The 56,542-nt window shown below is 73.8% G+C and carries 51 protein-coding genes, 1 pseudogene and 1 riboswitch (1 of these 53 running past the window's edge); of the genes and pseudogenes, 37 read left to right on the forward strand and 15 right to left on the reverse strand.

What is annotated here, in order from left to right:
• Positions 1-193: 193 nt before the first annotated feature.
• From rimP to GA0070621_RS01310, 10 genes and pseudogenes are all read left to right on the forward strand, one after another.
• Positions 194-877, forward strand: a complete 684-nt coding sequence (rimP, locus tag GA0070621_RS01265; protein WP_091190723.1) for a ribosome maturation factor RimP — start codon at positions 194-196, stop codon at positions 875-877.
• Entirely contained in the window at positions 874-1,917 is a 1,044-nt protein-coding gene (nusA, locus tag GA0070621_RS01270) for a transcription termination factor NusA (RefSeq protein ID WP_091190726.1), read from the forward strand. The genes rimP and nusA overlap by 4 nt, the downstream gene beginning before the upstream one ends.
• Before the next feature lie 16 nt (positions 1,918-1,933).
• Positions 1,934-2,270: pseudogene (locus GA0070621_RS01275) on the forward strand (YlxR family protein).
• 93 nt (positions 2,271-2,363) lie between these two features.
• Positions 2,364-5,390, forward strand: coding sequence for a translation initiation factor IF-2 (infB, locus tag GA0070621_RS01280; protein WP_091190733.1), 3,027 nt, complete (start codon positions 2,364-2,366; stop codon positions 5,388-5,390).
• Positions 5,391-5,468: 78 nt separating this feature from the next.
• Positions 5,469-6,542, forward strand: coding sequence for a TRM11 family SAM-dependent methyltransferase (locus tag GA0070621_RS01285; RefSeq protein ID WP_091190737.1), 1,074 nt, complete (start codon positions 5,469-5,471; stop codon positions 6,540-6,542).
• A 68-nt stretch (positions 6,543-6,610) separates the two neighbouring features.
• A complete protein-coding gene (locus GA0070621_RS01290; RefSeq protein ID WP_091190739.1) occupies positions 6,611-6,904 on the forward strand; it encodes a DUF503 domain-containing protein in 294 nt (97 codons plus the stop codon).
• A gap of 202 nt (positions 6,905-7,106) precedes the next feature.
• Entirely contained in the window at positions 7,107-7,601 is a 495-nt protein-coding gene (gene rbfA / locus GA0070621_RS01295; RefSeq protein ID WP_091190743.1) for a 30S ribosome-binding factor RbfA, read from the forward strand.
• Positions 7,598-8,641, forward strand: coding sequence for a DHH family phosphoesterase (locus GA0070621_RS01300; protein WP_091190747.1), 1,044 nt, complete (start codon positions 7,598-7,600; stop codon positions 8,639-8,641). Before rbfA ends, GA0070621_RS01300 begins: the two co-directional genes overlap by 4 nt.
• A 65-nt stretch (positions 8,642-8,706) precedes the next feature.
• Positions 8,707-9,114: a hypothetical protein gene (locus GA0070621_RS01305; RefSeq protein ID WP_091190750.1), complete on the forward strand. Its 408-nt coding sequence runs from the start codon at positions 8,707-8,709 to the stop codon at positions 9,112-9,114.
• Entirely contained in the window at positions 9,114-9,323 is a 210-nt protein-coding gene (locus tag GA0070621_RS01310; protein WP_197673968.1) for a DUF6186 family protein, read from the forward strand. Before GA0070621_RS01305 ends, GA0070621_RS01310 begins: the two co-directional genes overlap by 1 nt.
• 526 nt (positions 9,324-9,849) lie before the next feature.
• On the opposite strand, the gene GA0070621_RS01315 is transcribed toward GA0070621_RS01310, so the two are convergent.
• Complete coding sequence (locus GA0070621_RS01315) at positions 9,850-10,596, reverse strand: MIP/aquaporin family protein (RefSeq protein ID WP_091190759.1); 747 nt, start codon at positions 10,594-10,596, stop codon at positions 9,850-9,852.
• 124 nt (positions 10,597-10,720) lie between these two features.
• Between GA0070621_RS01315 and GA0070621_RS01320 the strand changes: the two genes are divergently transcribed.
• The 8 genes from GA0070621_RS01320 to GA0070621_RS01355 all read left to right on the forward strand — a co-directional run bounded on the left by GA0070621_RS01320 (position 10,721) and on the right by GA0070621_RS01355 (position 20,065).
• On the forward strand, positions 10,721-12,046 hold the full coding sequence (locus GA0070621_RS01320; RefSeq protein ID WP_091190763.1) for an MATE family efflux transporter: 1,326 nt from the start codon (positions 10,721-10,723) through the stop codon (positions 12,044-12,046).
• 37 nt (positions 12,047-12,083) lie between these two features.
• Positions 12,084-13,001 carry a tRNA pseudouridine(55) synthase TruB gene (truB, locus tag GA0070621_RS01325; protein WP_269455624.1) on the forward strand — a complete coding sequence of 306 codons (918 nt, stop codon included), beginning with the start codon at positions 12,084-12,086 and terminating at the stop codon, positions 12,999-13,001.
• A gap of 40 nt (positions 13,002-13,041) precedes the next feature.
• Positions 13,042-13,968 (forward strand): bifunctional riboflavin kinase/FAD synthetase, encoded by a 927-nt coding sequence (locus GA0070621_RS01330; RefSeq protein ID WP_091190767.1) that lies wholly within the window; start codon positions 13,042-13,044, stop codon positions 13,966-13,968.
• 205 nt (positions 13,969-14,173) lie between these two features.
• A complete protein-coding gene (gene rpsO / locus GA0070621_RS01335) occupies positions 14,174-14,443 on the forward strand; it encodes a 30S ribosomal protein S15 (protein ID WP_043962418.1) in 270 nt (89 codons plus the stop codon).
• Between the two features lie 222 nt (positions 14,444-14,665).
• Positions 14,666-17,032, forward strand: a complete 2,367-nt coding sequence (locus tag GA0070621_RS01340; protein WP_091190771.1) for a polyribonucleotide nucleotidyltransferase — start codon at positions 14,666-14,668, stop codon at positions 17,030-17,032.
• Between the two features lie 222 nt (positions 17,033-17,254).
• Complete coding sequence (locus GA0070621_RS01345) at positions 17,255-18,622, forward strand: M16 family metallopeptidase (protein WP_167666488.1); 1,368 nt, start codon at positions 17,255-17,257, stop codon at positions 18,620-18,622.
• Positions 18,623-18,735: 113 nt separating this feature from the next.
• Positions 18,736-19,509 (forward strand): 4-hydroxy-tetrahydrodipicolinate reductase, encoded by a 774-nt coding sequence (dapB, locus tag GA0070621_RS01350; protein WP_091190777.1) that lies wholly within the window; start codon positions 18,736-18,738, stop codon positions 19,507-19,509.
• 88 nt (positions 19,510-19,597) lie between these two features.
• A complete protein-coding gene (locus GA0070621_RS01355) occupies positions 19,598-20,065 on the forward strand; it encodes a GNAT family N-acetyltransferase (protein ID WP_091190780.1) in 468 nt (155 codons plus the stop codon).
• Between the two features lie 116 nt (positions 20,066-20,181).
• Here GA0070621_RS01355 and GA0070621_RS01360 read toward each other — a convergent pair whose 3' ends face one another.
• On the reverse strand, positions 20,182-22,302 hold the full coding sequence (locus GA0070621_RS01360; protein WP_091201853.1) for an amylo-alpha-1,6-glucosidase: 2,121 nt from the start codon (positions 22,300-22,302) through the stop codon (positions 20,182-20,184).
• A gap of 145 nt (positions 22,303-22,447) precedes the next feature.
• On the opposite strand from GA0070621_RS01360, the gene GA0070621_RS01365 reads away from it, so the two are divergent.
• From GA0070621_RS01365 to GA0070621_RS01380, 4 genes are all read left to right on the forward strand, one after another.
• On the forward strand, positions 22,448-23,437 hold the full coding sequence (locus GA0070621_RS01365) for a LacI family DNA-binding transcriptional regulator (protein ID WP_091190783.1): 990 nt from the start codon (positions 22,448-22,450) through the stop codon (positions 23,435-23,437).
• A 24-nt stretch (positions 23,438-23,461) separates the two neighbouring features.
• Entirely contained in the window at positions 23,462-24,709 is a 1,248-nt protein-coding gene (locus GA0070621_RS01370) for a sugar ABC transporter substrate-binding protein (protein ID WP_091190787.1), read from the forward strand.
• A 67-nt stretch (positions 24,710-24,776) separates the two neighbouring features.
• Positions 24,777-25,895, forward strand: coding sequence for a carbohydrate ABC transporter permease (locus GA0070621_RS01375; RefSeq protein ID WP_091190792.1), 1,119 nt, complete (start codon positions 24,777-24,779; stop codon positions 25,893-25,895).
• 1 nt (position 25,896) lies between these two features.
• Positions 25,897-26,784, forward strand: coding sequence for a carbohydrate ABC transporter permease (locus GA0070621_RS01380; protein WP_091190796.1), 888 nt, complete (start codon positions 25,897-25,899; stop codon positions 26,782-26,784).
• A 98-nt stretch (positions 26,785-26,882) separates the two neighbouring features.
• On the opposite strand, the gene GA0070621_RS01385 is transcribed toward GA0070621_RS01380, so the two are convergent.
• Positions 26,883-27,461 (reverse strand): GNAT family N-acetyltransferase, encoded by a 579-nt coding sequence (locus GA0070621_RS01385; protein WP_091190799.1) that lies wholly within the window; start codon positions 27,459-27,461, stop codon positions 26,883-26,885.
• Between the two features lie 35 nt (positions 27,462-27,496).
• Between GA0070621_RS01385 and GA0070621_RS01390 the strand changes: the two genes are divergently transcribed.
• Complete coding sequence (locus tag GA0070621_RS01390; RefSeq protein WP_091190802.1) at positions 27,497-28,798, forward strand: glycosyltransferase family 87 protein; 1,302 nt, start codon at positions 27,497-27,499, stop codon at positions 28,796-28,798.
• Here GA0070621_RS01390 and GA0070621_RS01395 read toward each other — a convergent pair.
• The gene (locus tag GA0070621_RS01395) at positions 28,697-29,248 is read right to left on the reverse strand and encodes a GNAT family N-acetyltransferase (protein ID WP_091190805.1); all 552 of its coding nucleotides are present in this window, start codon (positions 29,246-29,248) and stop codon (positions 28,697-28,699) included. The two genes, GA0070621_RS01390 and GA0070621_RS01395, sit on opposite strands and share 102 nt — an antisense overlap.
• A gap of 80 nt (positions 29,249-29,328) precedes the next feature.
• Here GA0070621_RS01395 and GA0070621_RS01400 point away from each other — a divergent pair, with 80 nt between their 5' ends.
• From GA0070621_RS01400 to GA0070621_RS01420, 5 genes are all read left to right on the forward strand, one after another.
• The gene (locus GA0070621_RS01400; protein ID WP_091190809.1) at positions 29,329-30,558 is read left to right on the forward strand and encodes a winged helix-turn-helix domain-containing protein; all 1,230 of its coding nucleotides are present in this window, start codon (positions 29,329-29,331) and stop codon (positions 30,556-30,558) included.
• A gap of 4 nt (positions 30,559-30,562) precedes the next feature.
• Positions 30,563-31,165, forward strand: a complete 603-nt coding sequence (locus GA0070621_RS01405) for a DUF2752 domain-containing protein (RefSeq protein ID WP_091201855.1) — start codon at positions 30,563-30,565, stop codon at positions 31,163-31,165.
• 122 nt (positions 31,166-31,287) lie between these two features.
• Complete coding sequence (gene thyX / locus GA0070621_RS01410; RefSeq protein WP_091190812.1) at positions 31,288-32,025, forward strand: FAD-dependent thymidylate synthase; 738 nt, start codon at positions 31,288-31,290, stop codon at positions 32,023-32,025.
• A 53-nt stretch (positions 32,026-32,078) separates the two neighbouring features.
• Positions 32,079-33,005, forward strand: coding sequence for a 4-hydroxy-tetrahydrodipicolinate synthase (gene dapA / locus GA0070621_RS01415; protein ID WP_091201857.1), 927 nt, complete (start codon positions 32,079-32,081; stop codon positions 33,003-33,005).
• Between the two features lie 52 nt (positions 33,006-33,057).
• On the forward strand, positions 33,058-34,746 hold the full coding sequence (locus tag GA0070621_RS01420) for a ribonuclease J (RefSeq protein WP_091190814.1): 1,689 nt from the start codon (positions 33,058-33,060) through the stop codon (positions 34,744-34,746).
• A 9-nt stretch (positions 34,747-34,755) separates the two neighbouring features.
• Here the strand turns inward: GA0070621_RS01420 and GA0070621_RS01425 are convergent, their stop codons facing one another.
• Both GA0070621_RS01425 and GA0070621_RS01430 read right to left on the reverse strand, forming a co-directional pair.
• Positions 34,756-36,594: a type III secretion system chaperone family protein gene (locus GA0070621_RS01425; protein ID WP_167666491.1), complete on the reverse strand. Its 1,839-nt coding sequence runs from the start codon at positions 36,592-36,594 to the stop codon at positions 34,756-34,758.
• Positions 36,591-37,070, reverse strand: coding sequence for a type III secretion system chaperone family protein (locus GA0070621_RS01430; protein ID WP_091190816.1), 480 nt, complete (start codon positions 37,068-37,070; stop codon positions 36,591-36,593). The genes GA0070621_RS01425 and GA0070621_RS01430 overlap by 4 nt, the downstream gene beginning before the upstream one ends.
• A 113-nt stretch (positions 37,071-37,183) precedes the next feature.
• On the opposite strand from GA0070621_RS01430, the gene GA0070621_RS01435 reads away from it, so the two are divergent.
• Complete coding sequence (locus tag GA0070621_RS01435; RefSeq protein WP_091190819.1) at positions 37,184-39,637, forward strand: FtsK/SpoIIIE family DNA translocase; 2,454 nt, start codon at positions 37,184-37,186, stop codon at positions 39,635-39,637.
• Between the two features lie 21 nt (positions 39,638-39,658).
• On the opposite strand, the gene GA0070621_RS01440 is transcribed toward GA0070621_RS01435, so the two are convergent.
• The gene (locus tag GA0070621_RS01440; RefSeq protein WP_167666492.1) at positions 39,659-39,925 is read right to left on the reverse strand and encodes a hypothetical protein; all 267 of its coding nucleotides are present in this window, start codon (positions 39,923-39,925) and stop codon (positions 39,659-39,661) included.
• A gap of 71 nt (positions 39,926-39,996) precedes the next feature.
• Positions 39,997-40,311 (reverse strand): DMT family transporter, encoded by a 315-nt coding sequence (locus GA0070621_RS01445; RefSeq protein WP_091201863.1) that lies wholly within the window; start codon positions 40,309-40,311, stop codon positions 39,997-39,999.
• Positions 40,312-40,368: 57 nt separating this feature from the next.
• Positions 40,369-40,433, reverse strand: a riboswitch (guanidine-III (ykkC-III) riboswitch).
• A 91-nt stretch (positions 40,434-40,524) separates the two neighbouring features.
• Between GA0070621_RS01445 and GA0070621_RS01450 the strand changes: the two genes are divergently transcribed.
• The 7 genes from GA0070621_RS01450 to pspM all read left to right on the forward strand — a co-directional run bounded on the left by GA0070621_RS01450 (position 40,525) and on the right by pspM (position 46,839).
• Entirely contained in the window at positions 40,525-41,445 is a 921-nt protein-coding gene (locus GA0070621_RS01450; RefSeq protein WP_167666493.1) for an ornithine cyclodeaminase family protein, read from the forward strand.
• A gap of 60 nt (positions 41,446-41,505) precedes the next feature.
• The gene (rimO, locus tag GA0070621_RS01455; protein ID WP_091201865.1) at positions 41,506-42,999 is read left to right on the forward strand and encodes a 30S ribosomal protein S12 methylthiotransferase RimO; all 1,494 of its coding nucleotides are present in this window, start codon (positions 41,506-41,508) and stop codon (positions 42,997-42,999) included.
• Between the two features lie 77 nt (positions 43,000-43,076).
• On the forward strand, positions 43,077-43,658 hold the full coding sequence (gene pgsA, locus GA0070621_RS01460; RefSeq protein ID WP_091190826.1) for a CDP-diacylglycerol--glycerol-3-phosphate 3-phosphatidyltransferase: 582 nt from the start codon (positions 43,077-43,079) through the stop codon (positions 43,656-43,658).
• 85 nt (positions 43,659-43,743) lie between these two features.
• Positions 43,744-44,334, forward strand: a complete 591-nt coding sequence (locus GA0070621_RS01465; protein ID WP_167666494.1) for a CinA family protein — start codon at positions 43,744-43,746, stop codon at positions 44,332-44,334.
• Positions 44,335-44,565: 231 nt separating this feature from the next.
• Positions 44,566-45,015 carry a helix-turn-helix domain-containing protein gene (locus tag GA0070621_RS01470; RefSeq protein ID WP_091190830.1) on the forward strand — a complete coding sequence of 150 codons (450 nt, stop codon included), beginning with the start codon at positions 44,566-44,568 and terminating at the stop codon, positions 45,013-45,015.
• Positions 45,016-45,192: 177 nt separating this feature from the next.
• Positions 45,193-46,053 carry a PspA/IM30 family protein gene (locus tag GA0070621_RS01475; RefSeq protein ID WP_091190834.1) on the forward strand — a complete coding sequence of 287 codons (861 nt, stop codon included), beginning with the start codon at positions 45,193-45,195 and terminating at the stop codon, positions 46,051-46,053.
• A gap of 15 nt (positions 46,054-46,068) precedes the next feature.
• Positions 46,069-46,839 (forward strand): phage shock envelope stress response protein PspM, encoded by a 771-nt coding sequence (pspM, locus tag GA0070621_RS01480; protein ID WP_091190837.1) that lies wholly within the window; start codon positions 46,069-46,071, stop codon positions 46,837-46,839.
• Here the strand turns inward: pspM and GA0070621_RS01485 are convergent.
• The 5 genes from GA0070621_RS01485 to GA0070621_RS01505 form a co-directional block, all read right to left on the reverse strand.
• On the reverse strand, positions 46,836-50,465 hold the full coding sequence (locus GA0070621_RS01485; protein WP_091190841.1) for a fibronectin type III domain-containing protein: 3,630 nt from the start codon (positions 50,463-50,465) through the stop codon (positions 46,836-46,838). The genes pspM and GA0070621_RS01485 overlap by 4 nt on opposite strands.
• A 186-nt stretch (positions 50,466-50,651) precedes the next feature.
• The gene (locus GA0070621_RS01490; protein WP_091190844.1) at positions 50,652-51,260 is read right to left on the reverse strand and encodes an OmpA family protein; all 609 of its coding nucleotides are present in this window, start codon (positions 51,258-51,260) and stop codon (positions 50,652-50,654) included.
• Complete coding sequence (locus tag GA0070621_RS01495; RefSeq protein WP_157739796.1) at positions 51,244-51,837, reverse strand: hypothetical protein; 594 nt, start codon at positions 51,835-51,837, stop codon at positions 51,244-51,246. Before GA0070621_RS01495 ends, GA0070621_RS01490 begins: the two co-directional genes overlap by 17 nt.
• 251 nt (positions 51,838-52,088) lie before the next feature.
• The gene (locus GA0070621_RS01500) at positions 52,089-52,892 is read right to left on the reverse strand and encodes a zinc finger domain-containing protein (protein ID WP_091190852.1); all 804 of its coding nucleotides are present in this window, start codon (positions 52,890-52,892) and stop codon (positions 52,089-52,091) included.
• A gap of 22 nt (positions 52,893-52,914) precedes the next feature.
• Entirely contained in the window at positions 52,915-53,784 is an 870-nt protein-coding gene (locus tag GA0070621_RS01505) for an SAM hydrolase/SAM-dependent halogenase family protein (protein WP_091190856.1), read from the reverse strand.
• Between the two features lie 263 nt (positions 53,785-54,047).
• Here GA0070621_RS01505 and GA0070621_RS01510 point away from each other — a divergent pair, with 263 nt between their 5' ends.
• Positions 54,048-55,145: a TIGR03118 family protein gene (locus GA0070621_RS01510; RefSeq protein WP_157739797.1), complete on the forward strand. Its 1,098-nt coding sequence runs from the start codon at positions 54,048-54,050 to the stop codon at positions 55,143-55,145.
• Between the two features lie 80 nt (positions 55,146-55,225).
• On the opposite strand, the gene GA0070621_RS01515 is transcribed toward GA0070621_RS01510, so the two are convergent.
• Positions 55,226-55,732: a GNAT family N-acetyltransferase gene (locus GA0070621_RS01515; protein ID WP_091190863.1), complete on the reverse strand. Its 507-nt coding sequence runs from the start codon at positions 55,730-55,732 to the stop codon at positions 55,226-55,228.
• Between the two features lie 146 nt (positions 55,733-55,878).
• Positions 55,879-56,542, reverse strand: the 3' end of a protein-coding gene (locus GA0070621_RS01520; RefSeq protein WP_167666495.1) for an Lhr family helicase. Its footprint extends 4,091 nt past the window's final position; only the last 664 of its 4,755 coding nucleotides appear in the window; its start codon lies beyond the right edge, outside the window; its stop codon occupies positions 55,879-55,881.

The following is a 56,542-nucleotide window of genomic DNA, read 5'->3' on the forward strand; positions in this document are numbered from 1 at the left end:
CACCATCTCCGTCGGCTTGTGGGCCAGTGGCGTCGGTGCGCCGCCGGGTCCGTCGCCCGGCCCGCGCGTTACGCTCTGCGCAGCCACCGGGCGCGTCCGCCCCGGTGGCGTGCCGGCATGGCGGGCCGAACGGCCGTCGACAGGGACCATGGCGGGCCGAACGGCCCGTCCGAAAAGGGAAAGGGTGCGCCAGATGACGCAGCGTGGCCGTGCCACCAGGCCGACGGGGCCCTCCGGGCGACCCCGCCGGGCCGACGGTCCCCGTGCGGGGGACCGGGGCGGCGCGCCCCGCGGCGACCTGAGCGCGCGCCGGGCCCGGTTGCGTGAGGTGATCGAGCCGGTGGTCACCGCCGCCGGGTACGACCTGGAGGACCTCTCCGTCTCGCGCGCCGGCCGGCGGCACGTGGTCCGCGTGATCGTGGACGCCGACGGCGGGATCAACCTGGACGGCGTCGCGGACGTCTCCCGAGCGGTCTCCGCCGCGCTCGACGCGGCGGAGGAGGCCGGCGGCGACATCGTCGCCGGCGAGTACCAGCTCGAGGTCAGCTCGCCGGGGGTGGACCGGCCGCTCACCCTGCCCCGGCACTGGCGGCGCAACGTCGGCCGGCTGGTCAAGGTGACCGTGCGCGGCGGGGCGGGCGTGCCCGAGCAGCGGACCACGGCGGACCGACAGCTCACCGGCCGGGTGGTCGAGGCCGGCGACGAGCGCGTGGTGCTGGAGACCGACGCCGGCCGCGCGGAACACCCGTACGCCGAGCTCGGGCCCGGCCGGGTCCAGGTGGAGTTCAGCCGCCTGGACGAGCTGGCCGACGACGAGGCCGGCGAGGACATCGACGACATCGACGACGAAGATGATGTGGAGGACGAGGAGAGGTGAACATCGACCTCGCGGCGCTGCGCGCACTGGAGCGCGAGCGGGAGATCCCGTTCGACACGATCCTCGCGGCGATCGAGACCGCGCTGCTGACCGCCTACCGGCACACCGACGGCGCCGAGCCGCACGCGCGGGTGGAGATCGACCGCAAGACCGGGGCCGCCTCGGTGTACGCCCAGGAGCTGGACGCCGACGGCACGGTGCTGCGGGAGTGGGACGACACCCCGCACGACTTCGGCCGGATCGCGGCCATGACGGCCAAGCAGGTGATCCTCCAGCGGCTGCGGGAGGCCACCGACGAGGTGCACTTCGGCGAGTACGTGGGCCGCGACGGCGACCTGGTCACCGGCGTGGTGCAGGCGCACGAGGCCCGCAAGGAGAAGGGCATCGTCAGCGTCGACCTGGGCAAGCTGGAGGGCGTCCTGCCCCAGTCCGAGCAGGTCCCCGGCGAGCGGTACGACCACGGCGAGCGGATCCGCTGCGTCGTCGTGCACGTGGCCAAGGGAATGCGTGGGCCGCAGATCACGTTGTCCCGGTCGCACCCCGCGCTGGTGAAGAAGCTCTTCGCGCTGGAGGTGCCGGAGATCGCCGACGGCACCGTGGAGATCGGCGCGATCGCCCGTGAGGCGGGTCACCGTACGAAGATCGCGGTGCGTTCGACCGCGCCGGGGGTGAACGCCAAGGGCGCCTGTATCGGCCCGATGGGCCAGCGGGTCCGCGCGGTGATGAGCGAGCTGCACGGCGAGAAGATCGATATCATCGACTGGTCGGACGACCCGGCCACGTTCGTCGGCAACGCGCTCTCCCCGGCCAAGGCGCTGCGGGTCGAGGTGGTCGATCTGGCCAGCCGGACCGCTCGGGTCACCGTGCCGGATTTCCAGCTCTCGCTCGCGATCGGCCGCGAAGGGCAGAATGCCCGGCTTGCTGCCCGGTTGACCGGTTGGCGGATCGACATCCGTTCCGACGCGGAGCAGGCCGACGCGGGCGGCCGGAGCGGGGCTGATCACGTACCCGAGCCGGGCGGCGCGATCTCAAGCAGCTAGGGGTAGACTTCCTCCAGTGGCACGACGCGCGCTGCCGGAGCGCACCTGTGTGGGCTGCCGGAAGCGAGCGCCGGCCAGCGAGTTGTTGCGGATCGTCGCGGTCGGCGACGGGGCTGGTGGCTTCAGTCTCCGGCCCGATCCGATTCGCAGACTGCCGGGTCGGGGAGCGAACATGCACCCGGATCCGGCCTGCTTCGCGCAAGCGGTGCGGCGCCGCGCCTTCGGGCGGGCACTGCGCATCACCGGGGTCATCGATCACGGTGCGCTGGCGGAGCACACTGACGCGCCAACCTCTACGTCCGGTCAGCCCGACCGGGCGAGAGATCGCTAGCAAGGTAGGACGACCAGCATGAGCACACGATGAAGTCCCTGAAATGACCAGGCTTCAAGTGCACGAGTGAGGTCGCTGCGGGTGCTGCCCGCACGACCTCGGAGTGAGGAGTGCAGTGGCAGGAAAGGCCCGCGTACACGAGCTCGCCAAGGAGCTCGGGGTCGAAAGCAAGACCGTTCTCGCCAAGCTCAAGGAGATGGGCGAGTTCGTCAAGTCCGCGTCCAGCACCGTCGAGGCGCCCGTCGCCCGACGGCTGCGTGGCGCATTCGTCGCGTCCGCCGGTGGCCCCTCGGCGCCGGCCGCCCCAGCGGCGGCCGCCCCGAGCCAGGCGCCGACCCCGACCCCGACCCCGACCCCGACGCCGTCCCCGGGTGCCCCCCGGGTCTCGGCCAAGCCGATGCCGCCCCGGCGACCGGCCGCGCCGACCCCTGGACCGAAGCCCAAGGGCCCGGTCCCCGGCCCGCCGCAGCCGGCGACCCCGGTCGCCAAGCCGGCGAGCGCGCACGACATCGAGGTGGCGGCCGCCGAGGCGCGCGCCGCCGCCCTCAAGGCTGAGCAGGAGGCCGCGGTCAAGGCCGCGCAGGCCGCCCGCCAGCAGCAGCGGGAGAACGTCCGCCGGGAGCCCCCGGCGGAGGGTGGTCCCCGTCCGGGTCCGCGTCCGGGTCCGAACGCGGTGCCGCCGCGCCCGGGTAGCCCGGCCGCCGGCCGTCCCGGTGGCCCGACCCCGGGTCCGGGTGCCCGGCCGGGTGGTCGTCCGCCGGCGCGCGGCGCCGGCAACAACCCGTTCGGCATCCAGGGCGGCCAGCAGCAGCGGCCGCCGGCCGCCGGTGCCGGCGGCCCCCGTCCGAGCCCGGCCGGCATGCCGCCGCGGCCCAGCCCGGCCTCCATGCCGCCCCGGCCCAGCCCGGCCTCCATGCCGAGCCAGCGCCCCACCACGGGTCGCCCTGGCGGCCCCGGTGGCGGCCGTGGCGGTCCTGGTGGCGGTGGCGGCGCGGGTCGCCCCGGCGGCGGTGGCGGTGGCTTCCGTGGCGGTCCCGGTGGTGGTGGCGGTGGTGGTGGCTACCGTGGCGGTCCCGGTGGTGGCGGTGGTGGTGGCTACCGTGGCGGTCCCGGTGGTGGTGGCGGTGGCGGTGCTCCCGGCGGTGGTTTCCGTCCGGGCGCCCCGGCCGGCGGTGGTGGTCGTCCGGGTGGCGGCGGTCGTGGCCGCGGCGGTGGCGCCGCGGGTGCCTTCGGGCGTCCGGGTGGCCGGCCGACCCGGGGCCGCAAGTCCAAGAAGCAGCGCAGACAGGAGTTCGACAACCTGTCGGCCCCGACCATGTCCTCGGGTGCTCCCCGCGGTCAGGGTCAGGTCGTCCGGTTGTCCCGTGGCGCCTCGCTGTCGGACTTCGCCGACAAGATCAACGCCAACCCGGGTTCGCTGGTCCAGGAGATGTTCAACCTGGGCGAGATGGTGACCGCGACCCAGTCGTGCTCCGACGAAACCCTGCTGCTGCTGGGTGAGCACCTCGGCTTCGACGTGCAGATCGTCAGCCCGGAGGACGAGGATCGTGAGCTGCTCGCGCAGTTCAACATCGACCTCGACGCGGTGGTGTCGGAGGACCGCCTGGTCAGCCGTGCGCCGGTGGTGACCGTCATGGGTCACGTCGACCACGGTAAGACCAAGCTGCTCGACGCGATCCGCAAGGCGAACGTCGTGGCCGGCGAGGCGGGTGGCATCACCCAGCACATCGGCGCCTACCAGGTCCACGTCCCGCACGAGGGCGAGGACCGGGCGGTGACGTTCATCGACACCCCGGGCCACGAGGCGTTCACCGCCATGCGTGCCCGTGGTGCCCAGGTGACCGACATCGTGATCCTGGTGGTGGCGGCCGACGACGGCGTGATGCCGCAGACCATCGAGGCGCTCAACCACGCCAAGGCGGCGGACGTGCCGATCGTGGTCGCGGTCAACAAGGTCGACAAGCCGGAGGCCAACCCGGACAAGGTCCGCCAGCAGTTGACCGAGTACGGCCTGGTCGCCGAGGAGTACGGCGGCGACACCATGTTCGTCAACGTGGCCGCGAAGCCCGGCATCGGCATCGAGGAGCTCCTGGAGGCCGTGCTGCTGACCGCCGACGCGTCGCTGGAGCTGACCGCTCCGATCGACGGGCCGGCGCAGGGTGTCGCGATCGAGGCGCACCTGGACAAGGGCCGCGGTTCGGTGGCGACGGTGCTGGTGCAGAAGGGCACCCTGCGGGCCGGCGACTCGATCGTCGCCGGTGGGGCGCACGGCCGGGTCCGGGCCATGCTGGACGAGAACGGCAAGCCGGTCGACGAGGCCGGTCCGGCGCGTCCGGTCATGGTGCTGGGTCTGACCACGGTGCCGGGTGCGGGTGACACCTTCCTGGCCGCCGAGGACGACCGGACCGTGCGGCAGATCGCCGAGCAGCGGCAGGCGCGGCGGCGGGCGGCGGCGTTCGCCAACTCCCGTGGCCGGGCCACCCTCGAGACGCTCATGGAGCAGCTCAAGGAGGGCGAGAAGACCTCGCTCAACCTGGTGCTCAAGGGCGACGTCTCCGGTTCCGTGGAGGCCCTCGAGGACGCGCTGTTCAACCTCGACATCCCGGAGGAGGTCCAGCTACGGATCATCCACCGGGGCGTGGGTGCGATCACCGAGAGCGACGTCATGCTCGCGAGCGCCTCGTCCGAGGCGGTCACGATCATCGGCTTCAACGTGCGGGCCGCCAACAAGGTCCGCGAGATCGCCGACCGCGAGGGCGTGGAGATCCGGTACTACACCGTCATCTACCAGGCCATCGAGGAGATCGACGCCGCGCTCAAGGGTCTGCTCAAGCCGGAGTACGAGGAGGTCGAGCTGGGCAGCGCGGAGATCCGCGACGTCTTCCGCTCGTCCAAGATCGGCAACATCTCCGGTTGTATCGTCCGGTCCGGCATCATCCGCCGCAACGCCAAGGCGCGGCTGCTGCGGGACGGGGCGGTCGTGGCGGACAACCTCACGATCAGTTCCCTGAAGCGGTTCAAGGACGACGCGACGGAGGTCCGCGAGGGCTTCGAGTGTGGTCTGACGCTGGGCGGTTTCAACAACGTCCAGGTCGGCGACATCATCGAGACCTTCGAGATGCGGGAGAAGCCGCGCGTCTGAGCGGCATGAACGAGGCGACGGCCGGGGCCCCTTGGGTCCCGGCCGTCGCCGTCCGCGCGGGCTGCGACAATCTCCGGCGTGCTCAGGTACGCGCTGCTCCTCGCCCCCTCCACCAACCGGGTCTACGCCGACGCGGCCGGCCGGCTGGCCCGCGCCGAACTGGCGGCCTTCGCCGGCTCCGGGGTGCTCGACACGGCACCGGGCGACATCGCGGCGGAACGGATCGGCGGGGTGGAGTACCTGACCTTCACCGCGCCCGAGCCGGGGCCGGCCGCCCGGGACCTGGCGTACCTGGCCAACCTGTCGGCGGCGTACGCGCTGTTCGAGCGGGTGGGCGACGACCTGCTCCGGCCGGTTCCGCTGCACCCCCTCGCCCGGTACGACTCCGACCTGATCACCATTCCGAAGTACGCCGGCAAGACCAACGAGCAGTTCACCCGGCTGCTGCTCAACGTCACCCTGCTGGCCTCCGCCTCGGCCGGCGGGATGCTGGACCGGCAGCTCGTGGTGCTCGACCCGCTCTGCGGCCGGGGCACCACCCTCAACCAGGCGCTGATGTACGGCTACCACGGCATCGGCGTCGAGCACGACGGCAAGGACGTGGACGCGTACGCGGCGTTCCTGCGTACCTGGCTGCGCCGCAAGCGGCTCAAGCACACCGCGGAGACCGTGCCGGTACGGCGGGACCGCAAACTCGTCGCCCGGCGGTTCGAGGCGGTGCTCGCGCCGTCCCGGGGCGAGCACCGGGCCGGGGCGACCCAGCGGGTCACCGTGCTGCACGCCGACACCACCCGGGCCCGGGAGGTGCTCCGACCGGCCTGCGCCGACGTGATCGTCACCGACGCGCCGTACGGGGTGGCGCACGGCAGTCGTACCGGGCAGGGGCTGTCCCGTAGCCCGCTGGACCTGCTCGTCGCGGCCGTGCCGGTCTGGCGGGAGCTGCTGCGCCCCGGCGGGGCGTTGGGCCTGTCCTGGAACACCCAGGTGGCCCCGCGGGCGGCGGCCGAGGCGGTGCTGGCCGGGGCCGGCCTGCGGGTGGTGGACGGGCCCGGCTACCGGGATCTCGCGCACCGGGTCGACCAGGCGATCGACCGGGACGTGCTGGTGGCGGTCGCGCCTGGCGACGACTCCGGCTCGCGCGCCGCGACCTGAGGCCGTCGCTGGAGCCGTCGGCGTAAAGCGGGTGACCGGGCGGTGGGGCGGGCGTACCGTTGCTCGCCGTGTACACGGGAACCGCGCACTTCGACCTGTTGCTGCCGGGGGACTCCCGGTCCCTGAAGGCCAAGCGTTCGTACGTCCGGCCGCTCGTCGCCGCGCTGCGCCGGTTCGAGGTTTCGGCCGCCGAGGTCGGGGCGCTCGACCTGCACGGGCGGGCCGAGATCGGGGTGGCCGTGGTGGCCGCCGAGGCGGCCCACGTCCGCGAGGTGCTCGACTCGTGCGAGCGCCTGGTGGCCGCCCGCCCGGAGGCCGAGCTGCTCTCGGTCCGCCGTCGCCTCTACGGCGCCGAGGACTGATACGGTGCCGCCGGCTCAGGCGGTCAGGAAGGGCACCTTGACCCGCACGGGACCGTCAACAGGGTGCCCTTCCTGGCATGCCGGCGGCCCCGCGCGTCGGCCGCGATTACGCGGGTAGTGTTCGAGTTGTTGGGCGGTCGGACCCGGCGGCGTCCGCGCCGTCGTCTCCGGCCGGGAGCGGAAAGCCCTGGAGGTGGGGGACATGACGGATCCGGCCAAGGTACGCCGGCACGCGGAGCGCATCCGTGAACTGGTCGCGTCGGTGGTGCGGAGCCAGATCAAGGACCCCCGGCTCGGGATGATCACCATCACCGACGCCCGGATCACCGCCGATCTGCGCGACGCCACCGTCTTCTACACGGTGCTCGGCGACGCGGCGGCCCAGGCCAGCACGGCCGCCGCGCTGGAGAGCGCCAAGGGCATGCTGCGCAGCACGGTCGGCAAGGCCCTCGGGCTGCGCCACTCGCCGACCCTCACGTTCGTCCTGGACGACGTGCAGGACCAGGTCAAGCACATCGACGACCTGCTCGCGGCGGCCCGCAACGCCGACGCCGAGGTGCAGCGGCTGGCGGCCAAGGCCCAGTACGCGGGCGACGCGCAGCCGTACCGGGTGGAGGACGAGGACGAGGACGAGGACGCCGACGTCGAGGACGCCGAGTCGGGCGACGACGAGCCGCGCGGCGGCGACCGCCGGTGACCTCACCCGCCGAGGGCGGTACGCCGGCCGGTGCCGGCCCGACCGACACCGACTGGGCGGCCGCCCTCGCGGCGGTACGCGGACTCCCCGCCGACGCGCGGGTGCTGCTGATCTGTCACGTCAACCCGGACGGCGACGCGCTGGGCAGCATGCTCGGCTTCGGGCTGGGCCTGCGCCGGTGGGGCGTACGGCACCTCCAGGCGACCTTTCCCGGGCCGCCGGAGGTGCCCGAGCCGTTCCGCTGGCTGCCCGGGCTCGACCTGCTGGTGCCGCAGGACGACGCGTACCCGGACCCGGACCTGGTGATCTGCTTCGACGCGGCGAGCGAGTCCCGGCTGGGTGACCTGGTCGACCGGCTGGACAAGGCCGGCGCGGCGCTGGTGCTGGATCACCACGCCTCGAACACCCGGTTCGGCGGCATCCACCTGGTGGACCCGCACGCGGCGGCCACCTCGGTGGTCGCCGAGGGGCTGCTCGACCGGCTCGGGGTGCCGTTGGACGCCGAGATCGCCGCCTGCCTCTACGTCGCGTTGAGCACGGACACCGGCTCGTTCCGCTTCGAGGCCACCACGCCCGAGGTGCACCGGATGGCGGCCCGGCTGCTGGCCACCGGCATCCGCCCGGGGGACATCTCCCGGCGGATCTTCGACACCCGCCCGTTCGGCGCGGTCCGGCTCTTCGGCGAGGTGCTGGGCCGGGCCCGGCTCGAACCGGAGGCCGCCGCCGGGCGCGGGCTGGTCTGGACGTACGCCACCCAGGACGACCTGGCCCGGTACGGCCAGCCGGCGTACGTGCTGGAGGCGCTGATCGACTCGGTGCGCTGTACGGCCGAGGCGGACGTGAGCTGTGTGGTCAAGCAGGTCGCCCCGGCCGAGTGGGCGGTCTCGATGCGCAGCAAGGGCGCGGTGGACGTGAGCCGGGTGGCGGTGGCGCTCGGTGGCGGCGGGCACCGCTTCGCGGCCGGATTCACCGGGCGGGGCACGGTCGACGAGGTGCTGGACCGGATTCGGGCCGAACTGGTCGGGGCGCTCACGGCCTGAGATCAGGGACGTTTCCGGGGCGTACCGGTCTTCCCGCGCTCCGTGACGGTGGGGACAATCGGGTGATGGATCATTCCCGAGAGCTCACCGCCGAGGCGCCCCGAGCCTGGGACCGTCCAGCGGTCTCCGTGCCGGTGCTGATCTGTCTGTCCCTCGTGGGCGGCCAGTTGCCGTCCTTCTCCGCCCAGGCCAACCTCTACACCCTGGGAACCGGTGGCGCGTTGATCTGGATCGGCCTGAGCAACCGGGTGCCCCGGCGGCCCGCGCCGGGCCGGCTGCCGCCGGGCGCGGTCTGGTGGTTGCTGCCGGTCACCATCTTCGGGGTCTTCGAGGGGACGACCTTCGTGCTGAACGTGGGCGACGAGTTCCCCACCTTCTCCCGGTTGGCCGACCCGCTGCTGGAGGATCACCTGGTTCGTTCCGCGGCCTGGTTCGCCTGGCTGTCCGCGTTCTGGGGGCTGGTCCGCCGATGATGCGAGCCCTGGCGATCGGCGGTTTCCTGACCGCGCTGCTGCTCTTCGCGGCCGTCGAGTGGGCCGCCCGGCGGGAGGGCTCGCGGATCCCGTCGCTCGCCGACATGTGCGCCTTCGTCATGCGCTACGAGGTCGGTCCGGTGCCGGTCGGGCGAATCGGCCTCTTCGGTTTCTGGTGGTGGCTCGGCTGGCACTTCCTGGCCCGCTGACCAACCGCCACGGTGTCCGCATTCCGGGAACAGTGGGCAGCATGTGGAAAGTGAACGTTAATTTAGGAGGTGGCCGGCGCTTCGGCGCTGGTCACGGGCGGTGGCACCACACCCGGTGCCGCCTCCCACCAGGGTCGGACCGACCCGGGCTCACGCTGCCAGGCGAGCCGTTCCGGTGATCCCGGACCGCCGCCCCGGCGCCCAGCAGATTCGACGACTCGAGGCCCCAGCGCGTCGCCAGACGCGCCGAGCCGGAGTTGTCGGACGACGGCTCCAGGTCGTGGCGCGGCGGTAGACGCGCCGGGTTGGAGTGGTCGGACCGTTGGGCCACCGGGTGCCGGTGGTCCCGCACCCCGGAAGGGAACTCCCATGGCGACCAAGCGCAAGCCGCGGACCGAGAACACCACCGACGAGGCGCGCGAGCAGATGCGTCGCGCGCTGCAGACCTCCATGGACACCCGTCAGTGACGGCTTCTGCCCGGCGGTGACGCCGTAGCCTCGGCGTCACCGCCGGCCCGCAGTCGGTTCAGCGGCGAACGGTGCCCTGGGCGATCCGGCGACTGATCCCCCCGCCGCCCGGCCCGCGTAGCAGCGCCGCCGCGCCGACCGCCACCGGCACCGCGAGCAGCGGGCCGACCAGGTACGCCCACCAGGCCCGGGGCTGCCCGTAGACCAGGGCCGGGCCGAGCGAGCGGGCGACGTTCATCGACGCCCCGGTCAGCGGCGAGGCCCAGAGCCCGGCCAGGGCCAGGTACCCGCCGACGGCGAGGGCGGCCAGCGGCCCCACGTTCTGCGCGCAGGAGGCGGTGCCCAGCACGGTGCTGATCAGCCCGACGGTGAGGACCAGTTCCCAGAGCAGGGCGAGCGGGGCGCCGATGCCCGGGCCCGGGACGGTCAGCCCGGCGGTGCCGTGCCCACCGAGCGTGCCGGCCAGCAGCCCGCCCGCGGCCACCGCCCCGGCGAACTGGGCGACGAGGTAACCCGGCACCCGTTGCCACGGGAAGTCCCGGCGAAGCGCGAAGGCGAGCGTGACGGACGGGTTCAGGTGGGCGCCGGACACCGCGCCCATGAACAGGATGATCGAGGAGAGCATGAGGCCGGGGGCGACCACCGCGGCGGTCCGGCTCACGGCCTCGGCACCGGTCCGCTGGTTGACGACGCCGGGTCCGACCGAGACCAGCACCAGGAGGAACGTGCCGAGCAGTTCGCCGAACAGCCGCCGCCACCAGATCGGGTTCGTGCAATCGACGATCACCTCGCCGCGGGCCGTCATGACCTCACCGTACGGCGCTGGCAGGCTGCGCCGCCCGGGGTTTGGCGGGTACCGGCCGACGCTCGCCTGGTAAGTGCTACCCCGGCTTGTGTTCCTTACCGACGGCGTGTCAGGATCGGCCGCGATGAGTCAGACCGCCGCCCCCGCCACCGGTGCCGCGTCGCCGCGCCGGATCGCCGCGCTCGCCCTGCCGGCACTCGTGGTGCTCGCCGCCGAACCGCTCTACGTCCTGGTCGACACGGCGGTGGTCGGCCACCTGGGTCGCGTACCGCTCGCCGCGCTCGCCGTCGGCGGCACGGTGCTGACCCTGGCCGCCTGGCTCGGCACCGTCGTCGCGTACGGCACCACGGGGCGGTCGGCCCGGCGGTTCGGCTCCGGGGACCGGGCCGCGGCGGTGGCCGAGGGCGTCCAGGCGTCCTGGCTCGCCCTGAGCGTCGGCGTGCTGATGGCGGTCGCCATCCAGGTCGGCGGCGGGTGGCTGGCGCGTACCCTCGTCGGCGGTCCCGGCGAGGTGGCCGATGCCGCCGCCGGATGGCTGCGGGTCGCGGCGCTCGGCGCGCCCGGCCTGCTGCTGGCCGCCGCCGGCAACGGCTGGCTGCGCGGTATCCAGGACACCCGCCGCCCGCTGCTCTTCGTGCTCGCCCCCAACCTGCTCTCCGCGCTGCTCTGCCCGCTGCTGGTCTACCCGGCCGGCCTCGGCCTGGTCGGCTCGGCGGTGGCGAACGCGGTCGCGCAGACCATCTCCGGCGGCCTGTTCGCGGCGGCGCTGGTGCGCGAGCGGGTCTCGCTGCGCCCCCGGCCCCGGTCGATCCGCCAGCAGCTCGTGCTCAGCCGGGACCTGCTGATCCGGGGGGTCGCCTTCCAGGCGAGCTTCCTGTCCGCCACCGCCGTCGCGGCCCGGTTCGGTGCCGCCGCGGTCGGTGCCCACCAGATCGCCGTACAGCTGTGGTTCTTCACGGCGCTGGTGCTGGACGCCCTCGCGATCGCCGCGCAGGCGCTGATCGGCGCGGCGCTCGGCGCCGGCGACGCCGCCGGCGCCCGCGCCCTGGCCCGCCGGATCGCGCTGCTCGGCGGGGCCTGCGGCGCGGCCTTCGCGGTGCTCATCGCCGCCGGCGCCGGCCTGGTGCCGTCCTGGTTCAGCTCCGATCCGCAGGTACGCGAGCAGGCGATGGTCGCCTGGCCGTGGTTCGTCGCGCTCCAGCCGATCGGCGGGGTGGTGTTCGCCCTCGACGGCGTGCTGATCGGCGCCGGCGACGTCCGCTACCTGCGCAACCTCACCATCGTGGCGGCGCTGGGCGGCTTCCTGCCCGCCATCTGGCTGGCCTACGGGCTCGACCTCGGGCTGGGCGGGATCTGGGCCGGGCTGACGCTGTTCGTGGTGCTCCGGCTGGTCGCCCTGCTGCTGCGGCTGCGCTCCGGCGGCTGGGCGGTGACCGGCGCGGTCCGCTGACCCCCGGGGGCAGTCCATCGGCGCCATCCGCCGGTCGATCGAGGACCGGCGTCTGGCAGGCTTGGCGGTCGTGAGCACAGACGGTCTGATCGTGGTCGACAAGCCCGGCGGGATGACGTCGCACGACGTGGTGGCGCGGATCCGGCGGCTGGCGCGTACCCGGCGGGTGGGGCACGGGGGCACGCTGGACCCGATGGCCACCGGCGTGCTGGTGATCGGGGTGGGCCGGGCCACCCGACTGCTCACCTACGTGATCGGCGCGGGCAAGAGCTACACCGCGACGATCCGGCTCGGCCAGGCCACCGTCACCGACGACGCCGAGGGCGACGTGATCGCCACCACTCCGGCCGGCGCGGTCACCGACGACGCGATCCGCGCCGCGCTCGCCGCTCAGACCGGCGAGATCGACCAGGTGCCGAGCGCGGTCAGCGCCATCAAGATCAACGGCCAACGGGCGTACAAGCGGGTCCGCGAGGGGGAGAGCGTCGAACTGCCCGCCCGGCGGGTCACCATCTCCCGGCTGGACGTCCTGTCGGTCCGTCGGGACACCCCGGACGTGGTGGACGTGGACGTGGACGTGACCTGCTCGTCCGGGACGTACATCCGGGCCATCGCCCGGGACGCGGGCCTGGCGCTCGGGGTCGGCGGCCACCTGACCGCGCTGCGCCGCACCGCCGTGGGCGGCTTCGCCCTGGCCGAGGCGGCCACCCTCGACACGCTGGAGCAACGCGCCCCCGACGTGGTCAACCTGCCGCTGGCCGAGGCCGCCGACCGGTTCTTCCCGCGCCGGGACGCCACCGGCGACGAGGCGAAGGTCCTCGCCCACGGCGGTCCGCTCGACGCGGTCGGCATCGCCGGCCCGTACGCCGTCTTCGGACCGGACGGCGGGTTGATCGCTATCGTCAGCGAGCGGGACGGGCGGGCCCGCGCGGAGATCGTGCTGGCCCCGGCCTGACGACGGCGGCGGGAAGCGCGGCGAACAGGGGAGGATCGGCATGCAGCGGTGGCGGGGGTACGAGGCGGCACCCGGGGGCTGGGGGCGTTCGGTGGTCACCATCGGCGTCTTCGACGGGGTGCACAAGGGGCACCAGGCCACCATCGGCCACGCCGTGGCGCACGCCCGGGAGTTGGGGGTCAAGTCGGTGGTGGTGACCTTCGACCCGCACCCGGCCGAGGTCGTCCGCCCCGGGTCGCATCCCGCGGTGCTCACCGAACCGGCCCGCAAGGCGGAACTGATCGAGGCGCTCGGCGTCGACGTGCTCTGCGTGGTGCCGTTCACCCCGGAGTTCTCCCGGCTGCCGGCGGAGGCGTTCGTGCACGACATCCTGGTCGAGCACCTGCACGCCGCGCTGGTGGTGGTCGGCGACAACTTCCGGTTCGGGCACAAGGCGGCCGGCGACGTGACCCTGCTGGAGCGGCTGGGCCGCACCTTCGGCTTCGGGGTGGAGGGCGCGCCGCTGGTGGCCGAGGCGGGGACGGTCTTCTCCTCCACGTACATCCGCTCCTGCGTCGACGCGGGCGACGTGGCCGCGGCGGCCGCCGCGCTCGGGCGCCCGCACCGGGTCGAGGGCGTGGTGGTCCGCGGTGACCAGCGCGGACGGGAGCTGGGCTACCCGACCGCCAACCTGCTGACCCACCGGTACGCGGCGGTCCCCGCCGACGGGGTGTACGCCGCCCGGCTGGTGCGCCGTGGGCGGGAGCCCCTCGCGGCGGCCGTCTCCATCGGCACCAACCCGACCTTCTCCGGGCGGGAGCGCCGGGTGGAGGCGTACGTGCTCGACTTCTCCGGCGACCTGTACGGCGAGCGGCTGGCCCTGGACTTCGTGGCGCACCTGCGGGAGCAACGGACGTACGACTCGATCGAGCCGTTGCTGACCCAGATCGCCGAGGATGTCGAGCGGACCCGCCGGGTGCTCGACTGAGCCCGCCGGCCACCCCGGCACGGCCGGCGCGCTGCCCTTCACCGGGTGGTTCCCGACCGGGCTGGTAGTCTGGCGGAGACGTCGGCTGACCGACGTGGGGCCTCGCGTGCCTGCACGACGCCGCGGGCGCGAGGACCGGTCCGATGCCCGGTCGCCGCGAGCGATCCGACGGACCCCATCGAACGACCCACGAAACAGGGAGAACATGGCGCTCGACCAGGAAGCCAAGGCCAAGATCCGCGCGGAGTACGCGACCGCCGAGGGCGACACCGGCTCGCCCGAGGTGCAGGTCGCGGTCCTCACCAAGCGGATCGCCGAGCTCACCGAGCACCTGAAGGTGCACAAGCACGACCACCACAGCCGCCGCGGGCTGCTGCTGCTGGTCGGCCGTCGCCGTCGGCTGCTCAACTACGTCCAGAAGAAGGACATCAACCGCTACCGGTCGCTCATCGAGCGGCTCGGCCTGCGCCGGTGACCTGGCGGGGGAGTGGCCTGCGGCCACTCCCCCGCTCCGGTACCACTGAGAGAACCGGGCCACGCGACCACCCGAGAGGGAGCCGGTCGGCGCACCGGTCTCCGGTAGTGGCCCCCGGGCACCCCGGCATCCGCCGGTCACCCGGGCGCTTCGATCGAAGACCGGCCGTCTGAGCAGTTCCCCGCGTCGTGGGCCCCCGATGCGAAGGAGCATTGCCGCACCATGACCGAGAATCGACTCGGCACCGAATCCCGCACCGCCACGATCGACAACGGGTCCTTCGGCACCCGTGAGATCACCTTCTCCACCGGCCGGCTGGCCCGTCAGGCCGCCGGCTCCGTCACCGCCCAGCTCGGCGAGACGGTCGTCCTCTCCGCCACCACGGCCAGCAAGCAGCCGCGGGAGCAGTTCGACTTCTTCCCGCTGACCGTGGACGTCGAGGAGCGGATGTACGCCGCGGGCCGCATCCCCGGCTCGTTCTTCCGCCGCGAGGGCCGGCCCAGCGAGGACGCGATCCTCACCTGCCGGCTGATCGACCGGCCGCTGCGCCCGTCCTTCGTCAAGGGCCTGCGCAACGAGGTCCAGGTCGTCGAGACCGTCCTCGCGCTCGACCCGCAGCACCCGTACGACGTCGTGGCGATCAACGCCGCCTCGATGTCGACCAAGCTCTCCGGCCTGCCGTTCTCCGGCCCGATCGGGGCCACCCGGATGGCGCACGTCGACGGCCAGTGGGTCGCCTTCCCGACGTACGAAGAGCTGGAGCGGGCCACCTTCGACATGGTGGTGGCCGGCCGGGCCCTGCCGGACGGCGACGTCGCGATCATGATGGTCGAGGCCGAGGCCACCGAGCACACCGTGAAGCTGGTCGCCGGCGGGGCCACCGCCCCGACCGAGGAGGTCGTCGCCAGCGGCCTGGAGGCCGCCAAGCCGGCCATCCGGGAGCTGTGCCGGGCGCAGAGCGAGCTGGCCGAGGTGGCCGCCAAGCCGGTCGCCGAGTTCCCGATTTTCCTGGACTACCTGGACGACGCGTACGAGGCGGTCGCCGACGTGGCCCGCGCCGAGGTCGCCGAGGCCCTGAAGATCGCCGGCAAGCACGACCGCGAGGAGGCCCTCGACCGGGTCAAGGCCAAGGTCGTCGAGGAACTCGGCTCGCGCTTCGAGGGCCGGGAGAAGGAGCTGTCCGCCGCGTTCCGGTCGCTGACCAAGTCCGAGGTCCGCAGCCGGGTGCTGCGCGAGCAGGTCCGCATCGACGGCCGTGGCCCGCGCGACATCCGTCCGCTGACCGCCGAGGTCGGCGTGCTGCCCCGGGTGCACGGCTCGGCGCTCTTCGAGCGCGGCGAGACCCAGATCCTGGGCGTCACCACGCTGAACATGCTGCGCATGGAGCAGTCGCTGGACACCCTCTCCCCGGAGAAGTCCAAGCGCTACATGCACAACTACAACTTCCCGCCGTACTCCACCGGCGAGACCGGCCGGGTCGGTTCGCCGAAGCGGCGCGAGATCGGCCACGGTGCGCTCGCGGAGCGGGCGCTCATCCCGGTGCTGCCGTCGCGCGAGGAGTTCCCGTACGCGATCCGGCAGGTCTCCGAGGCGCTCGGCTCCAACGGCTCCACCTCGATGGGTTCGGTCTGCGCCTCGACGCTGGGCCTGCTGTCGGCCGGTGTGCCGCTGAAGGCCCCGGTGGCCGGCATCGCCATGGGCCTCATCTCCGACGAGGTCGAGGGCAAGACCCAGTACGTGACGCTGACCGACATCCTCGGCGCCGAGGACGCGTTCGGCGACATGGACTTCAAGGTCGCCGGCACCCGGGAGTTCGTCACCGCGCTCCAGCTCGACACCAAGCTCGACGGCATCCCGTCGGACGTGCTGGCCGCCGCGCTCCAGCAGGCGCACGAGGCCCGGCAGACCATCCTCGACGTGATGCAGTCGGCGATCGAGGCCCCGGCCGCGATGAGCGACTACGCGCCGCGGGTCACCACCGTCAAGATCCCGGTCGACAAGATCGGCATGGTGATCGGCCCGAAGGGCCAGACCATCAACGCCATCCAGGACGAGACCGGCGCCGAGATCTCCATCGAGGACGACGGCACCATCTACGTCGGCGCGACCAACGGCCCCTCGGCCCAGGCCGCGGTCGAGCGGATCAACGCGATCGCCAACCCGACCCTGCCGAAGGTCGGCGACCGGTTCCTCGGCACCGTGGTGAAGACCGCCGCGTTCGGCGCCTTCATCTCGCTGCTCCCGGGCCGCGACGGCCTGCTGCACATCTCCAAGGTGGGCGACGGCAAGCGGGTCGAGAAGGTCGAGGACTTCCTCAACGTCGGCGACAAGGTCGAGGTGGAGATCGCCGACATCGACCAGCGCGGCAAGATCTACCTGGACAAGGTCCGCCCGGAGGGCGCCGAGGCGCCGGCCGCCGGTGAGGCTGCCGGTGACGAGCGTCCGGCCGGCCGGGACCGCGGCGACCGTGGCCCGCGTGACCGGGGCGACCGGGACCGCGGCGAGCGCGGCGGCCGGGGCCCGGAGCGGGGCGAGGGTGGCGAGGGCGGCGGCGACTCCCGCCCGCGTCGCCGGACCCGGCACAGCTGATCCACCCCGGCCGGGGCGACGCCGATGGACGTCGCCCCGGCCGGCGGCAACTCCGGCGGCGACGCGCCGTGATCCGGAGCGGTCGTCGGCGGCTCCGGCGTCGGCGCACCGTGACCGGGAGCCGTCGGCCGTGACCATCGCACCACCCACCCCTCGTCGAACTGGAAGCAGGTTTCCGTGAGTCGGACCCGGCGTGCGTCTTCTCCTGCGGGCCGACGGGGGGTGGCGCCGCCCGGTGCCGTCCGGCACGCCGCCGGGGGCACCCGGTCCGCGGGCGGCACGACCCGCGCGGTCACCCGTACGCTCAGCGACGACCCGCTGGGCGGGACCGTACGCCGCACCGTGCTGCCCAGCGGGCTGCGGGTGCTCACCGAGGCGATCCCGGCGATGCGCAGCGTCTCGTTCGGCATCTGGGTGGCCGTCGGCTCCCGCGACGAGACGGGTCCGCAGGGCGGGGCCGCGCACTTCCTGGAGCACCTGCTCTTCAAGGGCACCCAGAAGCGCAGCGCGCTGGACATCTCCTCGGCGATCGAGGCGGTGGGCGGCGAGACCAACGCCTTCACCACCAAGGAATACACCTGCTACTACGCCCGCGTGCTGGACGAGGACCTGCCGCTGGCCATCGACGTCATGTGTGACCTGGTCGCCGACTCGGTGCTCTACGACGCCGACGTGGAGACCGAGCGTGGCGTGATCCTCGAAGAGATCGCCATGCACGACGACGAGCCGGGCGACGAGGTGCACGACCTGTTCGCCCGTGCCGTCTACGGCGACCACCCCCTCGGCCGGCTGATCTCCGGCACCGAGGAGACGGTCACCCCGATGACCCGCCGGCAGATCCAGAGCTTCTACCGCCGCCGGTACACCCCGCCGCAGATCGTCATCGCCGCCGCCGGCAACCTCGACCACGCCGCCGTGGTCAAGCTGGTCCGGCAGGCGCTGCGCGGCACCCCGCTGGACGCCGACCCGGCGGTGCCGGCCCCGCGCCGCCCGGCCGCCCCGGCGGTACGCACCAGGCCGGCCACCACCCTGGTCGAGCCGAAGGAGACCGAGCAGGCGCACGTGATCCTCGGCTGCCCCGGCATCGACCGCACCGACGAGCGGCGCTTCGCCCTCGGGGTGCTCAACAACGTCCTCGGCGGTGGCATGTCGAGCCGGCTGTTCCAGGAGATCCGCGAGCGGCGTGGCCTGGCGTACTCGGTCTACTCGTACGCCGGCCAGTACGCCGACAGCGGGCTGTTCGCCGTCTACGCCGGCTGCGCGCCGGGCAAGGTGGACGAGGTGCTGGAGCTGACCCGGGCGGAGCTGCGTCGGGTGGCCGCCGAGGGGATCACCGAGGCCGAGCTGGCCCGGGGCAAGGGGATGAGCAAGGGCTCGTTCGTCCTCGGCCTGGAGGACACCGGGTCCCGGATGAGCCGGTTGGCCAAGGGTGAGCTGCTCTACGGCGACCTGATGCCGGTGGACGAGTTGCTCGCCCGGGTCGACGCGGTGACGCTGGACGACGTGAACGGCCTCGCCGCCGAACTGCTCGGCGGGCCGATGTCCCTCGCGGTCGTCGGCCCCTTCGAGGAGTCCGCCTTCTCGGCCTGACCCACCCCGTCCGCTGTCCCCTGGTCTCGTGGCCGCTGGCGGCCGCCCCCGGCTCGTGGGATGCCGTCGGTCCCGCGGGATGGCCCCGTCCCGATTGGGATAGGTTGTGCCCCGTGACTGACGAGCAGGAGACGAGCCCGGCCGAGGCGATCCGGGTCGGCGTGCTGGGTGCCCGCGGCCGGATGGGTGTGGAGGTCTGCAAGGCGGTCGACGCGGCCGCCGACATGGATCTGGTGGCGATGGTCGACCAGGGGGACGGGCTGTTCGCCGCCTCCGACGCCGGCGCCGAGGTGGTCGTCGACTTCACCACTCCCGACGTCGTCATGGACAACCTGCACTGGTGCATCGACCAGGGCATCAACGCGGTGGTGGGCACCACCGGCTTCACCGAGCAGCGCCTCGACCGGGTGCGTGGCTGGCTGGCGCGCAAGCCGGGGGTGGGCGTGGTGATCGCCCCCAACTTCGGCATCGGCGCGGTGCTGATGATGCAGTTCGCCGCCCGCGCGGCCCGGCACTTCGAGTCGGTCGAGATCGTCGAGCAGCACCACCCGCGCAAGCTGGACGCGCCCAGCGGCACCGCCACGCACACCGCTCGGCTGATCGCCCGGGCCCGCGCCGAGGCCGGTCTCGGCTCCGCGCCGGACGCCACCCGGGACGAGGTGCCGGGTGCCCGGGGCGCCGACATCGACGGCGTACGCGTGCACGCGGTCCGCGCCACCGGCCTGGTCGCCCACCAGGAGGTGCTGTTCGGCACCACCGGTGAGACGCTGACCATCCGGCACGACTCGTACGACCGGGCCTCGTTCATGCCGGGCGTGCTGCTCGCCGTGCGCGAGGTGCGCAACCGCCCGGGTCTCACCGTCGGCCTGGACGCCCTGCTCGACTGAATCTTCTCGGCCGCCGCTGCGGTTGACCTACCGCGTGGCGTGGGGAACTGCGTCGCCCGCTGTCCGGCGCGGGCCTAGGGTTGCCTACATGATCGATTCTGCGCTGCACGACCGCGCCGGTCGCCGGGTGACCCTGCGGCCGGTCGACGACGACAACTGGCGGGCCGTGGCGGACGTGGCGCCCCGTGACGACCAGCGGGCCTGGGTGGCCGCCCTGGCCGCCCGCTACCTGGTGCTGACCATGCGCTCGGACGTCTGGACCTCGCTGGCCGTGTACGCGGACGAGACGGTGGTCGGGCACGTCATGTGGGGCGTGGACGACGACGGTTCCCGCTGGATCGGCGGCATGGTGATCGACGCCGCCGAGCAGGACCGGGGCGTCGGTCGGGCCGCCGTGCGTACCCTCGCCGACTGGCTCGCCACCCAGGGCGGCCCGATCCGGCTCAGCTACCACCCCGACAACGTCCCGGCCGCCGCCCTCTACACCTCGCTGGGCTTCCAGCCCACCGGCGCGATGGAGGACGACGAACTCGTCGCCGAGCTAACCCCCGCCTGAGCACCCTCTCCCGCCCGTCCCACCCGCGGTGATCACGAAGTTGTGGCGGCCGGCAGCGGCGTGTCGGAACAACAACTTCATGATCAACCGCGCCGGGCGGGACGGGCGGGCGGCGGTCAGGAGGTGGCGGCGGGGGTCTCGGTGGGCGTGCGGGGGGTGGGGATGCGGGGAGTGGTCGTCAGCGTGAGGCCGGCGGGAAGGTCGGTGACCGTGGGGTGGCCGCTGCGGTCGACGTCCACGGTGACCGGGGCGCCGGCGATCCGCAGTCCGCTGGCGGCGAGCGCGCCCAGCTCCGGGCCGGCCAGCGGGCGTACCTCCACCCGGCCACCGGGCACGTCCGGGTAGAGGCCGACGCCGGCCTGGAGCAGCGCCACCGCGGCCGCCGCCGACCACGCCTGCGGCCGGCACGCCGCCGGGTACTCCACCGGACGGCCGAGCAACGCCCGATCGTCGCCGCCGTACAGCTCGGGGAGGCGGTAGTCGAACGCCTCGGCGGCGCCGAGCAGGCCGTCGGCGAGGCGCAGCGCGGCGTCGGCGAAGCCGGCCCGGGCCAGCCCGCCCAGGACGATCGCGGTGTCGTGCGCCCAGATCGACCCGCAGTGGTACGACAGCGGGCTGAACCCGCCGTCGTCGGTGGACATGGTGCGCAGCCCGAACCCGCCCGCGAGGGCCTCGGTGGACAGCAGCGCCGCGACCTGTGCCGACTCGCTGTCCGACAGCAGCCCGGTGCCGAGCAGGTGGCCGATGTTGCTGGTCAGCGAGTCGACCGGGCGCTTGTCCCGGTCGAGCGCGAGCGCGGGCTGCGGGCCGTACCGGCCGTCGACCCAGAACGCGGCCCGGAACCGGCGGGCGAGCTGGTCGGCGTGCTCCCGCCAGCGGTCGGCGCCGGGGCGCTGGAAGGCGTCGAGCAGGGCGGCCCCGTTCACCGCCGCCTCGTACGCGTACCCCTGCACCTCGGACAGCACGATGGGCGACTGGGCCAGCCGGCCGTCGCGGAACCGGATCGAGTCGCCGGAGTCCTTCCAGCCCTGGTTGGCCAGGCCCCGGCCGGTGGTGTCGACGTACTCGACGAAGCCGTCGCCGTCGGCGTCGGCGTGCTCGCCGAGCCAGCGCAGCGCCGCCTCCAGGTGCGGGAGCAGGGGCTCGACCTGGTCGGCCGGCAGACCCCAGCGCCAGGCGTCGTGCAGCAGGTTGACCCAGAGCATGGTGGCGTCGACCGTGCCGTAGTACGCGGGCGGCAGCCGCAGCTCGTGGGCCGGCAGGGCGAACTCGTGCCGGCGCAGCTCGTGCAGGATCTTGCCGGGTGCCTCGCCGGTGGCCGGGTCGAGCCGGGTGCCCTGCCGACGGGCGAGGACCCGCAGCGTTCCGGCGGCCAGCTCGGTGCCGAGCGGCAGCATCATCCGGGCGGCCCAGAGGCTGTCCCGGCCGAACAGGGTGAGGAACCAGGGCACGCCGGCGCCGAGGAAGACGTCCCCGGGGTGCGCGGGGTCGGTCAGCCGCAGCCCGCGCAGGTCGGCCAGGGAGCGGTCGAGCAGCCGGACCAGGCGGCGGTCGTCGGCGCGGACCTCCGGTACGGACCAGTCCGGGTCGGCCGGTGGGGCGGCCACCACCGCCTTCGGGTCGGTGACGGTGAGCCGCCAGCGCAGCGTGACGGACCCGCCGGGGGGCAGCTCGACCGACCAACTGAGCCGGGGCGCGACGGCCCGGTCGCCGGCGGCGTCCACGGTGGCCGCCTCGCCGGTCACCGTCACGACGAGGCCCTCGGCGGCCCACTCGACCCGGCCGGGCTCGCCGGCCTTCGCCTCCAGCGGTGATCCGTTGCCGCCGGACTTGACCAGCTCGATCGGGGCGAGATCGCAGCCGAGGTCGACGCTGACCGTGGCCCGGACCGGTACGGCGGCGGTGGACGCGACGAGCAGTTCCTCGGTGAGGCCGGACGGGCCGGCCTGCCGGGTCCGGTCGATCCGGACGGTGGGGTCGGCTCCGGGGTCGCCGAGCCAGCGGGCCAGGGTGACGAAGCGGGCCCCGTGCGGACCGGCGGCGCCCCGGGTCACCGCCTCCGGCTCCCGGTCGTCGACGCGCAGCTCGGCCCGGGACAGCACCCGGGCGTCGGCGTGGAAGACGCCCTGGACGCCGCTGGGCCGGATCTGACCTGCCGTGTCGCCCAGCGCGCTGGTCGGGGCGTGCACCACCCCGACCAGGTCGTGCAGCAGCGGTTGGAGGTGGCGTTCGGACACGTGGAACTCCTGGTGCTGATCGGTGACCGGGGACGTCTTGACAGAAGCCATCGGCCGGGTGCAAAGTGCGAAACATTCCAGAAACTTGAACGATCTAATCCTGCCGCATCGGAGTTGGATCGTTCAAGGTGGCGAGAGGGATTTCGTGGCTGAAAAGGTGACCATCGCAACGGTGGCCCGGCATGCCCAGGTGAGCCGGCAGACGGTCTCCAACGTGCTCAACGCGCCGCACATCGTCCGCGAGGAAACCCGCCGGCGGGTGCAGGAGGCGATCGCCACCCTCGGCTACCGCGCCAACCAGGCCGCCCGGCAGATGCGGACCGGGCGCTCCCGACTCATCGCGGTCCGCATCGAGCCCACCCGGGACGGGATCAACGGCTCGGTGCTCGACCGGTTCCTGCACGGCCTCACCGAGACCGCCGACGCCGCCGGCTACCGGGTCCTGCTCTACACCGCCACCGGCGACGACCACGAGATCTCCACGTACGACGACCTGCTCGGCGCGTACGACCTGGACGGGTTCGTGCTCACCGGCACCGACCACGGCGATCCGCGTACCGCCTGGCTGGCCGAGCGGGGGGTGCCGTTCGTCACCTTCGGCCGCCCCTGGGACGCCCCGGACGCCCACCCCTGGATCGACGTCGACGGTGCCGCCGGCACCGCGCAGGCCACCCGTCGACTCCTCGACACCGGCCACCGCCGGATCGCGTTCATCGGCTGGCCGGAAGGCTCCGGCGTCGGCGACGACCGGCACGCCGGCTGGCGTACCGCGATGGCGGCGGCCGGCCTCGACGGCGGCGCGCCGCGCCGCGCGACCGAGGACGGCATCGCCCAGGGGGAGCGGGAGATGCGCGAGCTGCTCGCCGCCGACGAACCGCCGACTGCGGTGGTCTGCGTCAGCGACTCCCTCGCCCTCGGCGCCCTGCGGGCCGTCCGCGACACGGCGGTGCCGGTCGCGGTCACCGGTTTCGACGACACCCCGGTGGCCGCCGCGATCGGGCTGACCAGCGTCAGCCAGCCGCTGGCGGCCGCCGCGGCCTGCTGCGTCGAGCTGCTCACCGGCCTGCTCGACGGCCAGCCCACCGACCCTCATGTGTTGCTCAGTCCCACGCTCGTGCTCCGGCACACCGCGTGATCACATCCCCACCAGGAGAGTCAGATGACACCTCGAATCCTCACCCGGGCAACGGTGGCCGGCCTCGCCGCCGCCGCCCTCTTCGGCTCCGCCGCCTGCGGCAGCGGCTTCGACGACTCCGGCAAGGACGCCAAGCAGTCCAGCGGCCCGGCCAACCTCCAGATCATGATCGGCTCCTCGGGTGACGCCGAGACCAAGGCGGTGCAGGACGCCGCCGCCAAGTGGGCCTCCGCCTCCGGCAACACCGCGACCGTCACCCCGGCCCAGGACCTCACCCAGCAGCTCGGCCAGGCGCTCGCCGGCGGCACCCCGCCGGACGTCTTCTACGTCGACGCGACCCGGTTCGCCGACTACGCCAGCGTCGGCGCGCTGGAGCCGTACGGCGACAAGGTCAGCAACAAGGACGACTTCTACGAGAGCCTGCGCAACACGTTCACCTACGACGGCAAGCTCTACTGCGCGCCGAAGGACTTCTCCACCCTCGCCCTTGAGATCAACACCGACCTGTGGGCGAAGGCCGGCCTGACCGACGCGGACGTGCCGACCAACTGGGACCAGCTCACCGCCGCCAGCCAGAAGATCAAGGCGAAGGGCATGGTGGCGCTCGCCCTCGGCGACACCCGGGACCGGATCGGCGCCTTCATGGTGGAGAACGGCGGCTGGCTGATGAGCAAGGACGGCAAGCAGCCCACCGCGGACACCCCGGAGAACGTCCAGGCCCTCGAGTACGTGAAGTCCCTGCTCACCAACGGCTACGCGAAGTTCCCGAAGCAGCTCGACGCCGGCTGGTCCGGTGAGGCGTTCGGCAAGGGCAAGGCCGTGATGACCATCGAGGGCAACTGGATCAAGGGCGCCCTGCAGAACGACTTCCCGAAGGTGAAGTACCAGGTCGTCCCGCTGCCGGCCGGCCCGAAGGGGCAGGGCACCCTCTCCTTCACCCAGTGCTGGGGCATCGCGGCCAAGTCGAAGTACAAGGAGCAGGCCATCAAGTTCGTCGAGGCGATGACCGCCGGCGACCAGCAGATCGCCTTCGCCAAGGCGTTCGGCGTGATGCCGTCCCGGCAGTCCGTCCGCGACCAGTACACCAGCGAGTTCCCGGCGGACAAGCCGTTCATCGAGGGCGCCGCGTACGCCCAGGGCCCGGTGAACGCCCCGAAGATGGACAGCGTCCTGCGTGACCTGGAGGCCGGCCTGCAGGGCCTGGCCGCCGGCGACCCGAAGACGATCCTGAGCAACTTCGACAAGAACGCCAAGGCGGCGCTCGGCGGCTGAGCATGACCGGAGGGGCCCGCGCCGCGGGCCCCTCCGCGTCGGCTCCCACCCAAAGGAGGAGGGGGAGATGGCAACGGAGGCGCTCGCCGCCCCGGCCACCACGCCGGACGGCCCGCCGCGCCGTCGTCGCGGCCGCATCCGGGGCAACGAGACCGCCGCCGGCTGGCTGTTCGTCGCGCCGGTGATCGTGATCCTCGGGCTCTTCCTGCTGCTGCCGATCCTGATGGCGCTCTGGGTGAGCCTCACCGACTGGAACGGCCAGGGCAGCCCGTTCACCAGCGACGTGCCGTTCGTTGGCGGCAAGAACTACACCCGGCTGTTCACCGAGGACGGGCTGGCCCGCCGGGACTTCATGACCAGCATCCGCAACAACCTGTACTACGTCGCGATCGTGGTGCCGGTGCAGACCGTGCTCGCCCTCGGCCTCGCGCTGATCGTGAACAACCGGATGCTCAAGGGGAAGGGCTTCTTCCGCAGCGCCTTCTACTTCCCCTCGGTCACCAGCTCGGTGGCGATCAGCGTGGTGTTCCTGTTCCTGTTCGCCAACTCCGGCGCGGTCAACAACCTGCTCCGCCTGTTCGGCATCGACGGGCCGGAGTGGTTCGCCGACTCCCGCGGTGTGCTGCACCTGCTGCTCGGCGCCGTCGGGGTGGACTCCCCGCCCGGCGCGCTCACCTCCGGCGGCCCGCTGGGGCTGACCTGGTGGGACTGGCTCTCCGGGCCGAGCGTCGCCATGGTCTCGCTCATCAGCCTGGTGATCTGGACCACCTCGGGCACCTTCATGCTGATGTTCCTCGCCGCGCTGCAGAACGTGCCGGAGGCGCTGGACGAGGCCAGCACCCTCGACGGGGCGAGCCGCTGGCAGCGGTTCCGCTACGTCACCCTGCCGTTGATCAAGCCGACCACCTTCCTGGTGCTCACCCTCGGCCTGATCGGCACCTGGCAGGTCTTCGACCAGGTGTACGTGATGAGCCAGGGCGACCCGGCCAAGACCACGCTCACCCCGGCCTACCTGTCGTACCGCACCGCGTTCCGGGACTTCGACTACGGCTCGGGAGCGGCGATCTCGTTCGTGCTGTTCCTGATCATCATCGTGTTCACCCTGTTCCAACGCTGGGTGATGGCCGATCGGGACGAGTCCCGGCGCGGCCGGTGGTGGCGGCGACGCGTACCGAAGGGATCCTGACATGGCCGTACTTACCGACCGGCCGGCGGCGCCCGTCGTGCGCCGAGCCGGCCGAGGGCCCCGCACCCTGGTCAACCGCATCCTGGGGTACGCGGTCCTGATCTGCTTCGGGTTGGTCTTCCTCTACCCGTTCGTCATCCAGCTCGGCAACTCGTTCAAGACCGAGCCGGACGCGGCGGCCAACCCGCTGTCGCCGATACCCGACCCGGTGACCCTCGCCGGCTTCGAGCGGATCTTCTCCGGCACCAACTTCCCGCTCTGGCTCGGCAACTCGCTACTGGTCACCGTGCTGGTCACCCTCGGCCGGGTCTTCTTCGACTCGCTCGCCGGCTACGCGCTGGCCCGGCTGCGCTTCCGGGGCCGGTCCGGGCTCTTCGCCGCGGTCGTCGCGGTGATGGCGGTGCCCGGCGTGGTGCTGCTGATCCCGAAGTTCCTGGTGCTCAAGCAGATCGGCCTCTACGACAGCTACGCGGGCCTGGTGGTGCCGCTGCTCGCGGACGCGGCCGGGGTGTTCATCATGAAGCAGTTCTTCGAGTCGATCCCGGTCAGCGTCGAGGAGGCGGCCCGGATCGACGGGGCGGGCGTCTTCCGCACCTACTGGTCGGTGGTGCTGCCGATGGCGAAACCCGCGCTGGTCACGCTGACCATCCTGTCGTTCCAGGGCTCCTGGAACGAGTTCCCGCACAGCCTGGTCTCGGTCCAGGACCCGCACCTGTTCACCCTGCCCCGAGGGCTGGCCGACCTGGTCAGCGGCTCGCTCGGCAAGGGCACCCAGTACCCGCTCAAGCTCGGCGCGGCCCTGCTGGCGACCATCCCCGTAGCGGTCCTCTTCGCGATCTTCCAGCGCTACTTCGTCCGCAGCCCCAACGACGCCGCCGAAAAGGGCTGACCCACCCCCTTCTCCTTCCCTCGCGATCTTGCAATTGCGGTCGGCGTCAAGCGGCTTATGCCTGACTTGCCCCGACAGTAAGTGCAAGATCGCGAGGGTCAGGACGGGTCGGCGGTGGGTGGGACGGCGACGTGTAGGCGGAGTTGGGGGATCAGCATGTCGTCGACGTCCAGGGCGCGGGCGGCGCCGTCGGGCTCCCAGCCGGTCGAGGCGAGGAACTTCCGGGTCGCCGCGTCCCCGTCGAACGCCCACGCCACCGCACGGCTGAGGCCGTCGACACGCCAGTGGTCGACGGCGGCGGCGAGCAGCCGGCTGCCGTGCCCGCGCCGGCCCCAGCGCGGCTCGACCAGCAGGTCGGTGACCGCGGCCACCCCGTCGCCGAGCGCGTCGGCCGGCTCGCCCGGCGCGAGCGCCTCGGCGTCGGCCGGACCGGCCGCCACGAACCCCACCAGATACGATTGCTCGGCCTGTTCGACGGCGACCAGCACGTGGTGCGCGCCCGAGGGCGGCTCCTGCACCGCCGCACTCCACCGCCGGGCGAGGTACGCCTCGTCCAGGTTGTCGAGCACGTGTCGGGGCAGGATCCGGCGATACGCGACCCGCCAGGTCGCGAGCTGGATGCGTGCGATCTCGTCGGCGTCCTCCGGACGCGCCGGGCGGACGTAGCCTGCAGCCATGGCACGTGAGCCTACGCAGGGCCAGGGAGGCGACGGTGGCGCAGGGTGCCAGGCGGACGACCGGGCAGGTCGTCGCCGTCGTGCTGCTCGCCGTCGCGGTGGCCGCCTTCCTGTCGGTCGCGGCCGAGCGGCACGGCTTCTTCGACCTCAGGGTCTACTACGGCGCGCTGAACTGGTGGGTGCACGACGGCGGGGAGATCTACGACTTCCTCAAGGCCGGCACCCAGTACGGCTTCACCTATCCGCCGTTCGCCGCGCTGGTCATGCTGCCCATGGCGTACCTGTCGTGGCACGCGGCGATCACCGTGAGCGTGATCGCCACCGTGCTGGCCAGCACCGTGGTCATCTGGTGGCTGGTCGACCCGATCGCCCGCCGCTGCGGCTGGACCCGCTGGTTCGCCCTCGCCGTGGCGCTCTGCCTGGCCGCCGCGTACGAGCCGATGCGCGAGACGGTCAACTTCGGCCAGGTCAACATGCTGCTGCTGTTCCTGGTGGCGGCGGACCTGCTGCGGCTGCTGCCGGCGCGCAGCCGGTGGGCCGGGCTGGGCATCGGGCTGGCCACCGCGATCAAGCTGACTCCGGGCATCTTCATCATCTACCTGCTGGTCACCGGGCGCTGGCGGGCCGCGTTCACCGCGATGGGCGTGGCGGCCGGGGCCACCGTGCTCGCCGGTGCGCTCTTCCCCGACGCCTCCCGCGAGTTCTGGACCTCGGCGCTGTGGAACACCGACCGGGTGGGTGAGCTGGCGTTCATCTCCAACCAGTCGTTGCGCGGGATGCTCGCCCGGCTGGACCCGGCGCACCCGAGCACGGTCGCCTGGCTGGGGCTGGTGCTCGCCACCCTGGCCGTCTGGGTGTGGCGCTCCCGCGCCGCGGCGGGCGTCGGCGACGAGGTCACCGGCCTGGCCCTGACCGGCGTCACCATGTGCCTGATCAGCCCGGTGACCTGGGTGCACCACCTGGTCTGGCTGCTGCCCGCGCTGATCCTGCTGGTCGACAACGGCATGGCGGCCCCCGCGCGCGGCCGTCGGCGGGCGCTCCTGCTGGCCGCCGCGACCATCGGGTACGGGTTCCTGAGCAGCCGGATCGTCTGGTCGTGGGACGAGAACTTCGGCGGGATCGGCGGGTTCCTGGGCAGCAACACGTACGTCTGGATCAGCCTGGCGCTGCTGCTCGGCCTGCCGATCCGCCGCCCGGCCACGCCGACCCGTGGCACACCCGTCCAGCGGAGCGGGTCAGCCGTCGAGACGGGCGGTGTACCGCAGCTCCCGCAGCCGCACCGGGTCGCGCCCACCGGAGAGCGGCACCGGATAGCTGGACTCCTCGCCGTCCGGTGACAGCCCGGCCCGCTCGTAGAAGCGGCGGGCCCGGGCGTTCTCGGCGAGCACCCAGAGCCGGTACTCCGTCCAGCCCCGTTCGGCCAGGCCGGCCCGGGCCGCCGCGAACAGCTCCCGGCCGGTGCCGGTGCCCCAGAACGCCGGCTCGACGTACACCGCCACGATCTCGCCGTACCGGTCGTCGAGGTCGCCGCGGTCCTGGTTGTTCCGGTACGGCCCGAAGGTGGCGAACCCGGTGACCACCCCGTCGGCCTCGGCGAGCAGGGTGGCGAACGGGTGCTCCGGGTCGGCGGTGCCGAGGTCCCGGCGGCGCTGCGCCCAGGCGGCCGGGTTCAGCCGGCACAACACCTCGTCCGGCATGATCCCGGCGTACCCGGCCTGCCAGCCGCGTACGTGCACCCGGGCGATCGCCTCGGCGTCGTCCGGCTCCTCCCGGCGGATGGTGGGCACCCGTCCGTTCTACGCGCCGCCAGGCGGCGGGTCCAGCGTCCGCCGTCGTGTGTCACACCCGTGGACTAGGGTGCGCGGCGATGGTCGCACCGGAATCGCTCTCGCTCGCCCAGGCCCGCCGGGTGGCCCTGGCCGCCCAGGGCTTCGCCGACCCGACGCCCGCCGGGGTGCCCACCCGCCGGCACCTGCGCCGGGTGCTGGACCGGGTCGGGTTGATCCAGATGGACTCGGTCAACGTCCTGCAACGGGCCCACTACCTGCCGCTCTACAGCCGGCTCGGGCCCTACCCGACCGCGCTGCTCGACACCGCCGCCTACCGCCGCCCCCGGGACCTGTTCGAATACTGGGGGCACGAGGCGTCGCTGGTCCCGGTCGAGCTGCAACCGGCGCTGCGCTGGCGGATGGCCCGGGCCCGCGACGAGGCGTGGGGCGGGATGCGCCGGATCGTTCAGGAGCAGCCCGAGCTGGTCGCCTGGGTCCGCGACGAGGTGGCGGCCCGGGGGCCGCTCACCGCGGCCGAGATCGAGCACGACGCGCCCCGGGAGACCGGCAACTGGGGCTGGAACTGGTCGACGGTCAAGCGGGCGCTGGAGTTCCTGTTCTGGGCCGGCGAGGTGACGGCCGCCGAACGCACCACCTCCTTCGCCCGCCGCTACGACCTGCCCGAGCGGGTGCTGCCGGCCGCGGTGCTCGACGCCCCCACCCCGAGCGACGCCGACGCCCACCGCACGCTGGTGGCGGTCGCCGCGCGGGCGCTCGGCGTGGCGGCCGAGCCGGAGCTGCGCGACTACTTCCGGTTGCCGGTGGCCGGGGCGCGGCGGGCGATCGCCGAGCTGGTCGAGGCGGGGGAGCTGACCCCGGTCGAGGTGCAGGGCTGGCGGCAGCCGGCCTACCTGCACGCGCAGGCCCGGTTGCCCCGCTGGGTCCGCGGCAACACGCTGGTCAGCCCGTTCGACCCGCTGGTCTGGGAGCGGGCCCGCGCCGAGCGGCTCTTCGGCTTCACCTACCGCATCGAGATCTACGTGCCCGCCCCGCAGCGGGTGTACGGCTACTACGTGCTGCCGTTCCGCCAGGGCGAGCGGTTCACCGCCCGGGTCGACCTGAAGGCCGACCGGAAGGCCGGGGTGCTGCTGGTGCCGGCCGCCTGGGTGGAGCCCGGCGCCGACCGGGGAGAGACCGCGGTGGCGCTCGCCGCCGAGCTCTACCGGCTCGCCGGCTGGCTCGGCCTGGACGCGGTCGCCCCGCCGGTCGCCGGCGATCTGGCGCTCCCGCTGGCCGCCGCGCTGACGAGCCTGGCGGGTGTACGGTGAGCGCGTGACGAGCGTTGACCGGCCGGCCGCCGCGCCCGACCCGCAGGCGGCCCCCGTTCCGCCCACCGGCCCGCCCGTGGCCGCGCCGCACGCCGACGGCGCGCCGGCCGATCCCGGGTCGGCGATCTGGCCCGCCGGGGTGGCCTACCAGCCCGTCGAGCCGGACCGGTTCACCCGCTTCGTGCTACGGCTGCACGCCCGCGCCCCGCGCTGGGCGGTGCCCCTCGCCGCCGCGGGCTGCGTCGGCCTCGGCATGGCGTACGCGCTGCTGAGCAACCCCACCCACAGCGACCCGGACGCCCCGCCGACGTGCGTGCTCAAGCTCCTCACCGGGCTGGACTGTCCGGGCTGCGGTGGCACCCGCGCCCTGTGGTACGTGCTGCACGCCGACCTGCCGGCCGCCGCCCGGCACCACTTCCTCTTCGTTTTCTCGCTGCCCTTCCTGGCCTACCTCTTCGTCAGTTGGGCCGGGAACCAGGCGTTCGGCTGGCGGCTGCCGGAGCTGCGGCTCAGCCCGAAGGTGCTCGGCGGCTTCCTCGCCGCGTGGCTCGCCTTCTCGGTGGTGCGCAACCTGCCCTGGGCCCCGTTCACCTCGCTGTACGTCTGACCGGCCCCGCCGTCGTCCGGCCGACCCGCCGCCGTGCGGTGCCGGTGGTGCCGAGGTTCACGTCCGCGTGGCCAAGTTTCGCCACCGGCCCACCGGCCACTACAGTCGCAGGAATGCCGGACATGGTGCAGCCCCAGGTCAAGCTCATCGCGTGGACCCAGTTCCAGGCGCCGGACGACGTGCCGTGGTCGACCGACGCCGAGGGCGGCCAGGCGCTCGCCGAGTTCGCCGGCCGGGCCTGCTACCAGAGCTGGAAGAAGCCGAACCCGGCGACCGCGACCAACGCCGGCTACCTGGCGCACATCCTTGAGGTCGGGCACCTGAGCGTGCTGGAGCACGGCTCGGTGAGCTTCTACTTCAGCGGGGTCTCCCGGTCCTTCACCCACGAGCTGATCCGGCACCGGCACTTCTCGTACTCCCAGCTCTCCCAGCGGTACGTGCCGGAGCGGGACGCGGCCATGGTCGAGCCCGCGGCGATCGCCGAGGACCCGGAGCTGCACAAGAAGTTCGTCGAGGCGGCCGAGGCGAGCGTGCGGGCGTACACCGAGCTGCTGGAGGGCCTGGAGGCGCGCTTCACCGACGAGCCCAACCCGACGCTGCGCCGCAAGCAGGCCCGGCAGGCGGCGCGGGCGGTGCTGCCCAACGCCACCGAGACCCGGATCGTGGTCACCGGCAACTACCGTGCCTGGCGGCACTTCGTCAAGATGCGGGCCACCGAGCACGCCGACGTGGAGATCCGGGAGCTGGCCGTGGAGTGCCTGCGGCAGCTCCAGGGGGTCGCGCCGAACGTCTTCGCCGACTTCGTGATCTCCACGCTGCCCGACGGCACCGAGGTGGCCACCAGCCCGCACGCCGAGTGACTCCTGCGCCCTTCGCCGCCGGTGTTCCGGTGGTCGTCCGCTAGGTTGTGAACATGACGCACTACCACCCTGCCGCTCCCGACCGGGACGCGTCGCGCCCGTTCGGGCGACTGATCACGGCCATGGTGACCCCGTTCACCGCCGACGGGTCGCTCGACCTGGACGGCGCCGTACGGCTCGCCCAGCACCTCGTCGACGAGCAGGGCAACGACGCGCTGGTGCTCAACGGCACCACCGGGGAGTCCCCGACCACCACCGACGCGGAGAAGGAGAGCCTGATCCGCGCCGTGGCGGAGGTGGTCGGCGACCGGGCCCGGATCCTCGCCGGGGTCGGCACCAACGACACCCGGCACACCATCGAGCTGGCCGCGCAGGCGGAGAAGGCCGGCGCGCACGGCCTGCTGGTGGTCACGCCGTACTACAACAAGCCGCCGCAGAGCGGCCTGCTGCGGCACTTCACCGCGGTCGCCGACGGCACCGGCCTGCCGATCATGCTCTACGACATCCCGCACCGGGCGGGCACCGCGATCGCCACCGACACCCTGGTCCGGCTGGCCGAGCACGGCCGGATCGTCGCGGTCAAGGACGCCAAGGGCGACCTCACCGCCACCTCCGAGGTGCTCGCGCGCACCGACCTGGCCTACTACAGCGGCGAGGACGCGCTGACCCTGCCCGCCCTCGCGGTCGGCACGGTCGGCGTCGTCGGCACCTCGACGCACTTCACCGGCGTGCAGACCAAGCAGATGATCGAGGCGTACGAGGCGGGCGACCACGCCACCGCCCTCGCGCTGCACCGGCGGCTGCTGCCGCTGTACACCGGCATCTTCCGTACCCAGGGCGTGATCCTGGTGAAGGCGGGCCTGGCGGCCAAGGGCCTGCCGGCCGGCCCGGTGCGCCCGCCGCTGGTGGACGCCACCGCCGACGAACTGGCCCAGCTGCGCGCCGACTGCGCGGCGGCGGGCCTGGCACTTCCCGAATGATCGAACGACACGACGGACGCCGGGTGACGGCGTCGCAGAATGAGGTGGACGCGTGACCGAGGCGCACATCGAGGGCGAACTCCCCCCGCCACTGCCGGAAGGCGGCCTGCGGATCATGCCGCTCGGCGGACTCGGCGCCATCGGCCGGAACATGACCGTCTTCGAGTACGAAGGCAAGCTGCTGATCGTCGACTGCGGGGTGCTTTTCCCCGACGTCGAGCAGCCGGGCGTGGACCTGATCCTGCCGGACTTCGGTCCGATCCTGGACCGGCTCGACGACGTCCAGGCCATCGTGCTCACCCACGGCCACGAGGACCACATCGGCGCGGTGCCGTACCTGCTCGCCCACAAGGCGGACATCCCGCTGGTGGGCTCGCAGTTCACCCTGGCCCTGGTCGAGGCGAAGCTGGCCGAGCGGCGGATCCAGCCGTACACGCTGACCGTGCGGGAGGGGGACCGGGAGCGGCTCGGCCCGTTCGAGTGCGAGTTCTTCGCGGTCAACCACTCGATCCCGGACGCGCTCGCAGTGGCCATCCGGACCGGCGCCGGCCTGGTGCTGCACACCGGCGACTTCAAGATGGACCAGCTTCCGCTGGACGGCCGGATCACCGACCTGGCGGGCTTCGCCCGGCTCGGCGCCGAGGGCGTGGACCTGCTGCTGTCGGACTCCACCAACGCGGAGATCCCCGGCTTCGTCACCCCGGAGCGGGAGATCGGTCCGGTGCTCGACTCGATCTTCGCCAAGGCGCGCGGTCGCATCATCGTCGCCTCGTTCGCCTCGCACGTGCACCGCGTGCAGCAGGTCTTCGACTCGGCGATCGAGCACGGCCGCAAGGTCGCCCTGATCGGCCGGTCGATGGTCCGCAACATGGGCATCGCCCGCGACCTCGGCCTGCTGAACATCCCGCCCGGCCTGGTGGTCGGGCTGGAGGAGGCCACCACCCTGCCGCCCGAGCAGATCGTGCTGATGTCCACCGGCTCGCAGGGCGAGCCGATGAGCGCGCTGGGCCGGATGGCCAGCGGCGACCACCGGCACATCACCATCGCCCCCGGTGACACGGTGGTGCTCGCGTCGTCGCTGGTGCCCGGCAACGAGACCTCGGTCTACCGGGTGATCAACCGACTGGCCCGGGCCGGCGCGGTGGTCGTGCACAAGGATGTGGCCAAGGTGCACGTCTCCGGCCACGCCCCCGCGGGCGAGCTGCTCTATCTGCTCAACGTCACCCGCCCGAGCAACCTGATGCCGGTGCACGGCGAGTGGCGACACCTGCGGGCGCACGCCCGGCTCGGCATCGAGTCCGGCGTCGCCCCGGACCGGGTGGTGCTCTGCGAGGACGGCGACGTCGTCGACCTGGTCGACGGGCGGGCCAGCCTGGTCGGCCACGTGAAGAGCCGGTACGTCTACGTCGACGGCCTCGCCGTCGGCGACGTCAGCGAGTCGCTGCTCACCGAGCGGCGGATCCTCGGCGACGGCGGCTTCATCGCCGCCACGGTGGTGGTCGACTCGGTCACCGGCAAGGTGGTCGGCGGCCCGACCGTCTCCGCGAAGGGCTTCTCCGAGGACCCGGAGGCGTTCGGCCCGGTCGTCCCGCTGGTCACCGAGGCGCTCAACCGGGCCGCCGCGGACGGCATCACCGACCCGCACCAGCTCCAGCAGATCGTCCGGCGCACCGTCGGGCGCTGGGTCAACGACGCGTACCGCCGCCGGCCGATGATCGTCCCCACGGTGGTCGAGGTCTGACCGGACGGGTCAGGGCAGCGCGGCGACCGCCTCGGCGTACGCGGCGCCGGTGCTGACCGCCGCCGTCACCAGCACCACGAGCTGCGCCGGCGCCACCCCGTACGCCAGGTCGGTGGTGACGTCGGCGGCCAGCACCAGCGTCCCGTCGCCGGGATCGTGCACGTACGCCGCCGGCAGCAGCCGGTCGTGGTTCCAGGCGTTGCAGAACGCGTACGCCTCGGCCCGCCGGGTCTCCGGCAGCCGGCGGGTCGCCACCACCCGGGCGTGCAGGATCTCGCCCCGGCGCCCGAGCCGGCGGAACTGGATCACGGCCTCGCCCCAGCGCCCCACCACGGTGCCGTCCGGCTCCACCGCGTAGCCGTCGCCGCGTACGTCGAGGGCGGCGGTGAGCAGCGCCAGGCTGAGCGGGGCCGGGTCCTCCTCGCCCGGCGAGCCCGGTTCGGCCGGGTCGTCGTCCGGCCAGTCGTCGACGTCGTCCTGGTCGGGCAGCGGCACCGGCTCGGCGACCGGCCGTTCGGCCAGCCAGGAGGCGATCCGGCCGGACTGGTGCCCGGTGCCGTTGCGGGCGTCGAAGCTGCCGGCCAGCTCGATGGCGAGCGACTGGAGCTGACCGCCGAGCGTGGCCACGTCCACCTCGGCCGCCGGCCCCGGCCCGTGCCCCGCACGGTGGACCCGCCGCCCGCCGAGCCCGGCCTCGACGGCCAGCCCGCAGAGCAGCGCGCCCGCCGCGGCGAACTCCATCGCGGAGAGGTCGTCGGCGGGCTGGTCCAGCCGGGGCAGTTGCTCGGCCAGCAGGTCCAGCCCGTGGTCCAGGTGCCCGCCCAGCGCGCAGTACCGCAGGTGCGTGGCGAGCAACGGGAACGCCGTCCGCTCCCGGCGGTGCCGGCGGTACGCCCGCACGTGCGCCCGGGCGGCGCGGGCGGCCGCACCGGTGCGCAGCCACGGCAGCAGCGCCGCCGCGAGGGCCCGCTCGGGCTGGTCGGTGCAGCCCACCTCGCCGTCGAACACCGGTCGCAGCGCCGCCAGGGCCGCCGCCGGCTCTCCCCAGCCGGCCAGCAGCTCGGCCCGCCGCGCCGGGGCGCAGCCGGGGCAGCCGTGGCTCGCTCTGGAACTGATATCACCAACGGATCGCCGGCACGCTGATTCGTTCGCGACATCAGCGCCAAAGGCGGCAGCGGCCACATCGCCGCCCCGACGCGAACGCCATCCAGCGGCGACCGGGTCGGGTGCCGCCGGCCGTCCCCGCTCAGGGCCCGCCGAGCCGGACTGCTCCGCCGGCCCCTCCCGGTCGTGGCGCGGCGCACGACCCGCCGGGCCGGGCTGGTCCTCCGGCCGGTCGGGATCACGGCGCGGCGGCGGGCCGGAACGGTCGTCGTGCCAGCGGGCGTACTCCCGGCGGGCGGTGGGCTCGTCGCCGAGGTGGTCGGCGAGCCGGCAACGCAGCTCGGCCACCGGCTCGGCGTCCGGGCCGAGCCGCTCGGCCAGGTCGTCCAACAGGGACCGGGCCTGGTCCAGGCTGATCCGCGGGGTGCCGAACAGCGCCTCCACCGCCTGTCGCTGATGCCGGCGCAGGCCCACCTCGTCGCCGGGGCGGCCGTCCAGCAGCCCGGGCGTCCGGTCGAGCGCGGCCAGGCAGCGGCGCACCGGCTCGACCAGCCGCCACCGCTCCCCGAGATGCAGGTACGCCTCGATCAGCGCGAACCGCGCGGTCATCCCGGTACGCGGGTCGCCGGTCGCGTCGGCCCGGGTGGCGATCCGCTCCAACTCGGCGCAGCGGGCCTCGCCGTCGGGCAGGTCCCGGGCGTCGGCGAGGGCGTCGGCCAGCCCCCGGTCGCTGAAGGTGGTCACCGGACCGACCCGCCGGGCAGGCGGCCCACCGCGACGGCGAGCTGGCAGCCGGTGGCGACGCCGCAGTCGATGAGTTGGTCGAGCTGGTGCGGGGTGACGCCGCGTTCCAGATCGGTGGTCACCTCGCCGCAGACCTGGGCCAGTCCGTCGTCGGCCACGTGCACGAACGCCTTCGGCCAGAGCCGGTCGTGATTCCAGGCGTTGCAGAACGCGTACAGGTCGGGGACGCGCTCGATGCCGAAGCGGTGCGCGGCGACCATGCGGACCTGGAGCAGCTCCCCGGCGACTCCCCGGCGGTGGAACCAGATCAGGCCCTGTTCCCACCGGCCCACCAGGTCGCCGTCGGCGTCCTCGGCCACCGCGTACCCACGGTTGGCCAGCACGGCGGCGATCAGCTCGCCGCTCAGCGGTCGCGACGCCTCCGGGTGTCCGGCCAGGGGGCCGTCCGGACCGTCCTCGATCTCCGGCGACGCCATGGGGCATCCCTTCTGAGGCGAATAACACAGACTGCGGCGCGTTCGGTGCTGCGACGCGCGGACACGACCCGGAAAAGCGGCGATCCGCCGGGTCCCGCCGTTACGGTGACTCTATGGCGGGCCGTACCTCTCAGGCGAGCCGGCGGCGCGGCGCGTCGCCGCGTGGCACCACGAACAGCCGTGCCCGTCAGCCGGCCAAGAAGGCCACCAAGGCGAGTCCCCGGCGGCGTCCGGCGGCCCGGCCCGGCCCGGCTGTCTACGTCGGACGCGCGGTCGGTGCCCTCTGGATGGGGCTGGCGCACGGGCTGGGCTGGGCGGTCCGGGCCGCCGGCCGGCACGCCGCCTCGGCCCGCGACCTCGACCCGGAGCACCGCCGCGACGGCGCCGGGCTGCTCCTGTTCGGCCTCGCCATCCTCAGCGCGGTGGGCATCTGGTTCGGCGGCGCCGGGCCGGTCGGCGCGCGCCTGGCCGACACCGTCCGGCTCTTCCTCGGCGCGATCGCGATCGTGGTGCCGGTGCTGCTGATGATCGGCGCCTGGCGGCTGCTGCGTACCCCGTCCGACCCCGCCCATCGCGGGCGTGGCCTGGTCGGCTGGGGCTCGATGCTGCTCGCCACCGCGGCGCTGCTGCACATCGGACAGGACCCGGCCGACGGGGCGCAGCGGGACTACGCGGGGGGCCTGTTCGGCGCGGGCGTGGGCGACCTGTTGAAGGCCGCTGTCACCGCCTGGGTGGCCGTGCCGCTGCTCGTCCTGCTGCTGGTCTTCGGCCTGCTGGTGGTCACCGCGACCCCGATCAACAAGATTCCGGAGCGGCTGGGGCTGCTCGCCGGCAGCCTGGTCGGGGCCCCGGCCACCGAGGACGCCGAGGCCGAGGCGGCGCCGAAGCCGGCCCGCAAGCGGCCGGCCAAGCGCGTCCCGCCGCCGCTGGACCCGGCGGACCTGGACGGCGACCTCGACGGCGTCGACCTGCAGGACACCCTGGTGCTGCCGCGCAAGCGGCCGGCGAAGGTGCCGTCGACCCGCAAGCCGGTCGAGCCGCCGGAGCACTCGCCGCTGCCCACCCGGGCCGAGCAGCTCGAACTGGCCGGGCTGGCCGGCGACTACACGCTGCCGCCGGCCAACATGCTCGGCAGCGGTGCCGCGCCGAAGAGCCGGAGCAAGGCCAACGACGAGGTGATCGCCGCGCTGACCGGCGTGTTCGAACAGTTCGACGTGGACGCCGCGGTTACCGGCTTCACCCGCGGCCCGACGGTCACCCGGTACGAGGTCGAGCTGGGCCCGGGCGTCAAGGTGGAGCGGATCACCCAGCTCTCCCGCAACATCGCGTACGCGGTGAAGTCGCCGGACGTGCGGATCCTGAGCCCGATCCCGGGCAAGAGCGCGGTCGGGGTGGAGATCCCGAACACCGACCCGGAGAACGTGGCGCTCGGCGACGTGCTCCGCTCGCGGGCCGCCACCGGCGACCACCACCCGATGGTGGTGGCGTTGGGCAAGGACATCGAGGGCGGCTACGTGGTGGCCAACCTCGCGAAGATGCCGCACATCCTGATCGCCGGGGCCACCGGTGCCGGCAAGTCGTCCTGCCTGAACTCGCTGCTCGTGTCGATCCTCACCCGGGCGACCCCGGACGAGGTGCGGCTGCTGCTGGTCGACCCGAAGCGGGTCGAGATGACCGGCTACGAGGGCATCCCGCACCTGGTCACCCCGATCGTGACCAACCCGAAGAAGGCGGCCGACTCGCTGGAGTGGGTCGTCCGCGAGATGGACATGCGCTACGACGACCTCGCCGCCAACGGGGTCCGGCACATCGACGACTTCAACCGCAAGGTGCGTACCGGCGAGATCAAGGCTCCGCCGGGCAGCGAGCGCGAGCTGCGGCCGTACCCGTACCTGCTGGTGATCGTGGACGAGTTGGCCGACCTGATGATGGTCGCGCCGCGCGACGTGGAGGACTCCATCGTCCGGATCACCCAGCTCGCCCGGGCCGCCGGCATCCACCTGGTGCTGGCCACCCAGCGCCCCTCGGTCGACGTGGTGACCGGTCTGATCAAGGCGAACGTGCCGTCCCGGCTGGCGTTCGCCACCTCCTCGCTGGCCGACTCCCGGGTCATCCTCGACCAGCCGGGGGCGGAGAAGCTGCTCGGTCGCGGTGACGGCCTCTTCCTGCCGATGGGCGCGTCGAAGCCGCTCCGGATCCAGGGCGCCTGGGTGACCGAGCGCGAGATCGCCGACGTGGTGAAGTTCTGCAAGAACCAGCGCGAGCCGGAGTTCCGTTCGGACGTGCTGACCGTGGCGCAGGACAGCAAGAAGAAGATCGACGAGGACATCGGCGACGACCTGGATCTGCTGGTGCAGGCGGTGGAGCTGGTGGTCACCTCGCAGTTCGGCTCCACCTCGATGCTGCAACGCAAGCTGCGGGTCGGCTTCGCCAAGGCGGGCCGGCTGATGGACCTGATGGAGACCCGGGGCGTGGTCGGGCCGTCCGAGGGTTCCAAGGCCCGCGACGTGCTGGTCAAGCCGGACGAGCTGGAGGAGGTCCTGGCCGGCCTGCGCGGCGACGACTAGCGGGCGGCGGTGGCAGGTCGGTCAGGAGCGGTAGATCGCGTAGGCGATGATCATGCCGAGCACGCCGCCGACCACGCCGGCCGCGGCGGCGTACCAGCCGAGCGGTTTGTCGCCCAGCACCGCGCCGACGATGCCGAGCAGCAGGCCGACCAGGCCGAAGAGCGGCGGTAGGAAGAAGATCGCGACGACCGCGAAGACGAACGCGAGGATCGTGCAGACGCGGGCCGAGCTGTGCGGGCGGGCGGTGGCGTGGGTGCCGGCCATGATGTCCTCCCTGAACAGGTCCATCGGACGAGGTCAGGGAGCACTACCCGCTATCCGTGGGTGACAAAACCGGACGATATGCCCGTTTCGGGGGCTCAGTGGAAGATTTTGAGCCCGACCACGCCGGCGACCACCAGCAGCAGGCAGCCGATCCGGGGCAGCGTGGCCGGTTCGTGCAGCGCGAGCATGCCGACCAGCGCGGTGCCGACCGCGCCGATCCCCACCCAGACCACGTAGCCGGTGCCGACCGGGATGTCGCGCAGCGCGTACGCCAGGCCGGCCATGCTCGCCACCAGCGAGCCGACGAAGACGAGGGAGGGGAGGGGGCGGCTGAAGCCGGCGCTGCGGTCGAGGGCGATCGCCCAGACGGTCTCCAGCAGCCCCGAGAACACCAGCACGATCCAGGCCATGACGGTCACCTCTGCCGGGTGGGCCCGGCCGCCGGGGCCGGGACGGGTGGTCACTCACGCGGGGCGTCTTGGCCTGACCGGGTACGCCCACCACTCGTCCGGGGCGGCAGGGCCGCCGGAGCCGACGGTAGCACCGGGACCGGTCGGTGGCCGCGGTGACAATGGCCACCACTGCTGGAGTTGACGTCAACTTCAAGTTGCACGATGGTCCACATGACCCTGCTCTTCTCCGACGAGGACGTCGCCGCCCTGGACGCCCCGTGCACCGTCGCCGCCATGCGGGACGCCCTGCTGGCCGCGTACGAGGGCCGGCTGGTCGCCCCGCCCCGGGCGTCCGCCCCGCTCGGCGGGGGCCGGATGGTGCTCACCGCCGGCCACCTCACCGGCGAGTGGTACGGCTTCCGGTCCTACGACACCTTCGGGCTCCCGGAGAGCGGGCAACTGGTCGTGCTGCACGACGCGCGCAGCGGCGCGGTACGGGCGATCGCGGTCGGCGAGGAGCTGGGCTCCCGGCGTACCGGGGGACTGGGCGGGGTGGCCGTCGACGCCCTCGCCCGCCCCGACGCGGCCACCCTCGGTGTGGTCGGCTCCGGCCGGCAGGCGTGGACCCAGGTCTGGGCCGCCGCCGCGGTCCGTCCGCTGCGCGAGGTGACCGTGCACAGCCGTTCGGCGGCCCGCCGGGAGGCGTTCGCCGCCCGGGTCCGGGCCGAGCTGGGCGTGCCGGCCCACGCGGTCGACTCGGCCCCCGAGGCGGTACGCGACCGGGACGTGGTGGTGCTCGCCACCACCAGCACCACCCCGGTGCTGGCCGCCGCCGACCTCGCCCCGGGCACCCACGTCAACGCGGTCGGCTTCAAGCAGACCGACCGGCACGAGTTCGGCACCGACCTGCTGGACGCCGCCGACCTGCTGGTCACCGACTCGCCGGCGCAGGCCGCCGCGTACGCCCCGCCGATGCTCGCCGCCGTCGAGCCGTACGCCGGGCGGCTGCGCGACCTGGGCGCGGTGCTGGCCGGCGCGGTCCCCGGCCGGACCGGCGCGGACCAGATCTCGGTCTTCTGCTCCACCGGCCTGGCCGGCACCGAGGTCTTCCTGCTCGATCGCCTGGCCCGGGTGGGTGCGGCGGCCCGCTGACCGGTGGTCCGCGCGGCGGCCCGCCCCCGCCGGAGCACCCGCGCGGCCCGGTACCCTCGGATGGTGTCTGCCACCTCCCCTGCTGAAAACCGCCGCGTCGCCCTGCTGACCCTGGGGTGCGCCCGTAACGAGGTCGACTCGGAGGAGTTGGCCGCCCGGCTGCACGCCGACGGCTGGCAGGTGACCACCGACGGCGAGGGCGCCGACGTGGTGGTCGTGAACACCTGCGGCTTCGTGGAGAAGGCCAAGCAGGACTCGATCCAGACGCTGCTCGCCGCCGCCGACACCGGCGCGAAGGTGGTCGCCGCCGGCTGCATGGCCGAGCGGTACGGCCGCGAGCTGGCCGACAGCCTGCCCGAGGCGCAGGCCGTGCTCAGCTTCGACGACTACCCGGAGATCTCCGCCCGGCTGAACGCGGTGGTCGCCGGGGAGGCGTTCGACGCGCACACCCCCCGCGACCGGCGTGAGCTGCTGCCGCTCACCCCGGTCAACCGGCGCGACGCGGCGGTGTCGCTGCCCGGCCACGGCACGCCGGCCCGGGTGACCGCCGAGACCGACGAGCACACCCCGGCCCACCTGCGGCAGGTGCTGCGGCACCGGCTCGACACCGGCCCGGTCGCCTCGCTCAAGCTGGCCAGCGGCTGCGACCGGCGCTGCGCGTTCTGCGCCATCCCGGCGTTCCGCGGCGCGTTCGTCTCGCGTACGCCGGACGAGCTGCTGGCCGAGGCGGAGTGGCTGGCCAAGACCGGCGTCCGCGAGCTGGTGCTGGTCAGCGAGAACTCCACCTCGTACGGCAAGGACCTGGGTGACCCCCGGGCGCTGGAGAAGCTGCTGCCGCAGCTCGCCGCGATCGACGGGATCGTCCGGGTGCGGGCCAGCTACCTCCAGCCCGCCGAGACCCGGCCCGGCCTGGTCGAGGTGATCGCCACCACGCCGGGCGTGGCGGCGTACTTCGACCTGTCGTTCCAGCACTCCAGCGAGCCGGTGCTGCGCCGGATGCGCCGTTTCGGCTCCACCGACCGCTTCCTGGAGCTGCTGGCCTCCGCCCGCGCGCTGGCCCCCGAGGCGGGCGCCCGGAGCAACTTCATCGTGGGCTTCCCGGGCGAGACCCGGCAGGACGTCACCGAGCTGGTCCGGTTCCTGACCGAGGCGCGACTCGACGCGATCGGCGTGTTCGACTACAGCGACGAGGACGGCACCGAGGCCGCCGGCCTGTCCGGCAAGGTCTCCGCCGCCACCGTCAAGCGGCGCTACGACAGGCTCAGCGCGCTCGCCGACGAGCTCTGCTCGCAGCGGGCCGAGGAGCGGCTCGGGTCGACGGTCGAGGTGCTGGTCGACTCGGTCGCCGACGGTGTGGTCGAGGGCCGGGCGGCCCACCAGGCACCCGAGGTGGACGGCTCGACCACCCTGGTCGCGCCGGAGGCGGGCGGGGTCGACCTCGCCGCGCTGCGCCCCGGCGACCTGGTCCGGGCCACGGTCACCGCGACCGAGGGTGTCGACCTGGTCGCCGTACCGGATGAGATGATCTCGGCGGCGCCCGGCGCGGCACGGTGACGACGGGCCCGGACGGAGCGGGGGAGCCGCGTGGTGCGGTGCGAGGGACGCCACGGCGGCCGGAACGGGGTGCGGGGATGACCGGAGCGGAGTCGACCGTGGTGGCCCGGGTTCCGCTGCTCAACGCGGCGAACGTGCTGACCGCGCTGCGGCTGCTGCTGGTGCCGGTCTTCGCGGTCACCGTGGTCACCTCCGGGATGGCCCAGGCCGGCTGGCGGATGGCCGCCTGCCTGATCTTCGTGGTCGCCTCGGTGACGGACCTGGTGGACGGCTGGATCGCCCGCCGGTTCGGGCTGGTCACCTCGCTCGGCAAGGTCGCCGACCCGATCGCCGACAAGGCGCTCACCGGCGCCGCCCTGGTGCTGCTGTCCTGGTACGACCGGCTGCCCTGGTGGGTGACCGCGGTGATCCTCCTGCGCGAGTGGGGCATCACCGGGATGCGGTTCTGGGTGATCCGGCACGGGGTGATCGCGGCCAGCCGGGGCGGCAAGATCAAAACAGCGCTCCAGATCCTCGCCATCACCTGGTACCTCTGGCCGATGCCCGCCGCGGCGGCCGCCGTCGGCCCGTGGATCATGGGTGCCGCGGTCGTCGTCACGGTGCTGACCGGCTTCGACTACATCGCCCAGGCACTCCGGCTGCGCCGCCCCGCCCCCTGACCCACCGGGCGTGGCGACCACCGCCGTCCAGCGGGTCGGTGGGCAGGATGAGCGGGCCGGCGGTGGCAGGAAGGAGAGGATCGGCATGGGTACGGATGCGCGGCACCAGCGGCCCGTCGGGAACCCGGCGGCGGGCGTGGTGCACCGGCTGTCGCTGCGGCACGAGACCCTCGCGACCGTCGAGTCCCTCACCGGCGGGCTGCTCTCCGCCTCGATCGTGGAGATCGCCGGGGTGAGCGGCGTCTACCGGGGCGGCCTGGTGGTCTACGCCACCGAGCTCAAGTCGCAGCTCGCCGGCGTACCGGAGGATCTGCTGGCGGAGCGCGGGCCGGTCGACCCGGACGTGGCCGTCGCGCTCGCCGAGGGCGGACGCCGCCGCTGCGGCGCCGACTGGGGCCTGGCCACCACCGGGGTGGCCGGGCCGGAACCGCAGGACGGCAAGCCGGTCGGCCTGGTGTACGTCGCGGTGGCCGGTCCCGGCGGCACCCGGGTACGCCGGCTCGACCTCGACGGTGGCCGCGACCACATCCGGTCGGCCGCGGTGATCGAGGCGCTGCGGCTGCTGGCCGACCGGATCCACGCCGCCGGAACGGGCGACGAGACAGACGACGGGGCGGACACCCAGCCGGGCGACGGGACGGGCGACGCCGACCGGGCCGGAGCTGGCCGGCGGTGAGCCCCACCACGACGCGCCCGACCGCGGGCCCGCCCGGGAACGGCCGTCCGGCCTGCCGCCCGGATGGATCCGGGCAATTGGAGAGGCGGGGCGGGATGTCGCGCGGGCGGCCAACGGGTACGGTTGCGGGAAGGCTCCGACGGACGGCATCGGTGCCGGAGCGGTCCGCCGCGTCCGGCGCGGCACGGCCGGCCGGGCCCGGAGCAGGTGGTCCCGTCAGGAGGAGGTGCGATGGTCCTGCTACGCCGGGTGATCGGTGACGCACTACGGGCGCGCCGGCAGGGGCAGCACCGCACCCTTCGCGAGGTCTCCTCCGCCGCCAACGTGAGCCTCGGCTACCTCTCCGAGATCGAGCGCGGCCAGAAGGAGCCCTCCAGCGAGCTGCTGGCGGCGATCTGCGACGCGCTCGGTGCCCGTCTCTCCGAGCTGCTCCGCGAGGTCAGCGACACCGTCGCGTTGGCCGAGCAGCTGCCGGGGGTGCTGGTTCCGGTGGCCGACCAGCCGGTCGAGTCGTCGCCGGTGGCCGCGCCGGCCGTCCGCAAGGCGACCAACCGGGCGGTTCGCCAGGTGTCCTCCGACGGGTCGGTGGCCGTCCAGGTCCGCCAGGACTCGCCGCTCAAGGCGACGCTGCGCAGCACCCGGGTCCGCCCCGCGGACCGGGACGTGGTCTGCGCCGCCTGACTCCGCGCGGTCACGCCGTGGCTCCGGTGGCATCCGCCGCGTACTGTTGATCAGGGTCGTCCGGGTGCCGGGCTGGCGTACGCCTGGAACGATGGAGGCACACCGCGTGGCCCGCCGGTCGACCCGCCCGGCGCGGGCGAGGCGGCGCAGCGACGCTAGTGAGGGGACAAGGCGGAGATGGCGAACCCGTTCGTCAAGGGTTGGAAATACCTGATGGCGCTCTTCGGCTCGAAGATCGACGAGCATGCCGACCCGAAGGTGCAGATCCAGCAGGCCATCGAGGAGGCCCAGCGGCAGCACCAGGCGCTGGTCCAGCAGGCGGCCGCGGTGATCGGCAACCAGCGCCAGCTGGAGATGAAGCTGTCCCGGCAGATGTCCGAGGTCGAGCAGCTCCAGGCGAACGCCCGGCAGGCCCTGGTGCTGGCCGACCAGACCCGGGCCCGCGGCGACGAGTCCGAGGCCGGTCGGTACGAGCAGTCGGCGCAGCTCCTCGCCACCCAGCTGGTCTCCGCCGAGCAGGCCGCCGAGGACCTGAAGACGCTGCACGACCAGGCGCTCGCGGCGGCCGCCCAGGCCCGCAAGGCGGTCGAGAACAACTCCATGATCCTCCAGCAGAAGCTGGCCGAGCGCACCAAGCTGCTCAGCCAGCTCGAGCAGGCCAAGATGCAGGAGAGCGTGGCCCACTCGCTGGAATCCATGTCCGCGCTCACCGCCCCCGGCACCACCCCCTCGCTCGACGAGGTCCGGGACCGGATCGAGCGCCGGTACGCCACCGCGATGGGCCGGGCCGAGCTGGCCGGCAACTCCGTCGAGGGCCGGATGCTGGAGATCCAGAAGGCGACCCTCGACTCGGCCGGTTCGGCGAGACTGGAGCAGATCCGGTCGAGCATGGCCGGCGAGCGGCTCACCGGCCGGCAGGAGACCCCGGCGGTGGGGCAGACGCAGCCCGCCGCCGACCCGGCCGCCGCCGCCCGGCTGGACGAGATCCGCGCCAGCCTGAGCCGGGAGCGCGGCACCGGGGAGAGCGCCACCAGCTAGGGACGGGGGAGAGCGATGGCGGACGAACGGGCCCAATACTTCCGTCGACTGCGCCGGCTGCGGCGCTCCGCCCGCCGGTGGAGCGTCCTGGCCGGCGGGCTCGGCGGCGCCACGGCGGTGCTGACCCCGTACGCCGGGATCGGCCTGCCGGACGCGATCTGGGCCGGCGCCGCGGGCAGCGCGATCGCGGTCGCCGCCTGGCGCTGGGCCGACCTGCGGGCCCTCGCGGCCACGCCGGCGCCGCCGGCGCTCGACCCGGCCGAGGCCGCCGCCCGCTCGCGCGCCCGGCTGGTCGCCGCCGTCGAGCGGCTGCCCGTCGGGCCGGGCGTCCTGGCCGAGGTACGCCGGGTCCGGTCCCGCCTGGCGTTGCGCGGCACCACGGCCGCGCAGGCGTGGGCCCGGCTCGACCGGGCGGCGTCGACCCTGGACGGGATGTCCGGCCGGCTCACCGGGCTGGCCGAGCCGGCGGTCCGGGAGGCGGTCGAGGCCGACCGCTCGCTGCGCGACCTGGCCGCCCGGGTGGCCAGCGTGGAACGGGCGCTCAAGCTCGCCCCGAACGAGCCGCTGGCCGAGGTGCACGGCACCCTGGCCGGCCAACTGGAGAGCGGGGTGTCGGCGTACGAGCGGCTGGTGGTGGCCGCCGCCGGCTACGTGGCCGAGGACGCCCGACCGACCACCGAGCACCCCGCGGCGGCCCGACTCACCGAGGCGACCGACCTCCTGCACGGCGTCGCCTCCGCCCTGGCCGAACTCCGCACCCCCCACACCCCCGTAGCACGGGGCTAGGTGGGGGTGGTGACCGGGATGGGGCCGGTCCAGGGTGAGGTGCCGACGACGTTGAACGACCGGATCCGGTAGTGGTAGGTGGTCCCCCGGGCCAGCCCGGTGTTGGTGAACCCCCGGCCGGTGACGGTGAAGGTGGTCAGCTCGTGGCCGAACGCGGGGTCGGCGGCCCGCTGCACCACGAAACCGGAGCCCGGACCGGTGGGCGTGCTGGCGGACCAGCTCAGGATCACCGTGGCGGTGTCCGGTGCGGGCGCGGTGGCGGTGGCGGCCACCCCGGTCGGCAGCCCCGGCCGGGGCGGGGTGGTCACCGTGGCGACCGTCGACCAGGGTGACGCCGCGCCCAGGTACGTGGTGCGGACCCGGTAGTAGTACGTGGTGTCCGGGGCGACCGCCGGATCGACGTGGGCGTCGCCGACCGCGATGGCGGTGGTGCCCGGCCCGCTGGTGAACGTCGGGTTGGTGGCCCGCTGCACGTCCACGCCGGTGGCGTACGAGCGGTTGGCCCAGCGCAGCGCGACCCGCAGCGGCGCGGCCGGTGGCACCGCCGCGGCCACCTTCTGCGGCGAGGTGAGCTGCACCGACGCCGGTACGCTGTTCGACCAGGCCGAGCAGCTCACCGCGTTCTCCGCCCGGATCCGGTAGTGGTAGGTGACCCCGGGTGTGACCGTCGCGTCGGTGTACCGGTTGGCGGTGGCGGCCACGGTGATCTCGGTGAGCCCGCTGGTGAAGGTGGCGTCGGTGGCGCGTTGCAGCAGGTGGCTCGTGGCCGGGGGACGGCTGCCGTTGCCGGTCCAGGCCAGCGCGATGGCCGGTAGCGCGGTGGCCGAGCCGGGCACCGGGGTGGCGTTCAGCCCGGTCGGGGCCGCAGGCGCGACCCGCAGCACCAGGGGCCGGCTCATGCCCTGGTCGCGCAGCCCCGCCGCACGGGTCTGCCAGCGGTACTCCCAGCCCAGGTTCACCAGTTGGTTGACCACCGCCGCCGGCCGCCCGTCGACCGGGCTGACCGGGCTGCCGTCGAGCCGGGTGCCGGCCGGCCGGGTCGGGTCGAGCAGTCGTACGCTGTCGCCGACCTTGAACGGCAGGCTGGGCGGGACCGGGCGCAGCGCCACGATCACGTCCTCCCGTGGGTTGACCCGGACGGTCTCCTTCCAGCCCAGTTCGTCGGGGTCCGGCGGGCGTACCGTGCCGTCCCAGCCGACCCGGTTGACCAGCTGCACGTCGCAGCCCGCCAGGTGTACCGGGTGGGTACGCGGGGCGTCCCCGACGATCCGCCAGAGCTGGGTGCCGTCGGCCGGCCCGCCGACCGGCGCGGTGGGATCGGTCGCGTACAGCACCTCGGTGGCCGGGTCGACCGGCCCGAGCGGCAGGGTGGCCGCGGTGAGCGGGCCGGCGTTCGGGTGGCCGACGCCGAGCCGTCCCACCGCCCGGCCGTGCCGGGCCTCGAAGACCTGCCCGACCGACTTCACCAGCAGCGGCAGGGTCACCGGGGCGACCGCGCCGGCCGGGGTGAAGGTGACCGACGTGGCCCGCGCCGGGGCGAGCGTCTCGCGGATCGTGCGGGTGCCGAAGGCCGCGTCGTACGCCGGTTGCGGCACGATCGGCGGTCGCTGGCTCGCCGCGTACGCCCCGGGCAGGCGGGCGGCGAGCCGGGCCACGTCGTACGGCTCCGCCGGGGCGCCGGCCACCCGGAACTGGAGCAGGGTCCGGGTGTTCGGGCCGTAGCCGGGCCGGGCGGCGGGCAGCCCGCCGGTCGGGGTGCGGTCGGGAGCACCGGTGTGGTGGTCGTACCGGGGGTCGAACCGGGGCACCGGGGTGGGACAGTCGTTGTAGAGGATCAGGGCGCTGCCCGGCGGGACCGTGGCGAAGTCGATCACCACGTCGGCCCGCTCCCCCGGGGCGAGCAGCAGGGCGTGCCCGTCCACGTTGAGCACGGTCGGGTCCTGCCGGTCGTACCGGTAGCCGATCGGCCGGTTCGCCAGCACCACCGGGGCGGGCAGCAGGCCCGACTCGTTGCCGATCCGGATCAGCTCCGGGCCGGCGGCGTCGGGATCCGGCACCCCGCCGTCGCGCCCGTCCGTGGGCCAGCACGCCGGCCGGCCGGCCGCCCGTACCGCCTCGACCATCGGCACCTCCCCGGCGTCGGGGTCGGCCAGGCTGCCGTCCGCGGCCCACATCGGCCCGTCCGAACCGGCCCGGTAGAGCTGGAGGTTGAGGCTGCGGTCCGCGCAGGCGTTGAGGATCCGGAACCGGTACGCCCGTGGCGCCACCTCCAGGTACGGATAGGCCACCCCGTTGACCAGCGGCGTGTCCCCGTACGCCTCGGGGACGGCCGACGGGTGCGGCACGTTGGGCGCCAGCGGTGGCTCGTCCGGTTCGGCGACCGGGTCGTGGTGCGGGTTCGGCACCGGGGCGACCCACGGGCTGGCGCCGCCGTCCGGGTCGTGCGTCCACGGCCCGTAGTCCCAGCGGCCGGTCGGGTTGGTGCCGGTGCTGCCGTACGGGTTCTGCCGGGGCTGGTAGACGTGCGGGTGCCAGAGGCTGCCCTTGGCGCCCCAGCGGTCCCGGTCCCAGGTCGGGTCCTGCGCGGCGAGCTGGGCGTCGTCCGGTACGAAGGTCTTGTCCTGGATCACCAGCGGCACCTGGTCGGCGGGGAGCACCCCCTCGTCGATCAGTCGCTCCTCGGCCGGATCGGTGAGCAGATAGACGGCGAGCTGCCCGGAATAGACGGTGAGCCGGGACAGGCCGAGCGTGTTGTCGTGCAGCCACATCAGCCGGCCGCTCTGCTCGTTCGGGAAGTAGAGGGTGGTGGCCCCGGCGCCGGCCGGCGGCATGTCCGGCACCGGGGTCACCCCCACCCCGACCGGGTACGGGGTGATCTCGCCGGCCGGGGTCACCCACTGCCAGGGGTTGCCGGCGCTTATCCACGCCGTCTGCGCCCCGGCGAGGTGCGGCACCGCCCGGTTCTGCGGGTACGGAGCCGGCCCGTTCAGCGGTCCGGTGCCGGCCCCGTCCAGGGTCTCGTCGACCGGCAGGAAGAGTTCGCCGGCCCGGCCGGTGGGTAGTTGGTTGATGAACTTGATCCGGACCGGCCGGCCGCGGCGGGCCATGATCACCGGGCCGAGGTGCCAGGGCCGGTCGGGCGGGCTGACCGTGTTGTGCCCGGACGGGTCGGTGCCCAGGTTGAGCTGGCGGTAGCCGCGCAGCCGGGTGGCCGGCAGGTCCCGGTGCAGGCGCTGGGCGTACTCCTGCAACCCGATCTCGTAGTAGTCGCAGCCCGGCCAGGTGATGGTGTCCGGCACCGCCACCGGCAGCCGGGCGCCCAGCCCGGCGGTGGCCGGCGAGCTGGAGCCGTCGAACGTGTTGGGCAGCGGCAGCGCGTCCACGAACTTGCGGATGCCGGTGCCGGGCACCGGCCGGCCGTCCCGGTCGAGCACCGGCAGCGGGCTGCCGGCGAAGTTCGGCACCGGGCCGAAGCAGCGCGGCACGGCGGCCGGGTCGAGGCTGGCCGGTCCCGGCCCGGTCTCGTCCTCGGCGACGCGGGCGGCGGGCACGGTCGGCGCGTGGTCCTCCTGGGTCCGGACGGCGCGGTCCGCCCAGCCCGGCCGGAGTCTGCGGAACAGGGCCATGGCTCTCCCCGGGATCAAGGCGCGCCCGCCGCCACCCCGGCGTGCCGGGCGTACGCGCTGCTGACGATCGGTGAGCGGTCAACCGCAGCATGCGACGCCGAAGGTGGGGGAGGGAAGTACCCAACCGTCCGTATCTCGGGGGGATCTTGCCGGTTCGTGGAAGTTCCACGGACCGGCGGTTAGGTGTCAGCGGTCGAAGCGGATCTCCACCCGCCGGTTCCGGGCCCGACCCGCCGGGTTGTCCCGGCCGTCCACCCGGTTCGGCGCCACCGGCCGCGCCTCGCCGAAGACCCGCACCTCGAAGCCGACCGACGGGGCACCGAGCAGCCGGACCAGCTCGGCCCGGACCGCCTCCGCCCGCCGCCGGGACAGCGTGAGGTTGCTCCGCTCGTCGCCGACCGAGTCGGTGTGGCCGTGGATCTGGATCGTGCCCTTGGCCTGCGTACGGAGCTGCTCGGCGACTCCGGCCAGCCGGGTCCGGGCGGCCGGGGACAGCTCGGCCCTGCCGAAGGCGAACAGCACGTCGGCGGCGAGCGTCAGCTCGACCCGCGAGCCGGACTCGGCGGTGATGCTGCCGTCGGCCAGGTCCTCGACCGGGACGAGGATGTCGAGCGCGGAAGCGGTGATGTCCAGCACCGGGCGGACCACCTCCGTGCCGGGGGCGATGCTCGGCCCGGGCACGACCACCGGCCCCGGCGGCGGGGACGTCGGCTGCGCGGCCACCGCCGCACCGGCCGGTACGACAAGGACGAGGGCGACGGCCAGCGCCGCCGCCCGCTCAGCCGAGCGGGACATTCTCGAACACCGGTACCCGGGGGATGACCACGTCGACGGCGGTGACGTCGTCCGGCGGGGCGCCGAAGGTGGCGTACAGCCAGATGGACTGGTCGGGCTTCACGAAAATCTTGGAGAGGTTGGTCGAGGCGAGGTACTGGCTGTCCTTCCCGCCCGGGGCGGTGTCCGGGTCCACCCTCGCGACCAGGTACCGCTTGCGGTTCTTCCGGTCCACCAGGGTCACCCCGGCGAAGGTGAGCGAGATGGTGTCGCCCTCGAAGGTGTCGCCGACCTGCCAGTCGTCGTTCCCCGTGCCCTGGTCGGTGCGGGTCATCTTGACGTTGACGTTGACGAACCCGTCCCGGCGTCGCAGTTCGTACAGCTCGACGCGCACCGAATAGAGGTTCCTGCCCCTGGTGATCTGCGCGTCGCGGGTGGCGACGACCGCGCCGAGGTCCGCGACGGTCTCGGTCGCGGCAACGGCTGTGGCCTGCGTGCCTTCGGGCCGGTCGGGGCCGCCCAGGACCCCGCATCCCGTCATTGCCAACGTCGTGATCAGCGCGAACGCGCCGAGCCGGCTCGTCCTGTTTGACCGCACGAGACCGCCTACCCCCCCATGTCGTCGAACGCGGGGCGACGTCGCCGACCACGACGCCCGACCCCAGGCTCGGTGTGCACGAGCGGCCAGCCTACAAAATGGACGCCTGAGCGCGGCCGGTAGTCGTACGGACCGGAGGACCTGCTCCCTCCAGGTCAGGACATGACCCAGAGGCTCTTTGTCGATGTGGCGGAGAGTGGAGCGGAGCGGCGGCGTGAGCGGTCGCGGCCCGGCCGGCCAAGGCAAGCCCGTCAGCGGTGGTCCGGCTGGCAGGTGGGACACCAGTAGGTGACCCGTTCGCCCAGTTCCTCCTTGCGGATGGCAGTGCCGCAGCGCCGGCAGGGCTGTGCCCGGCGGCCGTACACGTAGCTGGTCTGCCCCCGGTGCAGCGAGCCGGTGGTGCTCTGCGTCCAGCGGCCCCGGTTCGCGGCGAGCAGCCGCTGCACGAGGGCGACCGTGCCGGCCAGGTCGGGCACCGCGCCGACCGGCGTCCACGGCGAGACGCCGCGCAGGAACAGCACCTCGCACTTGTAGAGGTTGCCGACCCCGGCCAGGTTGCGCTGGTCCAGCAGCGCCTCACCGATGGTCTCGTCCGGGTGGGCGGCCAACCGGCGGACCGCCTCGTCCGGGTCCCAGTCCGGGCCGAGCAGGTCTGGCCCGAGGCGCCCGACCAGCGACTCCTCCTCGGCGGTCGGGATCAGGGCCAGCTCGTGCAGGTGGTAGCCGACCGCCACCGCGCCGGGGGAGCGGAGCACCGCCCGGATCAGGTGCGCCGGCCGGGCCGCCCACCGCTCGCCCGGGGCGTACGCCCGCCAGGCGCCGTCCATCCGCAGGTGCGAGTGCAGCGTCCAGTCCCGCCGGCCGTCGGGCCCGTCCGGCGCGGCGAGCCGGAGCAGCAGGTGCTTTCCGCGGCTGGCCGACTCGCGGACGGTCCAACCGGTGAGGTCGGTCGCGGCGAGCCGCGGCACCCGGAAGTCGGAGCCGGTGAGCCGGGCACCGGCCAGCGCCCGCTGGAGGAGGCGGGCGGTGTTCCAGACGGTGTCGCCTTCGGGCACCCGTCGATCCTCCCTCGCCGGCTCAGCTCGCCGTCACCGTCAGCACGTCGCCGGGGCGTACGCCGAGCAGGTCGACCGCCCGGCCGGTGTTGACCGCCAGCGCGACCAGCCCGGCCGAGTCGGCGTACACGACCAACTCCCCGGCCGCGGCGTCGCCGAAGGTGTGCCCGCGCACCGCGACCGCTCCGGCTCGCGGCACGCCGCCGGACCCGGCGAGCGAGACTTGTCGGTCTCCCGCCACCCGGACCCGCTCCGGGAGCTGTCGGTCGCCGGCCACCCGGACCCGCTCCGGGAGTCCGTCGAGGAGGCCGGCCGGGGCGGCGAGCTGGACGTTGCCGAAGTGGTCGACGGTGAGCACCTCGGCGGCGAACCCGTCCGGCTCGGCGCGGACCACCGGCACGGGCAGCCGGACCAGCGCCGCCGGATCCAACGCCGGGCCGGCCTCGGCGAGCGGTGCGCCGAGCGCCAACCGGGCGGCGACCGGCGCGAAGACGTCCCGGCCGTGGAAGGTGCGGGAGACCACCGGAGCCAGCCACCCCGGGTTGGTCAGCTCGACCGCGGCGGTGATCCCACCCAGGGCCTCGGCGGCGTCCAGCAGCAGGCCGTTGTCCGGGCCGACGAGCAGCCCGCCCGGAGCGGCCAGGCCGATCCCCCGGCGGGCGGTGCCGACACCCGGGTCGACCACCGCCACGTGCACCCCCGCCGGCAGGTACGGCACCGTCTGCGCGAGCACCGACGCACCCCGGCGGACGTCCGCCGGCGGCACCAGGTGGGTCACGTCGATCACCCGGGCGGCCGGGGCGATCCGGGCGAGCACCCCGTGGCAGGCGGCCACGAACCCGTCGGCGAGACCGTAGTCGGTGGTCAGCGAGATCCACGCGGTCCGGGACATGCGGGAAGGCTATCCGGCGGGCCGGTGACGGCCGGACGGCGGGACGCCGCCTCTAACGGGTGGAATGTGACAATGTTTCGCCAATCTGGCGAGGAGCCCGCGATCGCCATGGAACGGTCGCTATGGGCGTCCGAGACTCGGGACGGCCGAGGGCTCCACGAATTCCCACGCGCCGAGCCGCCGACGCCCACGCCCGCGGCCGCGACGGTCACCCGGCCCTTCTCGCGGACGCCGGCCCCTGTCACTCGAGCGAGAGGAGCAGCATGGCGACGAAGATGGTGCGGCTGGTCACCATCGGGGCGGTGGCCGCGGCCACCGCCGTCGGTAGTCCGGCCTGGGCCCACGACGGCGGCCACGAGCGGCACGGGACGCCACGCTTCGACGTGATAAACCAGGTCTCGGACCAGGCGCTGAAGCAGGATGCCCGAAGACCACCGTTCGTGGACCCGAACGCGGTCAACACCTGGGGCCTCGCCCTGGGCCCGGACACGCCGTTGTGGGTGGCCAACAACGGCACCGACACGGCCACCGTCTACAGCGGCGGGGTGGACGGCGCGCCCGTTGACAAGGTCAACATCACGGTCAACGTGCCCGGCGGGCCGACCGGCGCGGTGTTCAACGACACGGACGGCTTCGCGGTGCCGAACGGGGGCGGCAACGCGCCCGCCAGGTTCATCTTCGTCACCGAGGGCGGCGACGTCATCGCGTGGAACCAGAACGCGGGCGCCAACGGAGTCGTCGTCGCCCACGGGGCGGAGGGCGCGGTCTACAAGGGAGCCACCCTGCTGCACACGGACTCCGGCAACTTCCTCCTCGCCGCCGACTTCCACAACGCGCGGATCGACGTGTTCGACGAGCACTTCGACAAGGTCGAACTTTCGGACCGCCGCTTCCAGGACGAGGAGTTGCCGGAGGGGTTCGCGCCGTTCAACGTGTTCGCCGTCGGCGAGGCGGTCTACGTCAGCTACGCCAAGCAGGACGCGGCGGCCCATGACGACGTGCCCGGTGTCGGGCTCGGCTTCGTGAACCTGTTCACCGACTTCGGCCGGCGCGTGTGCCGGGTCGCCAGCCGGGGGACGCTCAACGCGCCGTGGGGCATGGCCATCGCGCCGAAGAGCTTCGGCAGGTTCGCCGGGGACCTGCTGGTCGGCAACTTCGGCGACGGCAAGATCAACGTGTTCGACGGCAACGAGTTCGAGGGACTGCTGCGGGACGACGACGGTGACGTCATCACGATCGACGGTCTCTGGGCGCTGTTGCCGGGGACCGAGCAGACCGGCGGCGAGGGCACGCTCTGGTTCAGCTCGGGGCCGGACAACGAGCAGCACGGTCTGGTCGGTCAGCTGATCCGGGCGAACTGACGGCCCGCCGTACCCTGCCGCGCCCCCGGGTCACCCTGGGGGCGCGGCGCCATTCCCGCACACGGAGGTCGTGGAACCGGTCACTGCGGTCGCGGTGTCGCGGCCAGCCGGCGTTCCAGCCGCAGCTCGTCGTGCAGTGGGATGTCGTCCTCGCCGACGTACGGGATGGCCGGCTTCAGCCGTCGGGCCCGGTCGACCGCGCCCACGTCCACCGCCACGATCCGCAGCCCCCGGCGCTGGTAGAAGCGCAGCGCGGCGAGGTTGTCGTTGGTGGTGACCAGCCAGAACCGGTCCACCCCGGCGGCCAGCGCGATCCCCTCGGCGGCGGCCAGCAGGGCGTTGCCGGCGCCCAGGCCGGGAGCGGCGGCCACCAGGCTCACCACCTCCAGCCCGTCGTCGGCGAGCCGGTAGACCAAAGCACCGGCCAGCTCGCCCTCGCCGTCCACCGCCACCAGCGCCGGAAGCTCCCGCAGGTCGTAGCGGGTGTCGTGGACCACCACGTACGGGCCGCCCCACTCGCGGTGGTGCAGCACCGCCATGTCGGCCTCGTCGCGCGGCTCCGCAGGTCGTACCTGGATCGGGGCCATCGGAGCCTCCTCCCTCGTCGGCTGCCGGCCACACCTTACCGACCGGAGGAACCGCCGCCGCCGCGCGAAATGCGCGGAGCAGGTTCGCAAGATCGAGCACGATCTTGGCGCGGGGCGCGGGGCGCGGGGCGCGGGGCGCGGGGGAGTCAGCCGCGGAGGCGCAGGCCGCGCGGGGTGGCCCGGAAACCGGCGGCGGTCAGCGCGTCGCGTAGCGGGGAGGAGTGGACCGCCTCGCCGTCGGCGCGCTCCACCGAGATCGCGCCGAGGGCGCCGGAGTGCACCGCGTCCGCGAGCGCCTTGCCGGCCCCGGCGAGCGCGTCGGCGTCGTCGGTGAACGACAGCAGGGTCCGTCCGCCCCGCTCCACATAGAGCACCAGGTCGCCGCCGACCAGCACGACCAGCGCACCGGCCTTGCGCCCGGCCCGGTGCCCGGCGGCCGGGGCCCCGCCGTCGCCGGAGTCGACCACCCGTTCCGGCCAGGGCAGCGCCGCGCCGTACGGGTTCGCCGGGTCGGTGGCGGCCAGGACCAGGGGCGGCCCGCCCGCGCCCCGGACGTCGTCGGCCAGGGCGCGGATCCGGTCCACCGCCCCGGGCACCGCGAACTGGGCCGCGCCCAGCCCCTCGACGAAGTAGCCCCGGCGGGTCGCCCCGCGCTCCTCCAGCGCGGACAGCACCGGGTAGACCGCGGCGAAGCCACCGGTGACCTGCTCGGCCAGGACCGCGCCCCGGGTGACCACGCCGTGCCGTTCGAGCAGCAGGTCGGCGAGGGCGGCGGCCCGGCGGGTCGGGTCGAGGTCCCGGTCGGGCAGC

Source organism: Micromonospora narathiwatensis (assembly GCF_900089605.1).
GTDB lineage: Bacteria > Actinomycetota > Actinomycetes > Mycobacteriales > Micromonosporaceae > Micromonospora > Micromonospora narathiwatensis.

Excerpts from the sequence above, each read along its gene's own strand:
- rimP (WP_091190723.1), top strand. The coding sequence starts at position 194 with ATGACGCAGCGTGGCCGTGCCACCAGGCCGACGGGGCCCTCCGGGCGA.
- rbfA (WP_091190743.1), top strand. The coding sequence starts at position 7,107 with ATGACGGATCCGGCCAAGGTACGCCGGCACGCGGAGCGCATCCGTGAA.
- GA0070621_RS01305 (WP_091190750.1), top strand. The coding sequence starts at position 8,707 with ATGGATCATTCCCGAGAGCTCACCGCCGAGGCGCCCCGAGCCTGGGAC.
- GA0070621_RS01310 (WP_197673968.1), top strand. The coding sequence starts at position 9,114 with ATGCGAGCCCTGGCGATCGGCGGTTTCCTGACCGCGCTGCTGCTCTTC.
- GA0070621_RS01315 (WP_091190759.1), bottom strand. The coding sequence starts at position 10,596 with ATGACGGCCCGCGGCGAGGTGATCGTCGATTGCACGAACCCGATCTGG.
- GA0070621_RS01320 (WP_091190763.1), top strand. The coding sequence starts at position 10,721 with ATGAGTCAGACCGCCGCCCCCGCCACCGGTGCCGCGTCGCCGCGCCGG.
- GA0070621_RS01330 (WP_091190767.1), top strand. The coding sequence starts at position 13,042 with ATGCAGCGGTGGCGGGGGTACGAGGCGGCACCCGGGGGCTGGGGGCGT.
- rpsO (WP_043962418.1), top strand. The coding sequence starts at position 14,174 with ATGGCGCTCGACCAGGAAGCCAAGGCCAAGATCCGCGCGGAGTACGCG.
- GA0070621_RS01340 (WP_091190771.1), top strand. The coding sequence starts at position 14,666 with ATGACCGAGAATCGACTCGGCACCGAATCCCGCACCGCCACGATCGAC.
- GA0070621_RS01355 (WP_091190780.1), top strand. The coding sequence starts at position 19,598 with ATGATCGATTCTGCGCTGCACGACCGCGCCGGTCGCCGGGTGACCCTG.
- GA0070621_RS01370 (WP_091190787.1), top strand. The coding sequence starts at position 23,462 with ATGACACCTCGAATCCTCACCCGGGCAACGGTGGCCGGCCTCGCCGCC.
- GA0070621_RS01375 (WP_091190792.1), top strand. The coding sequence starts at position 24,777 with ATGGCAACGGAGGCGCTCGCCGCCCCGGCCACCACGCCGGACGGCCCG.
- GA0070621_RS01380 (WP_091190796.1), top strand. The coding sequence starts at position 25,897 with ATGGCCGTACTTACCGACCGGCCGGCGGCGCCCGTCGTGCGCCGAGCC.
- GA0070621_RS01385 (WP_091190799.1), bottom strand. The coding sequence starts at position 27,461 with ATGGCTGCAGGCTACGTCCGCCCGGCGCGTCCGGAGGACGCCGACGAG.
- GA0070621_RS01400 (WP_091190809.1), top strand. The coding sequence starts at position 29,329 with ATGGTCGCACCGGAATCGCTCTCGCTCGCCCAGGCCCGCCGGGTGGCC.
- thyX (WP_091190812.1), top strand. The coding sequence starts at position 31,288 with ATGGTGCAGCCCCAGGTCAAGCTCATCGCGTGGACCCAGTTCCAGGCG.
- dapA (WP_091201857.1), top strand. The coding sequence starts at position 32,079 with ATGACGCACTACCACCCTGCCGCTCCCGACCGGGACGCGTCGCGCCCG.
- GA0070621_RS01430 (WP_091190816.1), bottom strand. The coding sequence starts at position 37,070 with ATGGCGTCGCCGGAGATCGAGGACGGTCCGGACGGCCCCCTGGCCGGA.
- GA0070621_RS01435 (WP_091190819.1), top strand. The coding sequence starts at position 37,184 with ATGGCGGGCCGTACCTCTCAGGCGAGCCGGCGGCGCGGCGCGTCGCCG.
- GA0070621_RS01440 (WP_167666492.1), bottom strand. The coding sequence starts at position 39,925 with ATGGACCTGTTCAGGGAGGACATCATGGCCGGCACCCACGCCACCGCC.
- GA0070621_RS01445 (WP_091201863.1), bottom strand. The coding sequence starts at position 40,311 with ATGGCCTGGATCGTGCTGGTGTTCTCGGGGCTGCTGGAGACCGTCTGG.
- GA0070621_RS01450 (WP_167666493.1), top strand. The coding sequence starts at position 40,525 with ATGACCCTGCTCTTCTCCGACGAGGACGTCGCCGCCCTGGACGCCCCG.
- rimO (WP_091201865.1), top strand. The coding sequence starts at position 41,506 with ATGGTGTCTGCCACCTCCCCTGCTGAAAACCGCCGCGTCGCCCTGCTG.
- pgsA (WP_091190826.1), top strand. The coding sequence starts at position 43,077 with ATGACCGGAGCGGAGTCGACCGTGGTGGCCCGGGTTCCGCTGCTCAAC.
- GA0070621_RS01465 (WP_167666494.1), top strand. The coding sequence starts at position 43,744 with ATGGGTACGGATGCGCGGCACCAGCGGCCCGTCGGGAACCCGGCGGCG.
- GA0070621_RS01470 (WP_091190830.1), top strand. The coding sequence starts at position 44,566 with ATGGTCCTGCTACGCCGGGTGATCGGTGACGCACTACGGGCGCGCCGG.
- GA0070621_RS01475 (WP_091190834.1), top strand. The coding sequence starts at position 45,193 with ATGGCGAACCCGTTCGTCAAGGGTTGGAAATACCTGATGGCGCTCTTC.
- pspM (WP_091190837.1), top strand. The coding sequence starts at position 46,069 with ATGGCGGACGAACGGGCCCAATACTTCCGTCGACTGCGCCGGCTGCGG.
- GA0070621_RS01485 (WP_091190841.1), bottom strand. The coding sequence starts at position 50,465 with ATGGCCCTGTTCCGCAGACTCCGGCCGGGCTGGGCGGACCGCGCCGTC.
- GA0070621_RS01490 (WP_091190844.1), bottom strand. The coding sequence starts at position 51,260 with ATGTCCCGCTCGGCTGAGCGGGCGGCGGCGCTGGCCGTCGCCCTCGTC.
- GA0070621_RS01505 (WP_091190856.1), bottom strand. The coding sequence starts at position 53,784 with ATGTCCCGGACCGCGTGGATCTCGCTGACCACCGACTACGGTCTCGCC.
- GA0070621_RS01510 (WP_157739797.1), top strand. The coding sequence starts at position 54,048 with ATGGCGACGAAGATGGTGCGGCTGGTCACCATCGGGGCGGTGGCCGCG.
- GA0070621_RS01515 (WP_091190863.1), bottom strand. The coding sequence starts at position 55,732 with ATGGCCCCGATCCAGGTACGACCTGCGGAGCCGCGCGACGAGGCCGAC.